General features: G+C 63.5%; 47 protein-coding genes and 4 pseudogenes (2 of these 51 only partly in view). 30 read left to right on the forward strand and 21 right to left on the reverse strand.

All coding sequences use genetic code 11. The annotated features are described in order from the left end of the window. Window positions 1–886, reverse strand: the 5' portion of a protein-coding gene (locus HMP09_RS02570) for a cellulase family glycosylhydrolase (RefSeq protein ID WP_176499053.1). 266 nt of this gene lie to the left of the window's left edge; 886 of the gene's 1,152 nt are visible here — the first part of the coding sequence; its start codon is at window positions 884–886; the stop codon falls past the left edge of the window. A gap of 16 nt (window positions 887–902) precedes the next feature. Then, window positions 903–2,042: an aldose epimerase family protein gene (locus tag HMP09_RS02575; RefSeq protein ID WP_232090577.1), complete on the reverse strand. Its 1,140-nt coding sequence runs from the start codon at window positions 2,040–2,042 to the stop codon at window positions 903–905. A gap of 233 nt (window positions 2,043–2,275) precedes the next feature. Here HMP09_RS02575 and HMP09_RS02580 point away from each other — a divergent pair, with 233 nt between their 5' ends. Genes HMP09_RS02580 through HMP09_RS18650 form a run of 4 tightly spaced genes read left to right on the forward strand, consistent with a single transcriptional unit; the run spans window position 2,276 to window position 7,146 of the window. Further along, window positions 2,276–5,050 carry a TonB-dependent receptor gene (locus tag HMP09_RS02580; RefSeq protein ID WP_176499054.1) on the forward strand — a complete coding sequence of 925 codons (2,775 nt, stop codon included), beginning with the start codon at window positions 2,276–2,278 and terminating at the stop codon, window positions 5,048–5,050. Window positions 5,051–5,078: 28 nt separating this feature from the next. After that, window positions 5,079–6,227 carry a galactonate dehydratase gene (gene dgoD, locus HMP09_RS02585; protein ID WP_176499055.1) on the forward strand — a complete coding sequence of 383 codons (1,149 nt, stop codon included), beginning with the start codon at window positions 5,079–5,081 and terminating at the stop codon, window positions 6,225–6,227. After that, complete coding sequence (locus tag HMP09_RS18645; protein ID WP_443026434.1) at window positions 6,224–6,751, forward strand: Gfo/Idh/MocA family protein; 528 nt, start codon at window positions 6,224–6,226, stop codon at window positions 6,749–6,751. Before dgoD ends, HMP09_RS18645 begins: the two co-directional genes overlap by 4 nt. Before the next feature lie 41 nt (window positions 6,752–6,792). Then, entirely contained in the window at window positions 6,793–7,146 is a 354-nt protein-coding gene (locus tag HMP09_RS18650) for a hypothetical protein (RefSeq protein ID WP_443026435.1), read from the forward strand. Window positions 7,147–7,186: 40 nt separating this feature from the next. Here the strand turns inward: HMP09_RS18650 and HMP09_RS02595 are convergent, their stop codons facing one another. Further along, window positions 7,187–8,788 carry a sodium/sugar symporter gene (locus HMP09_RS02595; protein ID WP_176499056.1) on the reverse strand — a complete coding sequence of 534 codons (1,602 nt, stop codon included), beginning with the start codon at window positions 8,786–8,788 and terminating at the stop codon, window positions 7,187–7,189. A 189-nt stretch (window positions 8,789–8,977) separates the two neighbouring features. Between HMP09_RS02595 and HMP09_RS02600 the strand changes: the two genes are divergently transcribed. The 3 genes and pseudogenes from HMP09_RS02600 (at window position 8,978) to HMP09_RS02610 (ending at window position 10,749) form a co-directional block, all read left to right on the forward strand. Then, window positions 8,978–9,187, forward strand: a complete 210-nt coding sequence (locus HMP09_RS02600; RefSeq protein WP_232090578.1) for an SMP-30/gluconolactonase/LRE family protein — start codon at window positions 8,978–8,980, stop codon at window positions 9,185–9,187. A gap of 119 nt (window positions 9,188–9,306) precedes the next feature. Beyond that, window positions 9,307–9,944 (forward strand): annotated as a pseudogene (locus tag HMP09_RS02605) (2-dehydro-3-deoxy-6-phosphogalactonate aldolase). A 46-nt stretch (window positions 9,945–9,990) separates the two neighbouring features. Further along, window positions 9,991–10,749 (forward strand): FadR/GntR family transcriptional regulator, encoded by a 759-nt coding sequence (locus HMP09_RS02610; RefSeq protein WP_176499058.1) that lies wholly within the window; start codon window positions 9,991–9,993, stop codon window positions 10,747–10,749. 506 nt (window positions 10,750–11,255) lie between these two features. On the opposite strand, the gene HMP09_RS02615 is transcribed toward HMP09_RS02610, so the two are convergent. After that, a complete protein-coding gene (locus HMP09_RS02615; protein ID WP_176499059.1) occupies window positions 11,256–11,990 on the reverse strand; it encodes an SDR family oxidoreductase in 735 nt (244 codons plus the stop codon). Between HMP09_RS02615 and HMP09_RS02620 the strand changes: the two genes are divergently transcribed. Next, window positions 11,962–12,990 carry an AraC family transcriptional regulator gene (locus HMP09_RS02620; RefSeq protein WP_232090833.1) on the forward strand — a complete coding sequence of 343 codons (1,029 nt, stop codon included), beginning with the start codon at window positions 11,962–11,964 and terminating at the stop codon, window positions 12,988–12,990. The genes HMP09_RS02615 and HMP09_RS02620 overlap by 29 nt on opposite strands. A gap of 174 nt (window positions 12,991–13,164) precedes the next feature. Here the strand turns inward: HMP09_RS02620 and HMP09_RS02625 are convergent, their stop codons facing one another. Beyond that, the gene (locus HMP09_RS02625) at window positions 13,165–13,650 is read right to left on the reverse strand and encodes an MAPEG family protein (protein ID WP_232090580.1); all 486 of its coding nucleotides are present in this window, start codon (window positions 13,648–13,650) and stop codon (window positions 13,165–13,167) included. A gap of 318 nt (window positions 13,651–13,968) precedes the next feature. Between HMP09_RS02625 and HMP09_RS02630 the strand changes: the two genes are divergently transcribed. Together HMP09_RS02630 and HMP09_RS02635 are read left to right on the forward strand one after the other, a co-directional pair. Then, the gene (locus HMP09_RS02630; RefSeq protein WP_176499061.1) at window positions 13,969–14,115 is read left to right on the forward strand and encodes a hypothetical protein; all 147 of its coding nucleotides are present in this window, start codon (window positions 13,969–13,971) and stop codon (window positions 14,113–14,115) included. Beyond that, complete coding sequence (locus tag HMP09_RS02635) at window positions 14,112–14,582, forward strand: hypothetical protein (protein ID WP_176499062.1); 471 nt, start codon at window positions 14,112–14,114, stop codon at window positions 14,580–14,582. The genes HMP09_RS02630 and HMP09_RS02635 overlap by 4 nt, the downstream gene beginning before the upstream one ends. Before the next feature lie 181 nt (window positions 14,583–14,763). Here the strand turns inward: HMP09_RS02635 and HMP09_RS02640 are convergent, their stop codons facing one another. Then, the gene (locus HMP09_RS02640; protein WP_176499063.1) at window positions 14,764–15,363 is read right to left on the reverse strand and encodes a DNA-3-methyladenine glycosylase I; all 600 of its coding nucleotides are present in this window, start codon (window positions 15,361–15,363) and stop codon (window positions 14,764–14,766) included. 421 nt (window positions 15,364–15,784) lie between these two features. Then, complete coding sequence (locus HMP09_RS02645) at window positions 15,785–16,519, reverse strand: SDR family oxidoreductase (RefSeq protein ID WP_176499064.1); 735 nt, start codon at window positions 16,517–16,519, stop codon at window positions 15,785–15,787. 114 nt (window positions 16,520–16,633) lie between these two features. On the opposite strand from HMP09_RS02645, the gene HMP09_RS02650 reads away from it, so the two are divergent. After that, a complete protein-coding gene (locus tag HMP09_RS02650; RefSeq protein WP_232090582.1) occupies window positions 16,634–17,509 on the forward strand; it encodes a LysR family transcriptional regulator in 876 nt (291 codons plus the stop codon). Window positions 17,510–17,810: 301 nt separating this feature from the next. Here the strand turns inward: HMP09_RS02650 and HMP09_RS02655 are convergent, their stop codons facing one another. Both HMP09_RS02655 and HMP09_RS02660 read right to left on the reverse strand, forming a co-directional pair. Next, a complete protein-coding gene (locus tag HMP09_RS02655) occupies window positions 17,811–18,962 on the reverse strand; it encodes an epoxide hydrolase family protein (protein WP_176499066.1) in 1,152 nt (383 codons plus the stop codon). Between the two features lie 22 nt (window positions 18,963–18,984). Then, on the reverse strand, window positions 18,985–19,917 hold the full coding sequence (locus tag HMP09_RS02660; protein WP_176499067.1) for an NmrA family NAD(P)-binding protein: 933 nt from the start codon (window positions 19,915–19,917) through the stop codon (window positions 18,985–18,987). A 76-nt stretch (window positions 19,918–19,993) separates the two neighbouring features. On the opposite strand from HMP09_RS02660, the gene HMP09_RS02665 reads away from it, so the two are divergent. The 3 genes from HMP09_RS02665 (at window position 19,994) to HMP09_RS02675 (ending at window position 22,714) form a co-directional block, all read left to right on the forward strand. Continuing rightward, window positions 19,994–20,668 carry a TetR/AcrR family transcriptional regulator gene (locus HMP09_RS02665; RefSeq protein WP_176499068.1) on the forward strand — a complete coding sequence of 225 codons (675 nt, stop codon included), beginning with the start codon at window positions 19,994–19,996 and terminating at the stop codon, window positions 20,666–20,668. A gap of 428 nt (window positions 20,669–21,096) precedes the next feature. Continuing rightward, the gene (locus HMP09_RS02670) at window positions 21,097–21,522 is read left to right on the forward strand and encodes a hypothetical protein (protein WP_176499069.1); all 426 of its coding nucleotides are present in this window, start codon (window positions 21,097–21,099) and stop codon (window positions 21,520–21,522) included. Between the two features lie 205 nt (window positions 21,523–21,727). After that, a complete protein-coding gene (locus HMP09_RS02675) occupies window positions 21,728–22,714 on the forward strand; it encodes an amidohydrolase family protein (protein ID WP_176499070.1) in 987 nt (328 codons plus the stop codon). 360 nt (window positions 22,715–23,074) lie between these two features. Here HMP09_RS02675 and HMP09_RS02680 read toward each other — a convergent pair whose 3' ends face one another. Further along, complete coding sequence (locus HMP09_RS02680) at window positions 23,075–23,341, reverse strand: hypothetical protein (protein WP_176499071.1); 267 nt, start codon at window positions 23,339–23,341, stop codon at window positions 23,075–23,077. Between the two features lie 456 nt (window positions 23,342–23,797). Between HMP09_RS02680 and HMP09_RS02685 the strand changes: the two genes are divergently transcribed. From HMP09_RS02685 to HMP09_RS02700, 4 genes and pseudogenes are all read left to right on the forward strand, one after another. Continuing rightward, window positions 23,798–26,173 carry a TonB-dependent receptor gene (locus tag HMP09_RS02685; protein WP_176499072.1) on the forward strand — a complete coding sequence of 792 codons (2,376 nt, stop codon included), beginning with the start codon at window positions 23,798–23,800 and terminating at the stop codon, window positions 26,171–26,173. 11 nt (window positions 26,174–26,184) lie between these two features. Beyond that, window positions 26,185–27,291, forward strand: a complete 1,107-nt coding sequence (locus HMP09_RS02690) for an esterase-like activity of phytase family protein (protein WP_232090584.1) — start codon at window positions 26,185–26,187, stop codon at window positions 27,289–27,291. A 69-nt stretch (window positions 27,292–27,360) separates the two neighbouring features. Next, window positions 27,361–28,362, forward strand: a complete 1,002-nt coding sequence (locus HMP09_RS02695) for a LacI family DNA-binding transcriptional regulator (protein WP_176499074.1) — start codon at window positions 27,361–27,363, stop codon at window positions 28,360–28,362. Window positions 28,363–28,564: 202 nt separating this feature from the next. Then, window positions 28,565–28,642: pseudogene (locus tag HMP09_RS02700) on the forward strand. An 82-nt stretch (window positions 28,643–28,724) separates the two neighbouring features. On the opposite strand, the gene HMP09_RS02705 reads toward HMP09_RS02700, so the two are convergent. Then, complete coding sequence (locus HMP09_RS02705; RefSeq protein ID WP_176499075.1) at window positions 28,725–29,042, reverse strand: hypothetical protein; 318 nt, start codon at window positions 29,040–29,042, stop codon at window positions 28,725–28,727. 371 nt (window positions 29,043–29,413) lie between these two features. Here HMP09_RS02705 and HMP09_RS02710 point away from each other — a divergent pair, with 371 nt between their 5' ends. Next, window positions 29,414–29,905: a hypothetical protein gene (locus tag HMP09_RS02710; protein ID WP_176499076.1), complete on the forward strand. Its 492-nt coding sequence runs from the start codon at window positions 29,414–29,416 to the stop codon at window positions 29,903–29,905. A gap of 26 nt (window positions 29,906–29,931) precedes the next feature. Here HMP09_RS02710 and HMP09_RS02715 read toward each other — a convergent pair whose 3' ends face one another. Together HMP09_RS02715 and HMP09_RS02720 are read right to left on the reverse strand one after the other, a co-directional pair. Further along, the gene (locus tag HMP09_RS02715; protein WP_176499077.1) at window positions 29,932–30,849 is read right to left on the reverse strand and encodes a lysozyme inhibitor LprI family protein; all 918 of its coding nucleotides are present in this window, start codon (window positions 30,847–30,849) and stop codon (window positions 29,932–29,934) included. 81 nt (window positions 30,850–30,930) lie between these two features. Continuing rightward, window positions 30,931–31,980 (reverse strand): hypothetical protein, encoded by a 1,050-nt coding sequence (locus HMP09_RS02720; RefSeq protein ID WP_176499078.1) that lies wholly within the window; start codon window positions 31,978–31,980, stop codon window positions 30,931–30,933. Window positions 31,981–32,274: 294 nt separating this feature from the next. On the opposite strand from HMP09_RS02720, the gene HMP09_RS02725 reads away from it, so the two are divergent. From HMP09_RS02725 to istB (HMP09_RS02750), 6 genes are all read left to right on the forward strand, one after another. Then, complete coding sequence (locus tag HMP09_RS02725; protein WP_176499079.1) at window positions 32,275–32,718, forward strand: hypothetical protein; 444 nt, start codon at window positions 32,275–32,277, stop codon at window positions 32,716–32,718. Window positions 32,719–32,827: 109 nt separating this feature from the next. Continuing rightward, window positions 32,828–34,216 carry a lysozyme inhibitor LprI family protein gene (locus HMP09_RS02730; RefSeq protein WP_176499080.1) on the forward strand — a complete coding sequence of 463 codons (1,389 nt, stop codon included), beginning with the start codon at window positions 32,828–32,830 and terminating at the stop codon, window positions 34,214–34,216. Window positions 34,217–34,289: 73 nt separating this feature from the next. After that, window positions 34,290–34,727, forward strand: coding sequence for a hypothetical protein (locus HMP09_RS02735; protein ID WP_176499081.1), 438 nt, complete (start codon window positions 34,290–34,292; stop codon window positions 34,725–34,727). 116 nt (window positions 34,728–34,843) lie between these two features. Next, the gene (locus HMP09_RS02740) at window positions 34,844–35,518 is read left to right on the forward strand and encodes a hypothetical protein (RefSeq protein ID WP_232090586.1); all 675 of its coding nucleotides are present in this window, start codon (window positions 34,844–34,846) and stop codon (window positions 35,516–35,518) included. 523 nt (window positions 35,519–36,041) lie between these two features. Next, window positions 36,042–37,568 carry an IS21 family transposase gene (istA, locus tag HMP09_RS02745; RefSeq protein ID WP_176495470.1) on the forward strand — a complete coding sequence of 509 codons (1,527 nt, stop codon included), beginning with the start codon at window positions 36,042–36,044 and terminating at the stop codon, window positions 37,566–37,568. 13 nt (window positions 37,569–37,581) lie between these two features. After that, window positions 37,582–38,322, forward strand: a complete 741-nt coding sequence (gene istB, locus HMP09_RS02750) for an IS21-like element helper ATPase IstB (RefSeq protein WP_176495471.1) — start codon at window positions 37,582–37,584, stop codon at window positions 38,320–38,322. 403 nt (window positions 38,323–38,725) lie between these two features. Here istB (HMP09_RS02750) and HMP09_RS02755 read toward each other — a convergent pair whose 3' ends face one another. Then, window positions 38,726–39,826: a DUF4272 domain-containing protein gene (locus HMP09_RS02755; RefSeq protein ID WP_176499083.1), complete on the reverse strand. Its 1,101-nt coding sequence runs from the start codon at window positions 39,824–39,826 to the stop codon at window positions 38,726–38,728. Between the two features lie 313 nt (window positions 39,827–40,139). Here HMP09_RS02755 and HMP09_RS02760 point away from each other — a divergent pair, with 313 nt between their 5' ends. Beyond that, window positions 40,140–41,318 (forward strand): M48 family metalloprotease, encoded by a 1,179-nt coding sequence (locus HMP09_RS02760; protein WP_176499084.1) that lies wholly within the window; start codon window positions 40,140–40,142, stop codon window positions 41,316–41,318. Continuing rightward, a complete protein-coding gene (locus HMP09_RS02765; RefSeq protein WP_176499085.1) occupies window positions 41,315–46,780 on the forward strand; it encodes an AAA domain-containing protein in 5,466 nt (1,821 codons plus the stop codon). The genes HMP09_RS02760 and HMP09_RS02765 overlap by 4 nt, the downstream gene beginning before the upstream one ends. A 273-nt stretch (window positions 46,781–47,053) precedes the next feature. Here the strand turns inward: HMP09_RS02765 and mgrA are convergent, their stop codons facing one another. Further along, window positions 47,054–48,130 carry an L-glyceraldehyde 3-phosphate reductase gene (gene mgrA / locus HMP09_RS02770; protein WP_176499086.1) on the reverse strand — a complete coding sequence of 359 codons (1,077 nt, stop codon included), beginning with the start codon at window positions 48,128–48,130 and terminating at the stop codon, window positions 47,054–47,056. Between the two features lie 121 nt (window positions 48,131–48,251). Then, entirely contained in the window at window positions 48,252–49,007 is a 756-nt protein-coding gene (locus tag HMP09_RS02775; protein ID WP_232090588.1) for an N-acyl homoserine lactonase family protein, read from the reverse strand. 224 nt (window positions 49,008–49,231) lie between these two features. Between HMP09_RS02775 and HMP09_RS02780 the strand changes: the two genes are divergently transcribed. Next, complete coding sequence (locus HMP09_RS02780) at window positions 49,232–49,450, forward strand: hypothetical protein (RefSeq protein ID WP_176499088.1); 219 nt, start codon at window positions 49,232–49,234, stop codon at window positions 49,448–49,450. A 65-nt stretch (window positions 49,451–49,515) separates the two neighbouring features. Here the strand turns inward: HMP09_RS02780 and istB (HMP09_RS02785) are convergent, their stop codons facing one another. Beyond that, complete coding sequence (istB, locus tag HMP09_RS02785; protein ID WP_176499042.1) at window positions 49,516–50,295, reverse strand: IS21-like element helper ATPase IstB; 780 nt, start codon at window positions 50,293–50,295, stop codon at window positions 49,516–49,518. Then, window positions 50,285–51,807, reverse strand: a pseudogene (gene istA, locus HMP09_RS02790) (IS21 family transposase). The gene istB (HMP09_RS02785) and the pseudogene istA (HMP09_RS02790) overlap by 11 nt, the downstream one beginning before the upstream one ends. A gap of 141 nt (window positions 51,808–51,948) precedes the next feature. Between istA (HMP09_RS02790) and HMP09_RS02795 the strand changes: the two are divergent. Continuing rightward, a protein-coding gene (locus HMP09_RS02795) for an IS3 family transposase (protein WP_176499007.1) occupies window positions 51,949–53,099 on the forward strand; the annotation gives its coding sequence in 2 pieces (ribosomal slippage) (window positions 51,949–52,213 and window positions 52,213–53,099; 1,152 coding nt in all). Window positions 53,100–53,142: 43 nt separating this feature from the next. Here HMP09_RS02795 and HMP09_RS02800 read toward each other — a convergent pair. From HMP09_RS02800 to HMP09_RS02810, 3 genes and pseudogenes are all read right to left on the reverse strand, one after another. Beyond that, window positions 53,143–54,798: a TonB-dependent receptor plug domain-containing protein gene (locus HMP09_RS02800; RefSeq protein WP_176499089.1), complete on the reverse strand. Its 1,656-nt coding sequence runs from the start codon at window positions 54,796–54,798 to the stop codon at window positions 53,143–53,145. 254 nt (window positions 54,799–55,052) lie between these two features. After that, a pseudogene (locus HMP09_RS02805) lies at window positions 55,053–55,832 on the reverse strand (IS5 family transposase). A 60-nt stretch (window positions 55,833–55,892) separates the two neighbouring features. Then, window positions 55,893–56,996, reverse strand: coding sequence for an aldo/keto reductase (locus tag HMP09_RS02810; RefSeq protein ID WP_176499090.1), 1,104 nt, complete (start codon window positions 56,994–56,996; stop codon window positions 55,893–55,895). 98 nt (window positions 56,997–57,094) lie between these two features. On the opposite strand from HMP09_RS02810, the gene HMP09_RS02815 reads away from it, so the two are divergent. Then, on the forward strand, window positions 57,095–57,671 hold the 5' portion of the coding sequence (locus HMP09_RS02815; RefSeq protein WP_176499091.1) for a LysR family transcriptional regulator. Its footprint extends 311 nt past the window's final position; only the first 577 of its 888 coding nucleotides appear in the window; its start codon is at window positions 57,095–57,097; its stop codon lies off the right edge, out of view.

Genomic DNA, 57,671 nt, shown 5'->3' on the forward strand with positions numbered 1-57,671 from the left:
CACGCGCCATATATTCGGTGCAGATGACTGGGCGGCCATAGCTGAGCATCTGATGTGCTCGCTTCGCGAACGTCTCGGGCCAGCTATAGTCGTGGAACGTCATCACGTCAGATCGGGTGACCTGGATACGTTCTACAGGATCAAGTGTCGAGGATTGATCCCAATGATCGCCGATCCATACGCCGCTCGTCAGGGGCTGGGTAGGATCCCGACCTTGCGCCCAGGTGAAGACCTGGTCGAGCAGCCCGGCAACGAGTTTCTTCTTGTTTGGCGTCTCGGCATAGTTACCGCCGCCACCGTTGTTGGGTTCGTTCCAGACGTCCCAGGCGAGAATGCGATCGTCCTTGGCAAAGCTGCCGACGATGTCCTTCACATACCCTTCGAGCTTGCCGTACTGAGTTTTGTCAGCAAGTCGCGCGGCGCCGGGGCCCTGTACCCAGCCCGAATTATGCACGCCCGGGATAGGTGGGTGCTGCGGCCCGAGCTTCGGGTTCGGATCCCAGCAACTGTCGAACAGGACGAACACGGGTTTGATGTGATGCTTGGCGGCGATCGCCAGGAAGGTGTCGATGCGCTGCTTGAAACCAGCCGCGTCCTGTTCCCACAGCATGTCGTGCAAAAACACGCGCATCGTGGTCATGTGCAACCGTTCGGCCCAGCCCAGTTCCTTGTCGATCGTGACAGGATCGAACGTCGCAGCCTGCCACATCTCGAGCTGGTTGACTGCGGTCGCAGGCGCGTAATTGGAACCGATTGCCCAGGGCTGCTTCGTCGACCAGCGAGCGGCTTCGGTCTTCGTCCACTGCTCGCGTGCTTCAGCAGGAAGGGCGGTCGCGATGAAGGTCGCGAAGCTCGCGGCGGCAAGTGCGACGGTACGGCGGATCATGCTGTTTCCTGTCATCTTAGCGTACCTTCCCAGTGGTCAGTCGATAGGTCATGACGTTGCGATAGGTCAGTCCGGGGTCAAGCCGGGCGGAGCCGAAGGAGGGATGGTTGGGGGTGTCGGGGTAGATCTGGGGTTCCATCACGAACGCGTCGCCCTCGCGGTAGATCTTGTTTGTCTTGCCGGCGCTCGTTCCATCCAGAAAATTGCCGGAATAGAATTGCAGCCCGGGCTGGTTGGACCAAAGTTCGAAGCCGCGGCCCGAGGCCGGATCTTGCGCTCGTGCCATCAGATGCAGGTTTGACGTCACGCTGCGGCCGATCGCCCAGTTGTGGTCATAGCCGCGCGCGAAAACGATCTGCTGGTCGCCGGCGTCACGGACGCGCTCGCCGATCGCGCGAGGTGTGCGAAAGTCGAAAACGGTGCCCGCGACTGGCGTCAATGCGCCGGTCGGGATCGCACCGGCATCGGTCGGAACATAGTGTTCGGCGGGAATTGTCACCATCGTTCCCATTGCCCCGTTCACGGCACCCTCGCCTGACAGGTTCCAATAGGCATGGTTGGTGATGTTAACGATCGTGGGCTTATCGGTGGTCGCGCGGTACTCGATCGTCAGTTCGTCGCGCTCGTTGAGCGAGTAGGTCGCATCGACCGTCAGCGTGCCGGGATAGCCCATCTCGCCGTCACGGCTGACGTGGCGGAGACGGACCGATGCGGTAGGACCGTCTTTGGTGCCCGTAACCTGCCACAGCACCTTGTCGAACCCGACATTGCCGCCGTGCAGCGCGTTGACCCCGTCGTTGACCGGCGTCTGATAACTCTTGCCGTCGAGCGTAAATTTGCCTCGGGCCAGACGGTTCGCATAGCGGCCGACCGTGCCACCGAAATACTGCGGCTTCGACAGGTATTTGTCGATGGTGGGGTAGCCGAGCGCAATATCGGCGGGCTTGCCGTTCCTGTCGGGTAGCATCAGCGCCTGGAGCGCAGCGCCGTAGGCAATGACGGTCGCCGACACACCATGCTCGTTAGTAAGTGTGACCGCGGGTACCGCCCGCCCGTCAGGCAAGGTGCCGAACACCGCCTGTTTCGCCTCCGTGGCGTGCGCGAGGGTCGGTACAATCAGGCTTGCAGTACCCAGCATCAGGGCCAGCGTCTTCATCGTCCTCTCCCGCCTGTGACGCCGTTCGCGCCTTAGATCTCACTTGATACCAAAGCGTATGAGGAAAATAAAGGTTATTTATCATACCACGGCAATCACAGTCCCAAGATGAGCGGCGCTATTGTGATATATAAGATAAATGTCTTGTATCGTGGTCGGCGCTGGGCGTAAGCTGCCACGCAACGCGAGCTTCGAGTCAGGGGCCGCAATCACTGTATGAGGGGAGGCCGTCCATGCGACGCAAGCTGATCATTCTCGGAACGTCGTCGATCCTGGCGCTCGTCGCTGCACCCGGGCATGCCCAAACGGCCCCGCCGCAGGACGCGCAGAATAACATTGCAGGGTCCACGCCTGCCGCCTCGCAGGACGCTGCGACCACCGACGTCCAGTCGAACCAGGCGGCGCCAGACGCTGCAGCCGATGGCGAAATCGTCGTGACCGGACTGCGCCAGAGTCTTCAGTCGGCGCAGGCGATCAAGCGCAATTCGGACCAGCAGATCGATTCGATCGTCGCGTCGGACATCGGCAAGCTGCCCGACGTCGCGCTGTCCGACGTCGCTGCGCGCATTCCCGGCGTGCAGGTCGATCGCAGCGGCGGTGAGGCGTCCCGCGTGTTGATCCGCGGCCTGCCTGATTTTGCGACGACTTATAACGGGCGCGAAATTTTCACGGCCGAGTCGCGCGCCGTTGCGCTACAGGATTTCCCGGCGGGCGCGATCGCCGCGATCGAAGTGTTCAAGACGACGACCGCCGACCTGGTCGAGGGCGGTCTGGCCGGCGAAGTGAACGTGCGCAGCCGCAAGCCGTTCGATTTCGATGGGCTGGAAATCGCAGGATCCTTCTGGGGGCAGTATGAAAAGCGGTCGAAGGATTTTAATCCCAACGGCAACCTGCTCGTGTCTGATCGCTGGGACACCGGTATTGGCGAGTTCGGCGCGCTGCTGAACTTCAGCTACACCAGCCTCAATTATCTCGATTCAACGCTGTCGAACACGGACTTTATCGCCAATCCGACGATCCAGCCATCGAACACCGTCGCGCGTTTCCCCGACATCCAGCGCATTACCTTTGGTGCAGGCAAGCGATCACGGCCGTCGCTCAACGGCGCGCTCCAGTGGCGCCCGCAGCCGGGCCTCGAATTCTATGCCGAGGCACTCTGGCAAGGGTTCCGCAACAAGGTCTCCGATCGCGAGACCAGCGTGCCGCTGTACGGAGCATCGGCGTACAACAACGTCGTCTATGGCGAGAACTCGAACCTAGTCAGCAGCCTGACGGCGGTGAACCCGAACCGGCCCGAGGGCTTCCAGGGCGCTACCTATGGCAAGACCGATACGTATCAATATGCGATCGGCGGCAAGTATGATTCCGGCGGTTTCCATCTGTCGACCGATGTGGCCCGAACCGCGAGCACGTTCACGAACTCGGTCTATTCGTTCGACACCGCGTATGCCGCGCCGACTACGGTCACAGCGGACACTGGGCTGACCAGCGGCAGGCCAGGCTTCACGCTCGCTGGCGTTGATCCGCTCGCTGCGTCCAACTACATCTTTCGCGGCTTTTACGACCGTCAGCAAATCGCGCGTGGGCGCGATTGGCAGGGCCGAGTGGACGCGTCGTACGATACCGGCAATGCCTTCCTGACCAAGATCGAGGCGGGCTTTCGCTATGTCGACCGCAACGCGCATTACGAGGATGGCGACCGCTATGCCTATGTCGAGGGACAGCGGCTGCCGCTGAGTGCGGTTCCGGTCGAATACGGCATCGGGCCAAGTGGTTTTCCCGACGATGCAGGCAACGGTATCGGCCGATATTACTCGCCGACCTATGGCGGCATCCGCGACAATATCGAAAAGCTGCGGGCCTTTGTCGGCTTCCCAAGCGGCGTGCCGCCGATCAATCCGGCGGCGACGTACACGTCGAACGAGCGGTCCTATGCCGGCTATGGCCAGGTCAAATACGCGTTCGGGACGGGAATCCGCGTCGATGGTTCGATCGGCGTGCGTGTCGTCGGCACCACGCTTGGCCTTGTTGCGACTTCGGTCAGCGGGGCCACGACGACGCCGATCGACACGACAACCAAATATACCGACTGGCTGCCGAACGCGAGCGCGCGGATCCGCTTCACCGATCAGCTCCAGCTGCGTCTGTCGGCGACCAAGACGCGCTCGCGTCCGGGCTTCGGGCAGTACAATCCGGCGGTGAATTCGGGGTCGGTCCCGGGATGCGAATTCGATCCGGTTACAAACGTGCTGCTGCCGGCCAGTCAGAACCCGATTGCCTCAAGCTGTGTCCGCAACGGCAGCACTGGCAACGCTAATCTGACGCCGCTCAAGTCTAAGAACTATGACGCCAGCCTGGAATATTATTTCTCGAAGACGGGCACGGTGGCGCTCGCCGGGTTCCGGCGCGACCTGAACGGGTTTATCTCCAACTACCAGGTCGCTGGCCTCGACGAGAATGGCTACACACTGAATGTCTCGCAGCCGTTCAACAGCGGCAAGGGCCGCGTTCAGGGTGTCGAGGCGGTGTTCACGACCTTCCTCGATTTCGATGGCCTGCCCGATTGGGCGCGCGCATTCGGGATCGATACCAACATCACGTACCTCGATGCGAAGACCGGCGTGCCGACCAGTCTGGGCGGAACCATCGCGCAGACCGAGATCCTGGGCGTATCCAAATGGACCTACAACATCGCGGGGATATTCGAAAAGGCGGGCTTCTCGACCCGGCTGTCGTGGAACCACCGCAGCAGCTATCTCGGCACGCTACAATTCCGCGACGCCAACGCATATAGTGAGACGGTACGGGGCATCGGCCGCCTTGACCTCTCCGCGAGCTACGACGTGATCAAGAACTTAACGCTGACGGCCGACTGGACGAACATCCTGGCCAAGCCGTTCCGCTCCGATCTGACTTACGCCTATGGCGACGGAACCAGCGCGACCCTGCCGCGCATCATCAGATACGAAGAATCGGTCTGGTCGGCTGGCCTCCGCTTCCGCTTCTGACCTTTTCCTACGGATGAGTGCTCCGCCTATGATCAAGATCGCGCAGATCGAGACCTTTATCCTGCCACCCCGTTGGTTGTTCGTCCGCGTCGAGACCGACGACGGTGCGGTAGGTTGGGGTGAAGCAAGCTTGGAAGGGCATGCCGAGGCGGTCGAAGGGGCGTTCGCGTCGCTCCGCGACCGCTTCATCGGGCATGACCCCGCGCGGATCGAGGATATCTGGCAGGTCGCCTATCGGCTTGGTTTTTACCGTGGGGGCCCGGTGCTGATGTCCGCATTGTCTGGTCTCGACCAGGCGCTGTGGGATTTGAAGGGGCGGCTACTTGGCGTGCCCGTGTGGCAGCTGCTCGGCGGCAATGTACGCGACCGCGTCCCAGTCTATGCTTGGATTGGAGGCGACCGGCCGGACGAGGTTGCCGAGGCTGCAGCCGAACGGCTGAAGCAGGGCTTCAAGGCGGTCAAGATGAACGCCACCGCCGATCTCGGCTGGCTCGACAGCCCCAAGGCTTTAGATGAGACGGTCGAGCGTGTTGCGGCGGTGCAGGCACAGGGGCTCGACGTGGGCCTCGACTTCCACGGCCGCGTCCACCGGCCGATGGCGAAGCAGCTCGCCGCCGCAGTGACGCCGCTTCGCCCGCTGTTCATCGAGGAGCCCTTGCTGTCGGAACATCTCGAAGGAATCGTCGATTTCGCGCAGCACACCAGCGTCCCGATCGCGCTCGGCGAGCGGCTCTACAGTCGCTGGGATTTCAAGCGCGTGTTCGAGGCGAATTGCGTCGACATCATCCAGCCCGACCTGAGCCACGCCGGCGGCATCTCTGAATGCCGCCGGATCGCGGCGATGGCAGAGGCGTACGACGTCGCGGTCGCGCCGCATTGCCCGCTTGGTCCGCTCGCGCTTGCGGCCTGCATGCAGATCGCCGCGGCGACGCCCAATTTCGTGATCCAGGAGATGTCGCTCGGCATCCACTACAATGTCGGCGGGCACGATCTGCTGAGCTACATGACCGATCCGTCGGTATTCGATGTGGTGGACGGGATGGTCGATGTCCTGAGTGGCCCTGGCCTTGGCGTCACGATCGACGAAGCGAAGGTGCGCGACGCCGCGAGCCGCCCGATCGTGGGCTGGCGCAACCCGGCGTGGCGTGGGCCCGACGGCGCAGTCCGCGAGTGGTGATCCGGAACGTCGCGATCATCGGCGCGGGCAAGATCGCCCGTGACCAGCACGTCCCCGCTCTCCGCGCCAGCGAGGCCTTCTCGCTGGTCGCTACGGTCGATACCGGGGGGGGGATCGACGGTGTGCCAAACCATCGCGATCTTGCCGCATTGCTGGCAAGCGGCATTCGCGTCGATGCCGTCGCGATCTGTACACCGCCGCAGGTCCGCGGCGCGATCGCGCGGCAGGCCATTGCGGCGGGGCTTCACGTCCTACTGGAGAAGCCTCCTGCTGTGACGTTGACCGAATTGACCGTGCTGACCGATCTGGCACGCGGCGCTGGCGTGACGCTGTTCGCGGCCTGGCATTCGCGTTTCGCGCCGATGGTCGAGGGGGCACGCGACTGGCTCCACGGAAAGACCGTCACAGGCGGGCAGGTGACATGGCGTGAAAGCGTTCGGCGCTGGGATCCGGGGCATTCCTGGCTGTGGGCGCCTGGTGGTCTCGGCGTGTTCGATCCGGGGATAACGCGCTCTCGATCCTGACCGCGATCTGGCCCTCGCCGCTGAGCGTTGCGAGCGCGCGGTTGAAGGTTCCTGAAAACGCGCACACGCCGATCGCCGCACGGCTGACGCTTGCCAGCGGCGGCGCAACCATCTCGGTCGACTTCGACTTCCGCGAAGAGGGTGAACAGATCTGGACGATCGCCGTGGAAACCGCGGGCGGTCTTAGCCTGCGGCTGTCGAACGGCGCCGCCGCGTTGTCGATCGATGGCGGCCCTGCGTGTTGGACATCGGCGAAGGACTATCCCGCACTTTACGCGCACTTCGCCAAGTCCATAACCGCCGGGGCGATCGATGCCGATCCGGCGCCGCTTTGCCTCGTCGCCGACGCGCTGCTGGTGACGCATACCGAACGCGTCGAGGCGTTCGTCGAATAAGACTCACTCGCTTGCGCGACCGAGCGGGTCTGGCGTCACCTCACCACCAGGTCGCGTAGAGCGCGATAAGGATCAATACGACCGCGCCAGCGCCCATGTTGAAGCTTGCCTGCGTGGTGTAATCGACGTCGGCGGTGGTGATCGTGTCGGCACCGCGCCGTTGTGGGACGAGCAGCGATACTATGACCGCGAGAACAAGCGCGGCAAGGAAGACGGCGCCCATCCGGTCCATGAACGGCAGCGTACCCCAGACTTCCTTCAATACCCATGACAGCACGACGGACGACACCGCTGCGGTGATCGCGCCAGCTTCGTTGGCGCGTTTCCAAAACAGGCCAAGCAGGAAGATGACGGTAATGCCGGGCGTGAAAAAGCCGGTGAATTCCTGAATGAACTGGAACGCCTGTTCGGACGCCCCGACCAACGGACGCGCGGTCGACACCGCAATGACGATCGCGACGACGGCAGCGATCCGCCCGGCCTTTACCAGATGACGTTCGTTCGCATCATGTGCGCCCGTGCCGTGCTCGGCGTCGGTACGTACACCGCGATATTTGGCATAGATGTCGAGCGTGAAGATGGTCGCGATCGAATTGATTTTGGAGGCGGTCGACGCGATGATCGCGGCGATCAACGCGGCGAAAACAAGACCCAAAAGTCCGGTCGGCAGCAGGGCCATCATGGTCGGATAGGCCTCGTCGGGCTTGGCCAGGTTGGGCGCGAGCAACAATGCGGCGATCCCCGGCAGCACGATTATCAACGGCATCAGCAGCTTCAGGAACGCAGCGAAGATGATCCCCTTCTGCGCCTCGCCAAGGCTCTTGGCGGCGAGGGCGCGTTGGATGATGTATTGGTTGAAGCCCCAATAACTCAGATTCGCGATCCACATGCCGCCGATCAGCACCGACAGCCCGGGCAGGTCGGCGTAGTGCGGATTGCCCTTCTTCAGGATCATGTGGAAATGGTCGGGGATGCTGGTCGTGAGCTTGCTCCAGCCGGCCAGGACGCCTGCGCCTTCACCGAGCTTGCCGAGCGTCAGCCAGGCGATGATCAAGCCGCCGAGCACCAATAGCGTCACCTGGACGATGTCGGTCAGCGCCACCGCCTTCAGTCCACCGCGGATCTGGTAGAGAAGCGCGAACGCACCGAGGCCGACGAGCGCAATGTTCTGGTCGACGCCCGCCACCTTCGTCACGGCGATCGAGCCTAGCCAGATGATCGAGGTAAGGTTCACGAACACGTAGAGCGCGAGCCAGAACACCGCCATCAGCGTGCGAATACGGGTGCCGTAGCGCCGTTCCAGGAACTGCGGCATCGTGTAGATCTCGTTGCGCAGGAAGATCGGGAGGAAGAATTTCCCGACGATCAACAGCGTCAGCGCCGCCATCCACTCGTACGACGCGATTGCGAGGCCGATCGCATAGCCCGACCCCGACATGCCGACGATCTGTTCGGCGGAAATGTTAGCCGCGATCAGCGACGCGCCGATCGCCCACCAGGGCAGATCCTTCGATGCGAGAAAATAGTCGGTGGTGTTCTTGGGACCGGCGCCCTTCTTGTCGCGGCTCACCCATTGCGCGAGGCCGAAGATGAAGATCGCGTAGACGACGATCACGGCAATATCGATGGGGTTTAACGGCAACGGACAGGCTCCTCTTGGCGCCCCACCGTTCGGATGCCGCCGAACGATCGGAAGCTCGCGAATTCGTGTAAGCAGCGCACGGTATTAATGATCAGGCGATTGCCTCTTCATTACTGCAAATTATATGATTATTGAGACGTGTCGAGCCGGAAAGCGCGCATGAGCGGGAGTGGTGTTCTGGAAAGTCGTTTGATCTGGTCGTTGGAGGCCATGCGGGGCGAGGGGCCGGTGTGGGGCGACGGAGATGCAGCATTGTGGTTCGTCGATATCAAGCGGGGACGGTTGCATCGCTACGATCCCGCGACCGACGTGCGGCGCTCGATCGACATCGGCGGGCAGGCGAGCTTCATCGCCGCGACCGATGCGGGCGCGCTGCTGATTGGCAGCGGATCGCGCTGATCGGCGATACGGCGCTCACCGAACGGTACGTCCTGGCGCTGGCCGGTATCGATCTGCGCCCCGAAACTCATGACGGCGAGGCGTGCGAGCTCGCCGGGCCTCGCACTATTGGAGATTTCATGACCATCGACGACCTGCTCGCATCCGGTACGCCGCCGATCGTCGCCATCCTGCGCGGTATCACGCCCAAGGAGGTGCTGGCGGTCGGCCAGGCGCTGGTCGATAGTGGCATTCGCTTGATCGAAGTGCCGTTCAACTCGCCGGATCCGGTGACCAGCATCACGATGCTGCAGACCGCATTCGGCGACTTGGCCGCGATCGGTGGCGGCACTGTCCTGGATATCGCCGCGGTCGAGGCGTTGGCCGCGACCGGCAGCACCATCATGGTCACGCCGAACACCGACCCGAAGGTCATTGCGCGAGGCGTCGAACTGGGACTCGAGCCGATGCCCGGGTTCGTGACCCCGAGCGAGGCGTTCCAAGCAATTGCCGCGGGCGCCCGACGGATCAAGCTGTTCCCCGCGGTGGCGCTCGGCCCGAATTATCTGAAGGTGGTGCGTGACGTACTGCCGCGCGACGTACGAGTCTGGGGGGGGGGGGCGGCACGGGGGCGGACAATTTCGCGGAATGGCTGGCGGCGGGGGCCGAAGGGATCGGCGTCGGCGGCGCGCTCTATAAGCCCGGCGATGCGGCAGCCCTGGTTGCCGAGCGCGCTCGCGCTCTGGTCGCGGCGTGGCAGTCGGCTCGCCCCGCTTAACGAAACGTGGCCTTGTCGTCGGGGCGAAATTGAGCGAGCAAACGATATGAACGATACCGAGCCAAGCCAAGTCCGCACATCGCTGGGCCGCAATCTGACCCATGGCATGCTCGACGCACTTGGCCGCGCGATCGTCACCGGCCATTATGATGGCCGGCGGTTTCCGACGGAGGCGGATCTCACCACGCAGCACGGCGTCAGTCGTTCCGTAACCCGGGAGGCGGTGAAGATGCTGACCGCCAAGGGGCTGTTGTCGGCAAGGCCGCGGCAGGGAACGATCGTCCAGCCGACATCTGCATGGAATCTGTTCGACACCGACGTGCTGCGCTGGCTGCTCGAGCGCAAGTTCACGCTGCCGCTGCTGCGCAGCTTCAACGAACTCCGCTTGGCGATCGAGCCGATGGCGGCGCAACTTGCCGCCGCGCACGCCACGCCGGCCGGCAAGGCGACGATTGCGGCGGGCTACGCACGGATGGAAGAAGCCGAGCGCGGCGACGAGGATGCGCTGGAGGCGGATATCGCGTTCCACGTCGCAATTCTGCGTGCGGGCGACAACATGTTCTTTGCCCAGTTCGAGGAACTCGTCTCGACTGCGCTGCGTACCTCGATCCGCTTCACCAACCGCTTCAAGGGACGCAGCGCGAGCCTGCCAGCGCACAAGGCGGTCCTGGAAGCGATCGAAGCCGGCGACGAGCATCTGGCGGGCGCCGCAGTGCGACAGATCATCGAGGACGTCATGGTCCTGATACGACAGGCCGAAAGTGCAGGAGCGGCAGCCGACCGGGCCAACGCCCTTGATATCTAATCGGGCAAACGCGCCGTTGGCCGGGGGCGACAGACCGGCGCCAATATCCCGCGATGGCGGGTGGTGGTCACCGCCATCAATCGCCCCGCCGACCCTTCGACCTATCGGGTACACCTTCCATCAACTTGGCAACTTGTACCTTTACGGCCGACGTTGCCCGCGAGTCGGCGACCTGCTTCGCCAAAGCTGCCACCCGTGAGTCGGATTGCGCCACCAGCGTCGGTAACTGCTACGGGTGATAATCGATCAGGCTAGGAGAGCGAGACCAGCCAGGAAAGCAATCGACGGGTTCTCGAAACCTCTCCATTCCTAAGAAATCAGCCGACTGGGTTTGAGATCCGCCTCCCGACCCGCCTTTGCCATCGACATGAACGAATGGCGGAAACCGGGGAGCCGGAAAGCACTCCGGAACGCCCACTTGTGGGTCCTTGCTACTGCACCTCCGCTATGGATTGCCGCCCAGACCGTAAGCTTCAAGCGACCGAGCGCATCCCAACAGCGGCCGTTCACCCTTGGGCGGTTGGGCGGATAACGATGCTACCGACTTCAACTTCGGGTGGCTGATCGATCGCGTAGAGGATCCCGCGCGCGATTGCATCGGACGGGATGGCGATCACGCCAAGTTGTCCCTCGATCATTGCTTTTGTCGGCTGGTCGGTGATGCTGTCGCCGAAGTTTGTGGCGATCATCCCCGGAGACACTTCGGTCACGCGCAGGTGCGGTCCCGCCTCCTGTCGCAATATTTCCGTCACCGTGCGAACGGCATTCTTGGTGGCGGCATAGACTCCCATCGTCGGCAGCATCTTGATGCCGGCGGTCGAAATGACGTTGATTACATGCCCACTCGCCTGGCGTGCAAACACGGGAAGGGCAGCAGCTATGCCGTAGAGCGTGCCACGCAGGTTTACGTCAATCATGGCGTCCCAGCCTTCGACGTCGAGCGCGTCTAACCGGGAAATCGGACCAATTCCGGCGCAATTGATGATAACATCGAGCCGGCCGGCTCGTTCCAACGCCAACGCTACGAGCGCTTCAAGATCGTCCCGCCGGCGTACGTCGGTCGCCTTTGCCACGGCTTTTCCGCCCATGGCGGTGATCTCTGCTACGACCGCCGCGAGAGCATCGTCACGGCGCGCGCCTAGCACCACGAAGGCGCCGTGTTCGGCCAGCAGTTTTGCCGTCGCCCGGCCTATTCCGCTGCTCGCGCCCGTGATGGCGACAACCTTACCTTCAATACCCATCTTCAATCTCCTCGTCATCGAGATGGGCAGCACGCTGGAGATGCACTATGGCGCATCGTCTATGGATCTCTCGCGATCGTCCAAAAGCTCTATCGATCCATTGTCCGACGTGCTGAACGTTCTTGGGGCGCGGGTGGCGCGGCGAACCAGGCTGGAGGCATCAGGAGGGTGGGCCTTCGCATTTCCGGCCGTCGACCGCCTTAAGTTCGTTGCCCTGCTGCGCGGCAGCCAGTGGATGCTGCTTCCGGGATGCGTGCCGCAGGTGATGAATGAGGGAGATGTGTGCCTGCTCGGGCGTACCGCTTATGCCGTAGCGAGCCACCCCGCCGAGCCACCGATGGATGGTCAGGCGCTCTACGCGGAATGCGACGTGGCACGTGTTGGGGGTGACGATACGATCGGGATTGGAGGGAGCGTTACGTTCGGCGCCGGAAGCGCCGACTTCCTTCTCGACATGCTCCCGGCATTCATGATCGTTCCTCGATCCTCGCCGTCAGCCGATGCGGTGGCGACGATCCTCACCCTGATGAGCCGGGAAATCGATCGGGACAGGATAGGCAGCGAGATCGTGAGCGCCCGGCTTGCCGACGTGCTGCTGGTGGAAGCTATCCGTGCATATGCATGCCGCGTCGATGTACCTCATATTGGATGGCTTGGCGCGCTTTCGGACGTTCGTCTTGGCCGGGCGCTTCGCGCGATCCACGATGAAGTCGCGAAACCCTGGACAGTGTCGGGGCTTGCCGGTGTCGCTGGTATGTCACGTGCCGCGTTTTCAGCCGAGTTCACCCGCCTCGTAGGGCAGCCGCCGCTCACTTATGTCCGCACATGGCGTCTCACATTGGCCCGCGCGGCGCTGACGCGCGGTGATGCAACCGTCGCCAGCATAGCAAACAAGATCGGCTACACCTCGCAGAGCGCGTTCGGGCACGCGTTCCGGCGGGCCTTCGGTTATCCTCCGAAAGCAAACTCTCGGCCGGAAGAAAAACGGCTATCTAGCTGAAGAAAGCAAGAGCGTGGCATGCCGATGCCCACCAGTCATCGATCATCAGCGGCCGGCTTGGCTGGTCCGAGACTCATACGTCTCGATGAACAAATGTCCGAAACTGGGAAGTCGAAGGCGGCCGGCGAATGGCCGGGATCGGGTCTCGCTGCCGATGCAGCCCCGTTTAGCTAGTTAGAGCGAAAATCGTGCTGCGGCGACTACCGCAATGACCAGTCCGGCGACACTCGGATAAAAGGTCAACGCAAATCCGAATGCCCGGGACCGTGCGCCGTTCGCGTAGCCGATCCAGAACAGGAAACGCCCCATCACGAAAAGGGTCGCAAGCGCAATGATCAGTTGCGCCGACGAGGCAACCAGCATTGCGAGCGCGACATGGATCGGAATCGCCAACGCTGCCTGCTCCAAGGTATTTTGCAACACTGCGTTGGCGCGGCTTACATCCGCAATGCCGTTGGTAGAGCCACTACCGGCGATATCGTTAGCTGAAAAGAAACGTAGTCGCGCGACGTTTCCGATCGTTGCCGCAAGGCAGCAGAGAACCAACAGGTCTGCCTTTGCGGCGACGATCAGGCGATCCGGCAGCGGGCGAGAAGCCGGCCCGCTCAAGTACAGGCACGCTGCCGTCACCAGGATCGTGACACAAAGCGCCGCCAGCATTCTGCTTGCAACGTCACGTTGCTCCCGGTGGAAATTGTCAGAGGCAGTCACAGCCCCTTTCTACACCAGACGGGACTGGCTTCACCATATGAACCAGCGTTTGGTATTGGCGAGACGATCAGGTGCCCTGAACGTCTGGAACTGGGTCTTTGCTGCCATCAAACTGCGCGGCAGTAAGCGGCACCAAATGGTGGCATGACTGGTATCGCGCCGTCAGCAACCGTTGAGAGTGATGGCCGCCGTCGTGTCCACCGCGCGGCATCGCGCTGACCAATCTGTTTAGCGTACAACGTGCTCAGTTCCGACGAGGAGAGGACGATGCGTAACCTATGGGCGATAGCGGCGACCGCCAAGCTGACGGGGCTCGACCACAAATACCAGTATTTGATCGACAAGGCCTATAAATACGACCCGGCCTCCAGCACGATGGTGAAGGTCGGCAAGACGGCGGCGGGCGGCAAGTGATCGAACCGGCCGGGTCGACGATCGATCGTCTTGTTCCGGAGTTGCGGTCCGGCGGGTTCATGCGCGTGAAATCGTCGAACTATCACGAGGAATTCAAGCGAGGTGATGTGACGGTCGCCTATTCCTGCGGACGATACGGCGAAGAGCTGATGTGCTTTGTCACCGACGCCTGTCAGTTCCGGTTTCAGATGAGCTCATACGTGGCGATCGTCGATCCGCCCGCTGCAGCACAATCCCGAGCCAACGGACGTGAGAACGATGTCGATCAGCTGGACTTCGACCATACCAATTATGCCGCGATCTCAAATCGTTATTATCTGACGATGCAGGCGCTGCTTTCTAGTTTCCTGAAAAACTGGCCCAGCGGAAAAAGCATTCTCGACGGTGAGGCGAAAGAGCGGATGAAGCAACGCGACCGGGATGTACTCGGGTCCTTCGGCCTGTCTAGAGAACAAACCTACCTCTAGCCGCGGGGCTCACCCGGCTGTCAGCGCTGTTATGCAGCAATGGACGGGAAGCACCGAGCCGTCGATAAAACAAGGCTCCAGGCTAGCATCGTCGCGACGATCGTCCAGACAGGATAGCGAACAGCCGTGGTCGGTGCGCACCCTGCATGAGGGTGGTCGTTCGACCCCGGCGGTGTCGCACTCATGGTTCGGCTCGACGGAAACAGCATGTCTCGTGGTCGTTCACAAGACCGCAAGCCTGCATCCAGGCGTAGACGATGACTGGGCCGACGAACTTGAATCCGCGCTGCTTGAGCGCCGCGGATAGGGCTTCGGATGCAGGCGAGCGGGTTAGCGCCTTGGCACCGTCGCCGATCACTGGCGTACCATCAACGAAACTCCAGACAAAGCTGCCGAAATCCTCGCCGGCGTCACCCATCGCGAGATAGGCGCGGGCATTGCCGATCGTCGCCGCGATCTTGGCGCGTGAGCGGACGATACCGGCGTTGCCGAGCATCGTCGCCATGTCCGGCTCGCCGAACCGAGCGACGATGTCCGGATCGAACCCAGCGAAGGCGGCCCGGAATGCGTCGCGTTTGCGAAGGATCGTGATCCAGGCGAGCCCGGCCTGAAACCCGTCGAGCATCAGCTTTTCCCAAAGCGCGCGCGGATCGCGTTCGGGCACGCCCCATTCGGCGTCGTGATACGCCGCAAGCAACGGATCACCCTGCGCCCATCGGCAGCGAGATAGGTCGGCGCGAGTTATGGCGGGGGCTGCCCGGTCTTTGCTGTCGATCTGCATGCTGGCCTGGACGATGCTCGCTCTGGGCTGGCGTGTCGATGCCGTTCGCCATCACCGACGCCGAGCAGGTCTTGTTAAAATTCCGCCGTTCGGCGCCGATTCCGTCGAGGCGGACTGATTGCTATCCTCACCTTCAAAGCGGTCCGGGATTATCAAGACGACTTGCGGTCAGGTGGCTGGCGAGGCGTAGGATCGCAGTTCATCGAGGATCGAATGCCGCGAAGGGCGCCAACCAAGCTCACGTTCGCCCGCATAACCCAGGGCCAACTTGCCCATGTTGCCGGCTTGGGGATCGGCTAACAGGAACAACGCGAAAGGAACCCGTACCAGGCTCGGCTTGGAGGCCGTGTCCCCTCAAAACGAGCGCCCGCTGTCGGCCACGAAACAAGCGCCCGTAGCTGCGGACGTGCCTGAAACCTGGTCAGACGAAACCGCCATTGGCGCGGATCGTCTGACCATTGACCCAGCCACCATCAGGGCTAGCTAGAAACGCCACGACCGATGCGATGTCGTTGGGCTGGCCAAGCCGCTTCAGCGGGTTGGCGTCGATCATCGATTGCACCAAGGCTTCCGACTTGCCGTTCATAAACAATGCCGTTGCCGTCGGCCCAGGCGCAACCGCGTTCACGGTAATGCCACGCGTGCCAAGTTCCTTGGCGAGGATACTGGTCATTGCCTCGACCGCAGCCTTTGTCGCGGTGTAGACGCCGTACCGGGGGAGAAGCGCGCCGACGACGCTGGTCGAGAAACTGATGATGCGACCTCCATCATGCAATCGACGTGCGCCTTCTCGCATCCCGCGAAAGACGCCAGCGATGTTGACGGCAAGCTGATGATCGAAATCGGCGTCGCTGACATCGGCAATCGGCGCGAAGATGGCAACACCCGCATTGTTGACCAGGATATCGAGGCCGCCGAACGTCCGTTCCGCAGCGTCGAACAGCGATGGTATGCCGTCCAGCGTGCTGACATCGGCCTGCACCGCGATCGCTTCGCCGCCGGATGCGGTGATTTCGGCCACAACGTCTTCTGCATCCTCGCGACCGGTCGCGTAGTTTACGATCACGGCCATACCGTCCGCGGCAAGGCGCTTGGCGATGGCCGCGCCGATGCCCTTCGATCCTCCGGTAACCAATGCGATTTTACGTTCCGTCATGATCCGTCTCCTTCTGAGACTGTATGTAGGCTGTCGTGCGGGCGGGATAATCGGTCAGGTCTTGCCAAGTGTGTTCGGATATGGCGAACAATGCGCATGGATCGCTTGGAAGCTATGCGGCTGCTCGTACGTGTCGTCGAACGTCGTAGTTTTACGGCGGCAGCAACCGATCTTGATATGTCGCGCTCGACGGCGACCGAGGGCATCAAGCAACTGGAGGCCCAGTTGGGCGTGCGCCTGCTGGAGCGAACGACACGGATCGTGACCCCCACGCTTGATGGCGACGCCTATTATCGTCGCTGCATCGCGATCCTGGCCGATATCGAAGAGGCGGAGGGCGCGTTTCAGGACGCCGAGCCGCGTGGGCTGCTTCGGATCGACGTTCATGCGATGATCGCGCGGCGCTTTCTGATCCCGCACATTCCCGCGTTCCTCGACCGTTACCCGCGGATCGATCTTCATATCGGCGAAGGGGATCGCCTCGTCGATCTCGTGCGCGAAGGCGTGGATTGCGTCATCCGTGCAGGCGAGCCAACCGAAAGTGGCTTGATCATGCGGCGTGTTGGCACGCTGAACGAGATGACGTGCGCGAGTCCGGCGTATCTTGCGCGCCACGGCGTGCCGGCGACGCCCGCCGATCTCCAAGGTCACCGAATGATCGGCTATCTGTCATCGCGAACCGGCGAGATCATCCCGATGGAATTTACGGTCGAGGGCCGGCTCGACTACGTCACCTTGCCCAGCCGCGTGACGGTCAGCGGTGCTGATGCGATGGGGGAGCTTGCCCGGCTTGGCATGGGGCTCATCCAAGCTCCGCGGTATCGCTTCGTCGACGATTTTGCCGCTGGCACGTTGACCGAGGTGCTGGCCGACTATCCACCTTCGCCGACGCCGCTCGTGGCGCTCTATCCGCAGAACCGACAGCTCTCACCGCGTGTCCGGGTTTTTCTTGACTGGGCCGTAGGCGTTTTCGCATCGGCCGATCTTTAAGAATAGGTGCCACCACAGTTCGGCGCGGTATCCGATGTCGCGATTGATCGGCGCCAACTAACGCGAATGGGCAGCGAGATGTTGGAAGCAGGATGCGACCCCTGTCAAAGTCCAAATGTGAACGAGCGTCCGAAGTTGGGAGGCAAAAAAGGGCGCCTGAGTGGCTGAATGTGGGTCGTCGCGGTCGCGCACGGGCAGACGGCTTCCAACCCAGTCCAGGCCTTACACCGATAATTACCCGACGGCATGCCCTGTTGCGTTCGCTGATATGCTGCCACAACCAGCCTCGCATAATCGGGTGCTATGTGGCCCGGAACGTCGCGCGGACATGCTCCACGAACGTTTCGGCATTCTCCATTGCCGCGAAATGCCCTCCGTTCGCGGCCTCTCCAAAATAGCGCAGATCGGCAAAGCGCGCCTCCGCCCAACGGCGGGACAGGCGGACCTGCTCGCCGGGGAACATGCTGACACCGGCCGGCAACTGCACGGGCGCGCTCGGCATCCCTTTCGCCATCTCCTGCGCGGCCTCCCAGTAGAAGCGTGCCGAGCAGGGCCCGGCGTTCGGCAGCCAGTACAGCATGATGTCGTCGATCAGATGGTCGAGCGGAATGACGCGTTCGGGTTGCCCGCTGCTGTCCGACACATCCTGGAACAGTGCATAGATCCAGCCTGCCAGTCCGACAGGCGAGTCCGCGATCGCGAAGGCAAGCGACTGTGGCCGTGTGCACTGCAGCTTCATATACCCCGAATACTCGCGGTCGTAGCGCGCGGCATCGTCCAGCATCTGCTGCTCGGCCGGCGTCGCATTCTCCCGTTCCTCGGGTGTCGGCTGGACCATCACCATGTTGAGGTGGATACCGGCGAGGCCCGGCACGCGCATATGCGCAAGCGCCGTGGTGACCGCGGCACCCCGGTCTCCGCCTTGCGCCATCCAGCGATCGCCATAGCCGAGCCGCTGCATCAGCTCGCCCCGTGCTGCGGCGGTGCGGCCGACACCCCAACCCACCTCGGTCGGCTTGTCGGAGAAGCCGAAGCCGGGCAGCGCGGGGATGACGAGGTGGAAGGCGTCCGATGCGTCGCCGCCATGCGCGCGCGGATCGCTGAGCGGGCCGATCACGTCGCGGAACTCGAGCACCGATCCCGGCCAGCCGTGCGTAAGGAGCAGCGGTGTCGCGTCCGGTTCGGGCGAGCGGACATGCAGGAAGTGGATGCCGAGCCCGTCGATCACCGTGCGGCTGCTGCCCCAGCCGTTGAGCAGCGCTTCCGTCGCACGCCAGTCATAACCGTCCTGCCACCGCTGCGCGAGCGCGCGGATGCGGTCCGATTGCGGGCCCTGCGACCCGTCCTGCACCGTGCCGACATCGGGCCAGCGGGTGCGGGCGAGACGATCGGCCAGATCGTCGAGGTCGGCCTGAGGGATGTGGATCGGGAACGGCTGGATGGCGTCGCTCATGATAAGACTCCGGACGGTGCGATCAGAGTGTCGGGGCGAGGACGGCTTCGGCGCGCGTCCAGTCGGTCTTGCCGTAACGATCGTTGTCGAGGGGCGAGAGCTTGCCGCGTCCGCTCGACATGTCGCGAACATATTGCATGCCCTGCCAGGCCGGGAATGGCGCATCGGTGGCTGGCGACAGCGCGCGCGCGACGCGGATCAGCGTCGAGAGACGCCCGAGCCCACCCGTACGGAACGGCTTCCAGCGGCGACCATCGAGCCGCGTCATCAGCGTCGCCAGGTCGCGCGGAGACACGACGTCGCCGGCGATCCGCAGGAAGCGGGGCGCATCCGTATCGAGCGCCGCGTCGGCGGCATAGTCCGCGACATCGTCCTTCGTCGTGAAGTCCAGCGGCTGGTCGGCGTCTCCCCAGTAGAGGATACGGCGGAAGCGCGGCAGCACGATCGGCGCTTCGCCGGTCAACAGGTCCGCGAAGGCGCCGTTGAGGATCGAGGTCGCGCGGATCGGCGCTGCATCGACATGCGCCATGAAGCGGCGCCGAAGGTCCATGTTGCGATTATCGCCGGGGCGGGTCGTAGTGAAATCGAGCGAGAAGTCGGACGGGATGAAGCGGGGTACGCCCGCTGCGACCGCCGCATCGAGGAGCCGGATCTGGAGATCGAGAATGACCGGTTCCAGCCCGTTCAGGGCCGAGACGACGCACTCTACACCACCAAGCGAAGCTGCAAGCGCAGCGTAGTCGGAGAAATCGACCGGTACCGGCGTGCCGCCACGCGCGCGCACGGCATCCTGCGCCGCGGCCGGCGTGCCGCTGCGGACCAGCGCACGCACCGTCACGCCACGCCGGACCAGCGCCGACAGCACGCGTCCACCAAGATCGCCCGTGGCACCCGCCAGCGCGATCGTCCGCTGCGTGCCGCCGTCCACAGCGCTACGTCGTGTCGTTGCAGCCATCACCAACCTCCGTCTTATAAACTGAACTACACCGTTCAGTTCTATTTGACGGGCCAATGCCCTATATGGTTGCGTGATGCAAATGCGTACCGACACGAAGTCTGATCCAGCAAAGCGGCGACGCGGTGGTCGACCATCCGCCGACCAGGCCGGCGATGTCGATCGCCGCATCCTCGACGCCGCCACGGACCTGTTCTTGCGGCTGGGATTCGACGCGACGAGCTGCGATCAGGTCGTGGTGCTTGCGGGGGCGGGGAAGGCGAGCCTCTACGCCCGCTATGCCAACAAGGAGGAGCTCTTCGCGGCCGTGGTGCGGCGGATGGTGGATCACACGCTGATGCCGTCAGGCGTGGTGCCGTGGCATCTGTCCGTCCAGGATCGGCTGCGCGCGGTGGGCCATAGCCTGCTTGAGCATGCGTTGACGCCAGAGGCGGTCGCCCTGATGCGTGTCGTCGTCACCACCGCGCACCGGATGCCCGATCTTGCCCGGTTGGTGGACCGGATCGGCCGCGATGGCGGCATCGCCTGCGTCGCTCAGGCGATCGCAGGGGCAGACGCTGCACCGGACCGGATCCAGCGAGCATCGGACATTGCGGGTCGGTTCATCGACATGGTGTTCGTCCCCCACCAGATGCGCGCACTGATCGGTGACGATCGCGAGCAGCTGGATGCCGCATCATCACGGCGCATTAACGATGCCATCGATCTGCTCACCCGGGCGGGCTGGTTACACATAACCGAGGCGTCATAGGCTGTCTCGATCCACCGTTTCGATCTAACATTCTTTTCGGAAAGCCGATCTCAGCCTGGCGCGCGCCCGGCACCACACCCTTGCTGAGATGAACGAATGACTCAAGTTGCAAAGTCGGCCTCAGGGCGTGAATGGCGTCTGGTGGGTCATCGAGGTTTGACGAGCTTCGTGTCGAGCGAAGCCTCGTCGATCGGAGGATCCGTGAGCCTAGACGCACAGATGGCCAAGGATGGAATATTTAAACCCGTTTGCTTGCCTCGGCAGCTTCCCCGGCAGAGCGGGTGCCATAAAGCGGTTAGCATTCGGGATTGGTGCCACGTTCGCACTGGCGACCTGAAGGCGCAGGAAAAGTCGATTCACTTATTAAAGTTGGGGGCGGCATTGATCCGCCTGCAGTAAGTGATTTTCGAGAAGAAGGATTAAGGCCTATGCAGTACATCCTTAGCAACATTTTCCCGATTGGGGCGGCAACGATTGCCGGACTGATCATCCTGTTCCTCCGGTTCCGGTATCGGTTCAAAGGCGCAACGATCGCAGCTGCAACGCTGGCGCTATTCTGGTTAGCGGCGATCCTGGCGGGCGCGCTTATCCTGGCCCCGGTAGACGCGGGGCCTTGGACAGTTGCCTTAGGGAGCGCGTTCATTATTTGGATCGGCTTCGTGCTGCCTGCTCTTTCGATTGCGCTTAATCTACGCGGCCATCCCTGGTCGATCAGCCTGGCCGACGCGACTTGGTGGCTGGCGGTCATGCTTACACAGGCGGTAGTGCTGCACAGCATTGGCCTGACAAAGCCCATGTCCGTGGGGAGTGCCGTAAGCTCAGACGCCACGCCTCGGGCTAAACCGGCGGTTTGACACATGAACAAGCGTCCGTTTCCGGGGAGCAGCCAGAGCATCACGAATGACCGAGTTTGGGTCACTCCGGCCCGCGGCAGTGAGAGGCGCGAAGGAGGCTGGTCGCGTTTAAGGTCGCGCTCCGAAAGTGGTACGACCGAAACGCGAGTGGACCTAACTCGCGTCATGCCAGTTCCCGTCTCGTCACCGTCCGGAGAGCAAATCCATGCGCCTGATCGCAATCGAAGAACACATCCTCCCGCAGGAGGTGCGCGACGCATGGAGCGCCGCGCCGCTGCCGCATGATCCGGTGTCGGCCTTTGCGGATGGCGGCGACAGCGGAGCCCGCCTTGCCGATCTCGGCAAGGGCCGCCTCGCGCTGATGGACGATCAAGGCGTCGATGTGCAGGTACTGTCACTCACTACGCCCGGGCTCCATAATCTGGCTCCCGGGGTCGCGGTCGAATTGGCGTACCGGGTGAACGACCGGATCGCCGAGACCTGCGCCCGCCATCCTGATCGCTTCCAGGGGTTCGCGGCGCTGCCGACGCCCGATCCTGAGGCCGCGCCGCGCGAACTCGAGCGCGCTGTCCGTGACCTTGGCTTGAAGGGCGCGTTGCTGTGTGGTCGGACGCGCGACCGGCACCTCGATCATTCCTCCTTTCGCCCGATGCTAGCTAAAGCGGCTGAACTGCGCGTGCCGCTCTTCATCCATCCGCAGACACCGCTGCCCGCGGTGCGCGAGGCCAATTATTCTGGAATCAACGAGCGCGCCGACCTCGCGCTGGCCGCCTTCGGCCTTGGTTGGCATTATGAGGCGGGCCTGCAATGGGTGCGCATGGCCGCCGCTGGCGTGTTCGACGAACTGCCCGATCTGCAGATCATCCTCGGCCATTGGGGGGAGGTGGTGCTGTTCTATCTCGAGCGGATCTCGACCGTCTTCGAGCGCGCGCTCGACCTGCGGCGTCCGCTCGCGGACTATGCACGCGGCAATCTGTATGTGACCGGCAGCGGCATGTGGAGCGAGACCTATCTGCAGCGCTGCCTCGAGATCGTCGGGCCCGAGCGGCTGCTGTTCTCGACTGACTTCCCCTATCAATACCGGGAAGGCGGGGCACCGCGCCGTTTTCTTGAGGGCTGCACGCTCGACGATGCCGCCCGTGAAGGGTTTGCGCATCGCAATTGGGACCGCCTGACTGGCGGCGGCGCTTAGCGTCCCGTTGTCGAAACGTTTTTGGGAAGAGAATGGCGGAAGGACAGAGCTCTATGACATCTACACAGCCCTGCTGCCTACATGAACGGATGACCGAAGTTGGGAAGCTGAAAACTGGCCGCGAATATCCGACTCTCGGTCCTTGCTGTCGAGCAGCTTATAGCCTCACCCTCGTGGCCTCCGACGTCCTCGGGGCGGTTTGGCGTACAAGTCCTCTCGCGAAATGCCCGACGGGGGAGCTCAATCCGATTGGCAAAGACAGCAGTTGGACAAGAACGACCGTGGCCACACCCCACCAGTATGCGAAATGGACCCGACGCAACGCGACACGATCAAACACGATCCCCTCGACAACGTACACTACCATAGTTCCGAGTACAGCGACCGGGGCAGCGTCTCGCATAGGTAACATGTCCAGCAAGCGACCAATACAATCACCGTTCCGCTTAACATCAGTAGCTGATGCCATGCCAGTTCTTTTCGCCGGCGAATAGCGGCATAGGTGAGCCCGCCGAACCCGAGCATGGCCAGGGTATTGATCGTCAGGAGGAAGCCCGGCGGAAACGATGCCGGCGCGCTGCCGCGGGCGATCGAGACCATTGTTCCTGCAATGCCGAGCGGAACCATAAGGACGGCTATCACGGCACCGAGTCATCCCCGCCGGCGATGCAGATTGATGTTCCAACCCTCGACCACGAGCCAGGTCTGAACGAGAAATAGTACCATCCACGACGAAAAGATCACCGCGTGCAAATGCACCGGCCACGGGAAGTCTGTGAACCAAGCATGGTGGACCAGCACGTCGATCCAAGGCCAGTCATCGCGGTGAGAAACACTACAAATGCCATATAGGCAAAAAAGCGTCGCTCACGCGCTAGCGGGGTCATTCGTAGTGACGCGGTCGTCATTCGTGCCCCCTTCCGCAGTGTAACTCATCGGACGATAGTGTGTCCCATATCGCGCACGGACAGAGGGGGCGCCTCGCGACCTGTCTCAATCGCCTACACAAGTGAAACGTTTCACTAAACGGTCACACGGCCGTGCCAAGGGCGTCCTCACCAAATTCCTGGGGGGACCATCCACATGTCACGACTGTTTTTCAAATGCCGATCGCCGCGCCGGTTCCTGCTGGGCACCGCGCTGATCGCCCTGATCACCAGCGAGGCGCAGGCGCAGGACGGCGCTCCGCCGCCCGCGAACACCGAAGGCGATGACATCGTCGTGACCGCCACGCGCGTCGGCGCGGGTGAGAGCCGCGCGGTGCTGGTGCTCGGTCGCGACGACATTAACAGGCGGCCGTTCGGCGCCGACATCACCCAGAGCCTCAACCGAATCCCGGGCGTGCAGGCGACAACCGGCGACGCGCGTGGCGGCAGCTTCTCGTTCGAATCCGCGATGCGCGGGCTCAACAAGGAACAGGTCGGCTTCACGCTCGACGGCATCCCCACCGGTGACGCGCGCTTCAACGGCGGTTCGCCGCCACAGCGCTTCATCGAATCGAGCAACATCAGCCGCATCACCGTGTCGCAGAGCGCGGGCGACCTCGGTGCTCCGTCGCGCTTCGCGCTCGGCGGGTTTGTCGATTTCGTCACCGACGATCCCTCGCTCCAGCCCGCGGCCGCGTTCGAGGCAGGATATGGCTCCTACGACTTCTGGCGCACGTATTTCCGCATCGACACCGGCGAGATTGCGCCCGGCCTGTCCGCCTATGCAAGCTATTCGACGCAGGCGAACGATGTCTGGACGGGGCCCGACAACCGCCATTCGAAGCGCGACCACGCCGAGTTCAAGGCCGTGCAGACCTTCGATGGTGGCTCCTTCATCAAGGCGCGCGTCAGCTGGAACGACCAGCAGGACAATGACTTCAACATAGTCTCGCTCGCCGAATTCCGCGCCGATCCGCGATCGGACCGCGCCACCGACAAGTTGACCGGTATTCCGGCGGTCGACGTCGACTATGGCGGTGCGCTCGGCGGTACCCGGCAGGACCTGCTCGCCAACGCCAATATCGGGTTGCAGCTCGCGCCGAAGACGTTGCTGACGATCAACCCCTATTACCAGACGCTGCGCGGTGAATCCTTCCGCTATCAGGATCGCGCGCGCTCGCTCACCGGCGGCGATCCGTACGCTGTGCTCCGCTACACGGCGACCGGCGGCGCGGTTCGCCCGACGCTGACGACGCTGCGCAACAGTGCCGTCGTTGGCGGGCCCGCCGACATGCGGGTCACTCCGCGTGATCGCGACCGCTACGGCGCGACCGGCGAACTCAAGCTCGACGACATGCTCGCCGGACACCGCATCCGCATCGGCGGCTGGTGGGAAGGCGGCAGCTCCAGCGAGGAACGGCGCTTCTATCGCCTGATCGATCCGACCGCGGGCATCACCTATGATCGCAGCAAGCTCGCTTATGTCGAATATCGCCGCTCGACCGACATCGAGACGACGATGCTCTACGCGCAGGACGCGATCACGCTGCTGCCGGGGCTGCTGCGCGTCGACCTCGGCGCCAACTGGCTCAACGTGAGATACAAGGCGCGCTCGCCGCTCGAATATAATGCGCAGCTGAACTTCTCGCAGCATTCGGCTATCAACCCGAAGCTCGGCTTCACGCTGACCCCGGCGCACGGCATCGAGCTGTTCGGCGGTTATGCGAAGAATTTCGCGGGCATCCCGGAGGACGCGTTCCTCGGCTCGACTGCGGTGATCAATCCCGGTTTGCTCGATCCGATCCAGTCGGAGAATATCGATCTCGGCCTGCGCTACACCACCGGGCGTCTGGCCTTCTCGCTGCAGGGCTATTCGATCGACCTAAAGAACAATATCGGCATCGTCCCCAACGATCCGAGCGTCACCGAGCCCGACGAAATCCTCCGCGGCAACGTCGCCACTCGCGCCGCCAATATCGCCGGGCAGCGCACGCGCGGGATCGAGGCGACCGCGCTAGGCGATCTTGGGGTGATCGATTTCTACGCAAGCTATTCGTATCAGGATGCCCGGCATGACTCGCTGCCGGTCGGTTCCCCGGCGCGCGCCGCGCTTGACGCGGTCGGCGTGATCGCCGGCGCCCGGGTCCGCAACATCCCGAAGCACAGTGGCTATGCCGAGATCGGCGTGAAGCCGATCGAGGGCGCGCGGATCCTGGCGAACGTCCGCTATGTCGGTAGCCGCGTCGGCGGCCATCTGATCGCCGCGACCACATTCCGGGAAGTCGGTATCGAGACGATCCCGGGCTATGCCGTGGCCGGCGCGGCAGCGAGCTATACGGTGCTTGATGCGGGGCCGTTCCGCGGCCTGACGCTGCAGTTCAACGTCGATAACCTGTTCGACAAGGCGTATATAGGCTCCGTGTCCAGTTCGACCGCGACCCAGCCCGAATTCAGCCTGCCGGCGGTGACGCTGGACCGCTATTTCCTGGGGTCGCCGCGGACCTATACGCTGTCGATGCGCGTGAAGCTGTGATGGCCGGCCGGATGCGGGGTGTCGTAGCGGCGATGCTGGCGCTGCTCTCGGCCGACGCCGGGGTGGGGCAGGGCACCGCGCATCCGGCGGCGACCCTGGTCGACAAGGTCGTACTCGTACCGGACCGCTTCGACCCGGCGTTCGGCGGTATCTCGGGGATCGCCTATGATCGGCGGCACCGGACCTGGCTGCTGCTCAGCGACGATCGTTCGGATCACGCGCCTGCGCGTTTTTATACGGCAAAGATCGATCGCAGCGCGCGAGGCCGCTGGCGCGTCTCGCAGGGCTGGCGTGCCGTACTGCGGGACGGGCAGGGGAATGCGTTTCCGGTCGCGGGACAGCACCGCGAGGCGGTCGACCCCGAAGCGATCCGCGTCGCTCCCGATGGCAGCGTGCTGTGGACGACCGAAGGCGACGCCAAGGACGGCTATGGCCCTGCGGTGCGCCGCATGGACCGGCGCGGCCGCACGATCGCCACCGAGGCGTTGCCGGCGAACCTGCGGTTCGATCCGTCGGGCAAGCACGGCACGCGCGACAATCTGACGCTCGAAGGCCTCGACGTCACACCCGACGGCGCGACGTGGCTCGCGATGGAGGGGCCGCTGATCGAGGACGGCCTGCCTGCCGGCGACGATCGCCCGGCACTGGTCCGATTCACCCGGCGCGGCGATGGCGGCGCGCTGCAGTTCGTCTACCCCCTCGACGCGGTCCCGGCGTCGGTGCGCGGCAAACGGGCGGACAATGGCGTGTCGGAGATTCTGGCCGTCGATGATACCCGGATGCTGGTGATCGAGCGATCCGGCGTGCGCGTTGCGGAGGGACAATACCACTTCCACTGTCGCCTCTATCTCGCCGACTTCGCCCACGCCTCGGACGTCTCGGCGGTCGCAAGCTTGAAGGGCGCCGACATCCTGCCAGCGACCAAAAATCTGCTGTTCGACTTTGACAATCTACCCGCGAACCCTGGGAATCTCGAGGGCATGGCGTGGTGGCCGTCGACACGCGGCCGGCGGGACCGGATCGTCCTCGTCAACGACAATAATTTCGTCGCTGGCGAGCCGACCCGGCTGCTCCTCCTCTCCCTGGCCCCCGACGCGCTGCGCCCGCTCGCCCGCTGAGGGCACCGGTTGCCGGTCGGGCGCCGCGATCCCATGCCCGACGTCACACCACCGAGTTTCACGCACTTCATGCCCGACGCTTCCCCCACCCGGCGCCCGACGCTCAAGGATCTCGCGCGAGAGGCCGGGGTGTCGTTGGCAAGCGCCTCCTACGCCGTGAACGGCAATGGCTCGGTCGGCGAACAGACCCGCGCGCACATCCTCGCGGTCGCACAGCGCATCGGCTACCGCCAGAACATCGTCGCGCGCGCGATGAAGACCGGCCGATCGGGCACGCTTGCGCTTGTCCTGCCCGATCTCACCAACCCGTTCTTCCCCGCGCTGGCACAGGCGGTATTCCGGGCAGCGCGCAGCCGCGGCCACGCGATGTTCCTGATCGACACCGAGGGGAACGAGGCGCTGGAGGCCGCGGCGCTCGCAAAAGTCACGGACCTCGGCGTCGATGGCGTCGTCTGGTTCCCGATCCGCGACAAGGACACGTCGCAAGGTGTGCTCTCCCGCACGCCCGTGGTCGTGCTCGATCGCACGATTCCCGGCTATGCGACCGTCGGGATCGATTATGTCGGCGCCGGCCGGATCGCCGCGCGGCACCTGCTGGATGCGGGGCATCGTCGTATCGGGATCATTTCCGGGCCGACCGATATCGCTAGCATGCGCGACCGCTGCGACGGCGCAGAGGTACTAATTCGTGCGGAGGGTGAACTCGCTTTCCGGGTTAGCAACGCCTTTTCGGTGGATATCGAACCACAGGCGCAAGTCGCTCTTCTCCGCAGCGGCGCGACGGCTGTCTTCGCCGCTGCCGACGTGATCGCGATCGGCGCGCTCCGCCATGTCCAGTCGAACGGCCTTCACGTACCCCACGATCTGTCCATCTTGGGTTTCGACGACATTCCGCTGGCCGAGCAATGCCTGCCCGCGCTGACCACGATCGAGCTGCCGGCGGAGGAGATGGCCGAACGGGCGCTGGAGCTTCTGGAACACCAGATAGTCGCCGCGCCACCCCTTTCGTCCGCTATCGTCCTGCTCGGCACGCGGATCGTGGGCCGCTCATCCGTATGGCCTCGAGGTTGAGCGCACGTGGCAGTTGGCGGAGACGCTTGCCATTCTGTTCAGTCCATTCGCGCTGCAATCAGAACGTCAACGACTGACTATGGGTCTTGCCTGCCCCGCGATGCTGGGCAGTTCCGCCCAAACATTGCCATTCCACCAGCGAGCTCCGCCACCCGAAACCGGACATTGCGTAATGACGGGATTTGCCCGAACATTGTGCGTGCCAGCGTGACGGAATTGGTAGACGTATCGCTACAGCGATCCCGGCGACGGGTGCGGGTTCGATCCCCTGCCGTTGGAAACTTCGCTCAGTTCCGGTCAGTTCGGCTGCTTGCTTGTCCCGATACGTCGCATGAGCATGCAGATTTAGGCGTCGCCGATCATTAGTAGTAGAACTTAGTTTTTGCTTTGCCGCCCGCGTCTAGCGAAAGCGTAAAAGAAGTCCATTCCCCTCCCGTATGACATTTCATCAACCCCCGAAGCTTCGTGCAAAGCTCGGCATTGTCGGTCGCATATCCAGCCGCAGTATCTGGATATTTCTGCGTCCCATGTTGTATGACTGAAAGCGAGCTGCTGACGGTGCTGTAACGTTCTACATATTCGTATTCACACGTGATAGATTCGTAAGGACCCTCGACCTGATCAAGCATCAGCTGAGCCAGTTCCGTCATTATCTCGGCCTGCTTCTCTATTGGGTTCATCTCCAAGCTCCGCTTTTGCATCATCCGCTACCAAACCGCGTGAACCTTGGTATCCTAGCGATGCAAACCTAACGCATCCCGACCGAATAAGGGGGGGGTTTTCGACGATCCCGAGCCGAAAGCCGCCAGTCCGGTTTCCTCCCAACCACGACGTCCATGACGGCAGATCGGATGCCAAAAGGGGTCACCGCGGAGATGAATGAGCGTCTGAAGTTGGGAGGCGGGGGAGGGGGCGCGAATGGCCGACTATGGGTCGTCTGGACGCCACTTGCCTGTGTAACTGCGGCAGCACGGCTGGTTTGGCGGGGCCTCCGTATCGACGGAGCGAATGGCTGGCGTGATCAGCGAATCTATCGCATTGCTCGGTTGATATGACAGGTTACTCCACATCGGGCATCGCGCCATTGCTCGCGTTGGCGACAGCGGCGCTGGCTGCGCCGCCCGCGGTCCATACGCCCGCTCTCGGAAGCCCGGAACGCACCGCGATCGTCAAGACACTCCACGCGGGCGACGATAGCGCGCAATCGCGTTTCACCTTCCGCGCGTTTCGCGTCCTTTCGGCGGGCCCGGGTGCGATTGCCTATGTTCGCGGCGCAGGGCCGGTCGGCACCTTCCAGGCCATCCTGAAGCGCGACGGCCAGGCTGGGTGGCGCAAGATCTGGGGCGAGGGCGATGGCGGCAGCAGCAGTTGCGAAGTCGGCGCGCGGCATTATGCCTGGGCCTTGCAACTTGTGCGTACCTACACGGCCAACCCCGATACGATCTTTCCGGGCATTGTCGCGCGGACCGGGGACTTGCGACGCATGGCGAAAGCGGAGCCCGACGCGCAATGCGTCGGTGATTTGAACGGCGGCCCCAGCTGATTGCGGGCCAATGGCCCCACTTGGCATTATTGATCGGACGCCGCGCTCGATGCCGCTTCCACCACCGCCGATGCCTGTTCCGCCATCTGACTGCAGAGCGTGCGTTCCGACGACTTCTGTGCGCGGGCATTGTCGGCCAGTGACATGGTCTGTCCTTCGCGAACCTCTTCGGGGCGGGCGGGGTTGCTCGAGTCCATCACGCCGATGACCTGCGGCCCGACGATCTCACCGCGTCGACCGACGGCTTGCTGGGCAAGCGCCGCCGGGGTGACGGTCATGCCCGCGACCGTCGCGACAACCGACTTGCGGGTATTGGCGACATCGACGGCAGTGGCGAACCCCTTGCCCATGCAATATTCCATCAGGCCAAGGTGATTGTAGACCGAGCCGAACGCGGTCTGCAGCTGTCGGTCGGTCGGCAGCTCCTGCGCCTGCGAAGGGCCAAGCGCCAACACGCCGGCGACAATGGCGGCCGTCATGCGCCCGGCGAGCGCGGTACGAAATCCCTGCATTGAAATCTCATATGCCGGTGAGAGAACGCTCTCGATGTCAGGCCGCGGCAGTAGCGGCGGCGTGCTGTCCATGTAGGTCAACCAGTGCAGCCAGATGGTGTATGTCCGCATGCGCGTCAGCCGGATCTGGCACTTCAGTGCCATGCTCCCTCGAATGCTGCCGCCGATCCAGTTTTCATAGACCGCGCCGCATTCGGATGTTCGATAGGCCACCCATGACCGCTCGGCTTGGACAAGCGTCTGTTCCGATTTGATTTCGCGCTCTTCTCGAAGGCGCTTTATCGCGGCTCTATAATACCGGTTCAGCTCGGCATCGGCCTCGCCAAAACGATCTGCGAGGCAAGCGTCGGTATCTTGCGTCGACGATCCAGGGCATTGGCTAGCATCGGGCACGGCAACGGCTAACGCCAAAGCAAGGATCGCTAACATCATAGGCCTCCAGTCTCGAACATCTGAGCGCCGATCCGCTGCCCGAAGGGGTCGGGCTTTGCAACGCGCATCCGTAGGAGACGGCTAGGGTCGAGTAGCGCGCGGGAGATGCAGCGACGACCACGGGATGACCGCCCAATCCGGCGCGTCGCACGGGCGCTGCGCTCTGGGGAAATAGGCGCCTAGCCAAAGGCCCTTTTCGGAAAGCGCCCATGCCGGAAAATCCCAGACTTCGGGATCGGAATAATCACATGCGTCGTCATCTCCTTTGCTCGGCGGCTCCATCTCTTCGGGATGAAAGCGCTTCAGCAACGCGACAACGCCCGGCGCGAAGCGGTTGCTGCGATATTTGTACCACGCGTCGCTATCTTCGGCCGGAACCGATTCCGATCCGAAGGAGAGCACCGCGTCCAGTATGAATTCCCCGCCGGTAGCCATGTCATAGCTATGGCCCTCGGTGCCGAAGTCCGGGTGTGCGGTACCCGCGCAGCTCCAGCTACTCGTCCAGAGATAACTCATATGGTTCACCCCGAGCCAGGGCTTGTCCGCCTCCGCAACATCGGTGCCGGGCTGTCCGTCCGATCCGGTGCACGCGAACCAGGCGGAGACGTTCTGCCATTGATTGCGGGCAAGCGCGTGGTTGACCGCGACCACGGCAGCCGTGGAATAGCCGCCTTCGATCCGGAACAAGCGGATGCCGGAAAGCGCTTCCCGATACCACCGGATCGTCTTGCCGTTGATCGTCTCGGCCTGCTGCGGTGTGAGGTGAAGACCAGCAAGACGCCAACGCTCATAAACGCTGAGTTTGGGCGGCAGGTCGGCCGGAAGCCCGGCCGGACCGGCGGCTGGATGCAGGCTTACGGCCAGGCGTCTGGCGTTGGCAGTGGTCAGGGTGCCGACGAGGTTCGGTCCAGTTCGCTTCAGGAGCAGGTGATCGCCGGTCGTGCGCGACTCCAGAGTCAGCGTTGTTCCCGTAGCCGTGCCGGAGAGATCGATGTCGAGCCGCGACGTCTGGTAGAAATAGTGCCCATCGACCTCGCCCTGGTCCTCCGTCATCGCCACGACGATGCGCGCGGTACCGGCCACGCCTTCGAAAACCGTCTCCGGCGCAGCCGAAGCGCTTGCTGGCAGCATCAGAGCGCAGAACGCAGCGGCTAGAGCAGGAAGTCGATGCATGGGAAGACCGAACCGTGGGATGGGCGTGGAGCCCGCGTTAAGGCATCTCCACGCCGACGGCGACCGCAAATCGCCGTGACGAGGAGGCGGCAATCAGGGCCGGTCCGCGCCGACTAATGGTCTGTTCGCCGGCAAGCGGCATCGTATTCAGTGGCGTTTTGGTGTGACTGCAGCCACAGGGCTCACCGACTGCACCTGATGCGCGAAAACGCTCCGGTCATACGCGCTCGGCGTAGCAGGGAAGAAAGCACGATGCCGTTGTTCCGCGTTGTGATGTTCACCGCCGTCGTTGCCGCAGCTGCGTGGACACCCGTGTCCATTCACGCCGAACCCCGTGCTGAACCGCGCGCGTTCCTTCTCCCGCTGAGTGATCAGGACGAACGGTCTACGCAGGAAACCGGATGCACATCGACGTTCACCGTCGGCAGGCACGACTATCTGCAACTGGTCGGCACCGAACTTCTCCTCCGTGATCGACACGGGCTGCATTCCTGCCGCTTTTCGACGGTCGCCACCGAGGATCTGGAGACTGGGCGGAACAACGTCTCGTGTGCAGGCTATCGACTGCGCATCCGATCGTCCGGCAAGGCCACCTCGAACCTCGCATCGGACAGCAGCAGCAGACGCGCCGCCCTGACAATCGATCGGGGCGGCGTTGCAACGAGCATGCGCGGTATCTGGGGCGTGGCATGCTGAACACGACCGACCGATCCTGCGTCCTAAAACCGTCGACGCTGATTCTAGCTGAAACGGATACGCTCTTGTCACACACTATTGCGAGACGTGCTCGATAATCAGGATAGCGTTGTTCTTGTTGCTTTGCGCGAGCGCGCTCTGGTCGATGCCGGCGAAGGCCAGCAGCGATATCGGCTGCAACGCCAGCCGGAAGCTCAGCTTCGCGGTCTACAGCGGGTGTGACGACACCGCGATGATCGGCCCCCGCAACGACAGCTGGACCAGTCTGATCCTGCTGATGGCGGATCTGCCCGGCACAGCGCGCGCCCGGGGGCGTTGCTGGCATTGCCGGATTCGCAACGCGGCATCGACGCCGTCTCGCTGGCGCAGGAGATCGACGCCAAGCTCCTTGAATGCGCATCCGGAACGGGTCGCGGCGGAGGCGGCGCAGGTTTCCGGCAGCGGCCCGAGCTTCTCCTGCTCGTCCGCGACGACTGCGATTGAGAAGACCATCTGTGCTGATCCGAAGCTCAGCGCCCTGGATCGTCAGATGGCGCAGTTGTTCGCGCTGGCGAAGCAGGGCGCGTTCAGTACCGGTACGTCCAACCAGTTGGCGGCGCAGCGAACGGCGCTGCAGGAGATGCGTGCCTGCGCAGCGGCGCGGACATCGCAACCGATCGCTGTTTGCCTGAAGGAGCACTACGTCGTTCGTAACCAGGAGCTGGCGATCGCTGCGCTCATCAAGGCGCCGACCACCGTGCTTCCTGCGCTACGAGCCGGGGATCCCGCTTTCGCGCCAATTCTCGAGGCCGTCCAGTTGTGGTCGCAAGCACCGATGGATGCGAACTGGTCCGCGCCGGAACGCGCACAGGGCCGGCACCGGATCGCTGCGCTGCTGCAGCCTTATCTCACCTCGTTGCAGACTAACGCCGATCAGTCGTTCGGCAGTTCCATCCTGAGCGATCCGGGTGCCCACGGGGTCGCCGTGCGGAAGATCGATGATCTATTCCGTTCCGAACGACATTTCGCGGCTTTCCTCAACGTGCTCGGCCCCTATCTGGAGGAACCCAAACTTTCCGGCATGCCACGCGACCTGCCCTGCGCCGCGATCGTCCGCCACCCTAAGCTGCTCGACGCGACAGGCCCCGTATTCGGATCGACGATGGATAATTTCGTCCTTGGCAACGATTGCAGCGCAAGCCTGCCGCCACTTCCCTCGCTAAATGCGATCGTAACAAAGCTGAATGCTCGTTGGCCGGAATGCCAGGGGACGATCCGCTATGCCGCCTATGGCACGTTCAACCGTGCCGTTGACCAAGCGCGCCTGGGCTTCGCGCTGGCGGCGAAGACTGGATCGCTGCCGGCTCGCAAGGGCGTCACCAACGCAGATACGGCGACCGTCCAAGCGGATCTCACCGCGTATTATGTCGCCAATCTCCACCAAACCCCGTTAGCGGCAGCCAAGATGGCGCGGGATGCGCTGCTGGGAATTCTGCAGAACGCACATGCCTGTGACTGAGTGCGCACGTGCAGGTGGTGACGCCGGGAAGGAGGCGCCCGACGCGTGCCTTCGAGAGCACGACGGTGGCTTCATGACATTCGTGTTCAGTGGTGGCCGACGTTATGTCCACAAGAACGCCGACGCAGGCGATCCGATGACATCGTTCCTGTACATGTCGTCGCATGACATGCGCGAGCTGCGGTGCAACGCCCGCTACGCCCAGGACGCATCAGCGGTTGAATCCGGCACTAGCCGTGAGCTCACCGGTCATTACTACCTGACATGCGTGATGGAGACGGGATCGGAGCTGGTGCTACGTCCCGATGGAAGCTTCGCCTGGTTCATGAGCTATGGCGCCGCGGATCAGGCGGCGGAGGGCAAGTGGCGGATCGATGGCGAAGCGGTCGTGCTGGAGGCCGGGCCGAGCGCTGGCGCAGAACCGGCCTTCCGGCAATTGCGGCTGCGAATCGACCATGGTGCGCTGCTCCTGAACGGCGCGGGTAAGGGCCGGTACGAGCGGCATCCGTAAACGCTTGAGTTGATCCTGCGTACTGGCGGGGTAATACCCCGAGCATGGATTATCGCCACCACCGTACGACCACGTTGCCAACGGGCTCTGCTCTTAGGCGTATTCCAGTGCGAGCGATGATCGTCGCCGTGGTCGCCAGCGCGTTGGCGGCATCGCCCTCCGTGGCCCAAGCCGAGGATGAGGCGGTGCCGACGCCGGCATCGCTGACGCAGGTGCTGTCCTGCCAGTCGCGCGACGCGCTCGGAACCTTTGCCGAGCGGCTTTTCCTGCAGAATCGCCCGCCGGCGTGGATGCGTCCGAGTAAGCTGCCCAAGGCGCTCGACGGTATGATCGGGTTGTATGGCTTCGCGGTGAAGGGAAATGTCTCGGTGTTCGGGGAGCCGGTCGACCACGTCTATTTTATGAGCGACTGGGTCGTCGCGCTGCTGCCCCGCGCAAGCGCCGAGCGGGTTATTGCTGCCCAGAAGATGACGCGCGCGCCGATCGCGATGACGGAACAATATTACCGCTTCGTCGATCCCGAGACCGGGCCGATGATCGGCGGGTTCGCGCCGACCGGTGATGCGATGGCGAAAGTGTTTGTCGATGCCTTCGGCGGCGATCCGGGGGCGAAGACCGCGAAGGAGCCGCCGTCGCCGGATACGAAGATGCTGCTGGTCGGGTGCAACTACGCCGTGGCGTCTCAGGAGGATTTCCTGGCTGCGGCACGTGGCGCCGAGGATACGATGCGCAAGGCGGGCGCGGATATTCGACGGATGGTCGAAGATGGTGAGGCTCGCCGGCCACGGTGATTACTTTGCGGAAGGCGTTCGGCCGGGAGTAGCGTGACTGCGGGGCGACCTGGCAGGATGCCTTTAGATCACGCAGATCATCACGATCGCCAAACACCCGCATATCCGGAACGCCGCGGGCATAGCCGATAGATGCGTGCTACCAAGCATTAGCAACTGGTTGCGTGTTCCGGAATGCGGCCTTTTCAGCCGGCTCGTGTCAAACGGACGATAGGCTTGAGCCGTTGCAATAGACGCGCCTGCGACCGAGGCGATCATTGCCGCCAACCTCCATAAACGTGCCATATAACGTCCCTAAGACTACGGCCGTGCTAGTGATATAATACAGCATGCTGATTCCGAGGCAAGCCGCCCCCTCATTCCGAAATAATGCCGCCCCCTGATTCCGAGAAATAGTCGCCCCCGGATTCCGAGATGATGTCGCCCCCTTGCGGGGTGGGTCGGACCGGGATCGCCGGCAGGGTTATCGTCGCTCCTTTGGGTCTGTCCGAAGGAGTGAATGATGCCGGCGGGAAGGGTGAGTATGCGACGTGTCCGCGAGATGATGAGATACCGGTTCGAACAGGAGCTGGGATACAAGGCGATATCGCTGCGCGTGGGTGCGGTGCCCTCGACGGTGCGGGCGACCTTGAAGCGTGTCGCGGATGCGGGACTGAGATGGCCGCTGGACGAGACGCTCGGCGATGCTGCGCTGGAGGCATCACTTTACCGCGATGCGGGCAAGAAGACCGGCCACCGCCGCTGTCCCGAACCCGACTGGGCGCAAGTTCATCGCGAGCTGAAGCGCAAACATGTCACGCTGCAGGTGTTGTGGGACGAGTATATCGCCGAGCATCCGACCGGCTATCGCTACAGCCGATTCTGCGACCTGTATCGCGGCTGGGCGATGAAGCTGCCGGTTACGATGCGGCAGAACCATGCGCCGGGTGACAAGCTGTTCGTCGATTATGCGGGCGACAAGATCGCGGTGGTGATCGACCGACTGACGGGCGAAGTGCGTGACGCGCATATCTTCGTGGCGGTGCTGGGGGCGTCCAGCCTGACCTATGCCGAGGGAAGCTGGACCGAGACGCTGCCCGACTGGCTGGCGGCGCACACGCGCGCGCTCGCAATGTTCGGCGGTGCGCCGGCGCTGTTCGTGCCCGACAATGCGAAGGTCGCGGTGATCAAGGCTTGTCTTTACGATCCGCAGGTCAACCGCAGCTATGCCGAGATGGCGGCGCATTACGACAGCACGGTGCTGCCGACGCGGCCGCGCCGCCCGCGCGATAAGGCAAAGGTAGAAGCTGCCGTGCTGATCGTCGAGCGCTGGCTGTTCGGACGCCTTCGGCGTCGGATCTTCTACAGCCTGGCCGAACTGAACGCCGCGATCGCCGGGTTGCTTGCCGAGCTGAACGATCGGCGCGTGCTGCGCCGGGTTGGGCAGACGCGTCGTCAGTTGTTCGAAGAGATCGACCGGCCCGCGCTGAAGCCGCTGCCAGCCGAGCCCTATGTCTACGCCGAATGGCGGCGCAGGCGCGCGGGACTCGATTATCACGTCGAGATCGAGCGGCATTATTACTCCGTCCCATACCGCTTCGCACGCGAGCCGATCGAAGCGCGGATCACCGCGGCGACCATCGAGCTGTTCCACAAGGGCGAGCGGATCGCCGCGCACATGCGCGGCTCGGGCAATGGCCGCCATACCACGATCCCGGAGCATATGCCCTCGTCGCACCGGCGCTTTGCCGACTGGACCGTGGAGCGGATCGCGCGCGATGCGACCGCGATCGGGCCATGTACGGCATTGCTGTGCGAGAAGATCCTCGTCGAACGGCGCCATCCCGAGCAGGGCTTCCGGGCCTGTATGGGCATCATGCGCATGACGCGCAGCTTCGGTGCCAAGCGGATCGAAGCGGCTTGTTCGCGCGCGCTCGATATCGGTGCGCTCACCTACGGCTCGGTCAGATCGATCCTCGACAAGAACCTCGACCAGATCCCGTCATCGCCTCCGGTTGAGAGCCCGCCGGTCGATCATCCCAACATCCGGGGCTCACGCTATTATCACTGAAAGGAACACGACGATGCTCGCACATCCGACCCTTGATCGGCTGAACGAAATGGGCCTGGCCGGTATGGCCAGGGCGTTTGACGAACTTGCCACCAATGCCGAAGCGGATCGGCTTACCCATCCCGAATGGCTGGCACTCCTCCTCGACCGCGAATGGGGTGTCCGCCACGATCGCAAGCTTGCCGCCAGGCTGCGGTTCGCCAAGCTGCGCCATCAGGCCTCGCCCGAGGACATCGATTATCGCAAACCCCGCGGGCTCGACCGCGCGCTGGTCGTGAAGCTCGTGGTCGGCGACTGGATCGCCGCACACGACAATCTGGTCATCACCGGACCCACCGGGGTCGGTAAGAGCTGGCTTGCCTGCGCGCTTGGTCACAAGGCCTGCCGCGACGATCGCTCGGTGCTCTATCAGCGCGTCCCCAAGCTGTTCACCAGCCTCGCGCTTGCCCGCGGGGATGGTCGTCACGAACGCTTGCTGCGAAAGCTCGGCGGCGTGCAGCTACTCATCCTCGACGACTGGGGCCTGGAGCCGCTCGACGCACTCGCGCGCCACGATCTGCTCGAGATCCTCGAAGAACGCTACGGGCGGCGCTCGACGATCGTTACCAGCCAGCTGCCCATCGCCAGTTGGCATCAGGTGATCGCGGATCCGACCTATGCCGACGCGATCCTCGATCGCCTCGTCCACAACGCCCATCGGCTCGACCTCGATGGCGATAGCATGCGGCGTGCGAAAACCAGCCAGATCGCTTGACGTAAGCACCGAACGAAACAACAACGATCATTGCCGACAAGGCCCCGCTTCCGGGGGGCGACATCATCTCGGAATCAGGGGGCGCGATCATCTCGGAAACGGGGGGCGACTTCGTCGGAATCAGCATACAGCAAGCGCGCTGATGGAAGTGGCTGACTTTTCGTACGCCGTTCCACTCGGACAAGACAGGGCAGCCGATGTCTGGCCGGACGCCCGCTGCCCGGCAGCTGCCCTGAACTGTTAAAGTCAAAATGGCTCTGACGCCGACGCTGCCAACGGTGTGCACGCCACTTGCGAGGCCGCGCCGGAGTCAGACGTGAACGAGGGGCCGGTTTCGTCGAGCCCCGAGGGCGCCGTGAACATCCACACATACGTCAAGCTGGCAGGTGAAAATGCTAGTCTGTCAGGTCGGCGTGTCCGTATAGTCCCAGGAAGTGCCGAAATCGTTCTGGAAGTTTGTGAGCCAGTTCAGCGCGACGTGGCGCTCCATCACGATGTCGCCGTTGAGGCGGTCGAGAGGCATATCTTTCTGACGGGCTTGCCGGACAATCCAGTGTTCAAGCCAGGTGCGATCCAAGGCGTCGAGGATTTCCCCTGCGGCGCGAAGCTGCACGCGGGCAGTCGCACCATCCAGCGCCAAGGCCTTGGCGGACGACCAGAGGAGGTCGACATCAATCATCCGGTTGCTGTTGCCGATGTCAGCCGCATCGATGCCGAGCGCCCATAACAACGTGTTGGCCGCCTCGTAGCGCCACGTCATTGCCGAGGCGGCGTCCTGATCGCTCCCTCTGGCTTCGAGGAAGGTCTTTTCCACTGGCGTGATTGCTGCGGCGCCGACCGGATTTTGCTTGCGCTGCCCCGCCGGGATCGCGGCCATCCCAGTTGAACGCGCCTGGGCCTGTGCAGCCACGTAGAACAAGGCGAGCGCGCGCCGAAGCACGTCCTGCGGAGAGTGCAGCACCAGTTCGGCCTCGCCGATCGCAGGGGGGATGCTGACTGGCGGTTGCGGCGCGATGCCCGCGAGCGTTTCGCGGGTGCGCTGGCGGCGTTTAACGGCATCTTCCTGGTACGGCACAGCCGCTGATGGATCGCTGTCGCCATTGGCAGACAGAATCACCGCCATGTCAGGTGCCCGCACTGACCCGTCGGGAAGGAAGAAAACCGCGTTGGCGACGCGCCCCCAGATTTCGATCCCCGCAAGGTCGTGTGTGGCGACCTCGAAGCTGAGATGGTTGTGGACGCGTTGAACGTGACGCCACAGATGGTAGCGGGCCGCAGTCATCTGCCCGTCCCCCCGACCCAGTACATAGCCGATGAAACCTTGCAGATGCTCAGCAAGCTCGGGATCGGACAGATCGCGCCGACCGACCGGCTTATGCAGAACATCCAACGGCGGCGCGACGCGCAGTGTGGAATAGGCATTGACGAGAAGCGGCTCGGCAGCATCGGGCGATTGTGTGCGGTCCGGCTCGGCCTTCCCCAAGAGACGTTTCAGCAGGCTCATCATCCCTCCACGAAATGCTATTCGGGCTGTTGGCAGATTCACACCCGGCGATCGGCACTTGCATCTGAACGAACGGCAGCTTCTGGGCAACGAGCAAGGTTGTTAAATGACCTAATTGCGGGTCCACCGATCGACGGGCTATGGTGCATATCGGAGAACCGCTTGACCGAACGTCGGAACCGTAAGATCGCGCCGGCCCTTGAAAATTGGTCGCCTGCGAAACCAGAATCTTTCCAATCACCCCGCCCGACGAAAGACGTGACTGGACGATCGTTGTCGAAAATCTAGTATGTCGGCAGGCCGGGGATAGAATTTGACCATTGCACCACCACCACTCCAACCGCTCGCCTATCATCGCGCGGTCGTCGGATACCTGACCATTTCGGAGCCAGAAATCTGGCAATGGGCGATGGCGCACGAGGCGCGGGGGGATCAGGTTGAAGAGGTCCGGTCGACGTTGCTGTGTCAGAATTACCGGCTCGACGTCGCGGCGCATCCCGAAATCTACGAGGATTGCAGGGCTGTACTGACGGCGCTGGCGGTCGAGGCGCCGGTGACGATCTATCAGGCGCCTGACACCACGATGAACGCCGCGCTCTGGTATGTGCCCGGGGAAATCCACCTCGTGTTGTACGGCCCGGTGCTCGAAAAACTGTCGCGCGAAGAGCGTGTCGCGTTGTTCGGTCACGAACTGGCGCACTACAAATTATGGTCGATCGACGATGGTATCTATCACGTCGCCACCACCGTGCTCGATCATGTGCTGGCCTATCCGAACGCTGCCGCCAGCCATGCCGAGACCGCGCGGATCTACCGGCTCACCACCGAACTCTATGCCGATCGCGGCGGTGCGGTCGCCGCCAACGCGACCGCGCCTGCGATCGCGACGCTGGTCAAGACGATGACCGGTTTGCTGAGCGTCGATGCCGAGGCCTATCTGCGGCAGGCGGCCGAACTCGAGGCGAGCAAGCCGGTGGCGGAAGGCGTCACGCATCCCGAGATATTCCTGCGCGCGCAGGCGCTCGACAAATGGTGGCGGGCGGACGTCGACCTGGAGGACTGGCTCGCAGAACGGATCCGCGGACCGCTGTCGATAGCCTCGCTGGACCTGTTGCGACAGCAGGACATGACCGCGATGACCCGCGCCGTGCTTGCCAGACTCGCCAAGGACCCGGCGGCCGGGGGCGAGGCGGTCGCGGCGCAGCTTCGGCGCTATTTCCCCGATTGGACCCCCGACGAGACGCCGATCGAGGCCGATGCCTTGGTCCCCGCCAGGATCGATACGGCGACTCGCGAGTATCTGATCGCGCTCAGCTTCGATCTGGCGATGGCCGATCCCGACAGTCGCGATGCGATGCTGGTCGCCGGTGCCCGGCTTGCCAAGGAGTATGACGGGCTCACCGCATTTCGCGATGCGCTCAAGCGCGATCTCAAAATGAACCGGCAAGCGATCACCCGTCTCCTCGCGCCGCTCGACAAGGTTTCCGCATGACCCAGCCCGTCTCGACCCAGCCCGTCGTTTCGCTGCGCCAGCGTCTGGCTGTCATCGGTGGCAGCGTGCCGTCGGAGGATCTGTTGCGCGCGGTGCTGCCGTTGATGCGGGAGGTCGGCGCCCTGCACGCGCGCGGTCTGGTCGCGGAGCTTGGCGACGACGCGGTGCTCGACCGCGATGGCGAACTGGCGCTGGCCCGTCCCGAAGGTCGTCCGCCACAGCTGAACGAAGCGGGTATCCGTGCCGCCCAGCCGCGCGTCTCTTCGGCGTTGCGGGTGGTCGGTGAATACCGCGTGACCACCGACATCGGGACGGGATCGCAGGTCGACGATCTGCGCGCCGGCACCCCGGACGCGGAAACGTCGGAGGCGGATGTATCGGACGCGGTGAAGCCCGCCTACCGGGTCGGCTATCGCAGTTGGGAAGAGCAGATCGGCCATCACGACGAGCAGACCGACATCTTCTCGATCGGCCTGATCCTCGCCAGCCTGGCGTGCGGGCTCGACTTCAACGACGAGACCGACGTCAAGCGCTTCTCCGCCGACCAGGGCAATCTGTTCAGGCTCAACGGCGGGTTGCATCCGGTGATCGCCTCGCTGATCGGCGAGATGACCGCGCTCAACCGGCATGAGCGCGCCAGCGACCTGATGGCGGCGGCGAGCCGGCTCGAAGACTATCGCGATCAGCCGGTCGGGCTGGATGTCGATCGCGTGCTGGCGGGGGCGACCGGCGTGCCGAGCCGCCGCGCCGCGGTCCTGGCACATCTGCGCGATCGGCTGTTCGACCTGTCGCGTCGCAATCGCCTGATCCACTTCCGCCCGACCCAGGCGACGGTGAACTTGACCGTGGCCAGCGTCCCGATGGTGATGCGCCTCGAATCGATCCGCGCCGAGCAGCTTTGCACGTGGGATGGCAAATTCGCCGCCGAGGTGCTGGGGGGCGGCAAGGTCTCGCTGGCGAAATGGCTGCGGTTCGAGGATCAGCCTTATCTGCCGTCGGCGTTCGACCGGGTCATTCAGGAAACCCGCCGCGACCGCGCTGAATATGGCTTTAGCCATCTCCGGCTCGTGGTCGCCTATCTGCACTGGCACAATCTGAAGGAGTCGCCCGACGAACGCATCCAGTCGCCGTTGCTGTGGCTGCCGGTCGAGGTCGCCAAGCAGAAGGGCGTGCGCGATCAATATGCGTTGCAGGTCGCCGACACCGAGGCCGAGTTCAACCCGGCGCTGCGCCATTATCTGCGGCAACTCTACGACATCCAACTGCCCGAGCGGGTCGACTTGGCGCAGACCTCGATCGCGGCGATCCAGGCCGATCTGCTCGCACAGATCCAGCGCACCGAACCCGGGGTGACGCTTGCGCTCAAGACCAAGCCCGAAATCGAGCTGATCCACCAAAAGGCGGTGCAGCGATTGCGCGTGTTCCAGCGCCGCCGCGGCGCGACGTCCGGCCGCCAGAGTATCACGCGACCCGAGTTCAGTTACGATCGCGACGATTACCGGCCGCTCGGGCTCGCCTTGTTTGAGAAATACGTGAAGCCGAGCCCGCTGCCGCAGCGGATCGCGGTGGGTGCGGCGATGCCGCCACGGCCCGATCGGATGGCGGCGGAGGCCGAGGCAATGTCTTTCGCGCTTGCGGGTGGCGAGGGCCACCGGTTTTCGTGGGAAATCAACCTGACGCAGGTCACGTTGGCGAATTTCAATTACAAGAAGATGTCGCTGGTGCGCGACTATACCCAGCTGATCGACGATCGGGTCACGCCGCCATCGTTCGACACGGTCTTCTCGATCGAGCCGCGCCCGATCGAGGCCTCGCCGCCGCCGCCGCTCGCACCGTCCGACCACTGGAGCGTGGTGCCCGCCGACGCGACGCAGGAGGCCGCCGTCTCGATGGCGCGGACCGGGCGCAGCTTCATCATCCAGGGGCCGCCCGGCACCGGCAAGTCGCAGACCATCACCAACCTGATCGCCGATTATGCCGCGCGGGGCAAACGCGTGCTGTTCGTGTGCGAGAAACGCGCTGCGCTGGACGTCGTGTTCAACCGGCTGAAACAGGCCGGGCTCGATCGGTTGGCATGCCTGATCCACGATTCGCAGGAGGACAAGAAGAGCTTCGTCCTCGACCTGAAGGATTGCTACGAGCGCTGGAACAAGGCGGACGATGCGATCGATCATCATCGCGCCACCCGCGACCGAACGGTCGCCGCGCTGTCGCAGCATCTCGGCCGGATCGCGGCGTTCGATCGGGCAATGGCGCATCTGCCGACCGACTCGACCGTCACCCTGCGCGCGATGATCCGGCGTATCGTCGCTCTGCCCGAGCCGGTCGAGGCGGATCCTGCGACCCGCGAGCGGCTGCCGACACCCACGGAATGGGACGAGCATCGCGGATTGGCGGACCGTATCCACCGGACGATCGGCGACGCGTTCGGTCTCGACAGTCTCGCCGCGCACCCCTTCGCCAGACTGTCGCAGACGACCGTCGCGGACGAGCGATGCTATGCGCAGGTGTCGGCGATGGTCGCCGAGGGCGAGGAGCTGTTCGACCGGATCGATCCGATGCTGGAGGACGACGACACCCTGGTCTCGGGAGATACCAATCTGGCGGACGCGCTCGTGATGGTGCAGTCGGCATCGGCGGCGGTGCGGACGAACCTGGCGGGCCATCTCGATCTGCTCGACCCGACATCGGACGCGTCGCGTGATTTTCGCGATGCGAGCGCCCGGTGCGCCGCAGCCGCGGCCCATCACGCAGCAGCGACCGAAGCGGCGGGCCATTGGACCGATCCGCTCTCTCCCGCCGATGCCGACGCTGCGCTCGACCAGGCGCGTCGGCAGGAGCCGGGCCTCTTCAAGTTCCTGAGCGGCAGCTGGCGTCGGCTGAAGCAGACGATCCACGAACGCTACGACTTCTCGGCGCATGCCGTCGAACCCAGCATCACCGTCGTGCTCGAACGACTGGTGGCACGGCATGCCGCCGCTGCCGAAGACGTCGCCATGCGCACGGCGATGAACGCGCGGTTCGGAACCGACGATGCCGCAGCGCTGGCCGCACTGCGCGACAGCTGGTCCGACGATGCCGCGTCGGTGCTCGTCCGCCGCCTGATCGCGCATTCCCAGAGTGCCGCGGATCCAGCCGCGACCCTCGTCCGCGAAGCCCGCGCGACCACCGCCATCGAGGCGCTCGCCGCGCTCTGCGAGCGCCATCTCGTCGATCCCCAGGCCATGGCCCTGAGTGCGCTGGCCGAGGCGATGCGCGACATGCGCGAAGGCCTGGACGACCTGCCCGACCTACTGCCGCTGCTGCGCGCCGCGGATCAGGCGGGGCCGCGGATCGCCTTTGCCTTGAGGACGGTGGCGCTCGATCCGGCGCGGATCGAGGCACTGGTGCTCGACGAGGCGATCACCCGCGCGTTGCGGGCCGAGCCGGCTTTGCACCGGTTCGATGCCGCGGAACTTGCGTCGAGCGCACGCCGTGCCGCGCGCGCCGGCGATATCCTCCAGGACGACAACGCCGCCTGCATCCGCGCCACCGCGCAGCGCAAGTTCCGCGATCACGTCCGCCAGTCGACGCTGTCGGTGACGCAGCTCGACGGCGCCGGGCGCGAGGCGAAGAAGATCTATTCGACCGGGCGGCGCGAACTGGAGCATGAGTTCGGCAAGACCATGCGCTATCGCTCGATCCGCGACCTGTCGGACGACGAGACCGGCGTGGTGGTCAACGACCTGAAGCCGGTATGGCTGATGAGTCCGCTTTCGGTATCGGACACGCTACCGCTCCAGGCCGACCTGTTCGACGTCGTGATCTTCGACGAAGCCAGCCAGATCCCGATCGAGGAGGCGGTGCCCGCGCTCAGCCGCGCGCCGCAGATCGTCGTCGTCGGCGACGAGATGCAGTTGCCGCCGACCAGCTTCTTCGCCGCCGCGCGCGACGAGGACGAGATGCAGGTGACTGCCGAGGAGGACGGCCAGACGATGGCGATCCTGCTCGATGCCGCCAGTCTGCTCGCCCAGGCGGCGCGAAGCCTGCCCGCGACCTTGCTCGCCTGGCATTATCGTAGTCGATCCGAGGCGCTGATCAGCTTCTCCAACGCGGCATTCTACGACGGCCGGCTCGTCACCATTCCCGACCGGACGATCGCCGAGACCGGTGCGGCGCCGACAGCGGTGCGATCGGACGACGACGGCGCTTCGGTGGAGAGCGTCGATCGACTGCTGGCGCGCGCGATCAGTTATCATCCGGTCGCCGACGGGCTGTACGACAAACGCGCGAACCTTCCCGAGGCGCGATTGATCGCGGCGATGGTCCGCGATCTGCTCGGCCGCGAAACCGGTCTGAGCATCGGCATCGTCGCTTTTTCCGAAGCGCAGCAGACCGAAATCGAAAATGCGCTCGATGCGCTCGCCGGGGAGGATCCCGCGTTCGCCGTGCTGCTGGAGGCGGAATATGTCCGCGAAGACGACGGCCAGGTGAACGGCCTGTTCGTCAAGAATCTCGAGAACGTGCAGGGCGACGAGCGCGACGTGATCCTGCTGAGCATTTGCTACGCACCCGATCGCGCCGGCCGGATGGCGATGAATTTCGGTCCGATCAACCAGCGCGGCGGCGAAAAGCGCCTCAACGTCATCTTCAGCCGCGCGCGCCATCACATGGCGATCGTGTCCACCATCCGCGCCGAGGCGATCACGAACACGCACAATGACGGCGCCCGCGCGCTGCGCACGTTCCTGTCGTTCGCCGAAGCGCAGGCACGCGGCGATGGACCGCACGGCCAAACCATCCTCGCCACGCTCAATCCCGAAGCGCAGCGCGTCTTCTCCCGAACGCCAGCGCCGGACCCGCTGCGCGACGCACTGGCCGCGGCGCTGCGCGCGCGCGGTCATGTCGTCATGGAGTATGTCGGCAGCGCCAGCTTCCGTTGCGACCTCGCGATCGTCGCTCCCGATGGCAAGAGCCACGCGCTCGCCATCCTGCTCGACGGAGACGCCGGCGACGCGATCGCCGATCGCTACGTGTTCCAGCCGACGATCCTGCGTCGCTTCGGCTGGCGGGTGATCGATATTCCCTCGCATGCCTGGTTACGCCAGCCCGCCACGGTGATCGCACAAATCGAAGCGGCGTTGCGTGGCGATGGAAACGCAATCGACGACGACCCGTTCGAGCAGGGATCGGCGTTGCCGCCGCCCGTCGCACCCGTGACGTCGCCAACACCGGATGAGTCCGCACCCGATACGTCCTCAGCGGATGCCGCTGGCTTTGCCACGTTCGAATTCACGCAAGGATCGTCCGACAAGTTCTGGAAGATCGCGGTGAACGGCGCCGACGTCACCGTCGTCTACGGCCGTCGCGGCACCAGGGGCAGTTCGGTCGTCAAGACCTACGAGACGCCCGAACGCGCGGCGCGGGGGGCGAACAAACTTACACTGGAAAAGACCCGAAAGGGGTATGTCGAGACGGCGTAATTGAGACCATAGAGTCTGGATTTTTGTGCCAGCTATCAGTCCGTCTCGAACAGCTTGATCCTGCATAAATGTCGCAGGAGCGAACGCGAAATTGCGAGACTCGCCCATTCGCTGTCTGCTTGATTTCGCGCATGTGCGCCGATCGTTGCACCTGAACGAGCGTCCGGAGTTGGGATTGGCGTTCGGACCGCTAGATGTCCGACTGTCGGTCCGCAAACCCTTCGTCTGTTGCACGGACTTCGCCCGATAGAGAGCCTGTCGGCGAACCCCATATCATGCAGGCACTCCTTGCGCTGCCGGCAGAGCGGCAATGTCAGACGATTCAGACCAGAGATTGATGCCGCCGTCGTTGGCGGCCTTGTCGATGGCAGCGAGTTCGTCGACGGAGAAATCGAGCATCTTTATCGAGTCCAGCGAGTCGTCGAGCTGTTCGACCGTGCGTGCGCCGATCAGCGCCGAGGTGACCCGCGGGTCGCGCAAGACCCACGCTAGCGCCATCTGCGCGAGCGTTTGTCCGCGCTCACCTGCGATCTCGTTCAGGGTACGAATGGCAGCGAGGTTTTGATCTGTGAGCAAGGTCTGCGACAGCGATCCGCCTCGGGTGGCTCGGGCATCCTGCGGTACGCCGTTCAGATACTTGTTCGTCAGCATGCCCTGCGCCAACGGCGAGAAGGCAATGCAGCCGACGCCCAGTTCCTCCAACGTGGCCAGTAGTTCCCGTTCGATCCACCGGTTCAGGATCGAATAGCTGGGTTGGTGGATGAACAGCGGCACCTTTTCATCAGTCAGGATCTTGGCCGCTCGGCGGGTCAGCCCAGGCTCGTAGGAGGAGATGCCCACGTAGAGTGCCTTGCCCTGTCGATGGAGCTGCACCAGCGCGCCCATCGTCTCTTCGAGCGGGGTCGCGGGATCCACCCGGTGCGAATAGAAGATGTCGACATAATCGAGTCCCATCCGTTTGAGGCTCTGGTCGCAACTCGCAATCAGGTATTTTTTGGAGGAGCCGACATCGCCGTACGGCCCGGGCCACATGTCCCACCCGGCCTTGGTCGAGATGATGAGTTCGTCGCGGTGGGCAGCGAAATCAGCTGCGAGGACGCGTCCGAAATTCTCCTCCGCCGAACCATATGGGGGGCCGTAGTTGTTGGCGAGATCGAAGTGGGTCACGCCACGATCGAACGCCCGGCGCAGGATGGCCCGTCCCGTCTCGAACACATCGTTTCCGCCGAAGTTCTGCCACAGGCCAAGGCTGATTGCCGGCAACCTCAGCCCGCTGCGGCCGGTGCGTCGATACGGCATGCCGCTTTCATACCGGAGCGGCGAGGCGACGTACGGGCGATCAAACGACATTGCTGTCTCCTTATGAACCGCTTTACCGCGCAACCCGCCAAACGTTAAGCCGCATAGAGCATTCCCCTTACCGAACTGCATCGATCGAACCGGGCAAATGCTTCCCGGTGCGGTGCAACCGCTATCGAGACGCCTCCGGGAAGGCAGCGAGCTTGTGCAGGTCGGACGGGTCGTGCTGAACGATGATTGTAGCGCCAATGTTCGACGCCAGCTTCTGCAAACGATCCATCGACGACAGGCTGTCGGCGCGCTGCGTGTTCCAGCTTGGCACGGCTGAAAGCGACCATTGCGCTTCCAGATGAACGACATCGCCGCTGAGGATGACAGGCCCGGCCTGCCGCAATCGCACGAGAAGCGCCGATGCGCCGGGCGTATGACCCGGCATGGAAAGCATGACCACCGAGCCATCGCCGAACACATCCCGATCTCCTTCGACCGGATCGACCTTGCCCTTCCCGGTCAACCATGGCGCAAGGAGGGCCGGTTCGGCACCGGCCGGCTTTCGGGTGGATCGCAATGCCGTCAAGTCCGCCGCGCCGATCAGCAACGTGGCTTTGGGAAAGGTTGCAGCCTGACCTGCATGATCGAAATGATAATGGCTCAGGCCAAGGCGTGTAATGTCGTCCGGCCGGATGCCCAACCGCGCTAGCTGAGTAGGAAGATCGATCGACAGGGTCGGACTGTTCGGCTGACCATCTATCGGCTTGCCGAGCAGCGTGGACGGCAACCCGGCGTCCCATAGCAACAATTCCGTGCCGTGACGGATGAGATAGCAGCCGTTGCTCAGGCGACGGGATTGCCCGTCGTAACCGCCGGTGTCGGACAGCGGAGCGGCATCGTTCATCTGAATCTGGCCGCAATCGAGACGCCAGATCATGACGTCCGCCTTGGGCGGAGCGGCTTGAGCCGCGGCGCTCAAGGCTAGCGACATGCTACCCGCCAAAAGGCGGGACCACAGGGAAACGTACATGGTCTTCTCCTCAGGAATGCCCCGAGAATGCCCGCTTGTAAGAAGCGTGATGCGCCGGCGACGCTCATGTTTGCGCCCGAAACGCTCACTTGCGCCTTGTATCGGTCGAATGACAGGTTGATGGCCGACCGATGTCGACCGCTACCGCCGATCAGAGATGTCTGCGCACCCAGTTATTGCGCCGCCTGGCTGGTCTGGGCGTGCCCGCCGGCACCTATGGCAGCGTACCGCATGGCGCGGATAGCGGGGTGCGTGTCTTCGGCTATTGCATCCAAGAGCGCGAACGCATCGCACGCGCCCGCATGGAGCATCCGGTGGTGGTCGTGGTGTTGATTTTCACTGAGAGTTGACCCGGAGTTTTCATCGAGAAGTGACCCGCGTCGAAGGGTTCATGTCATGCCCGCGGGGTTGCGGGTCAAGGTGAGGCTTTGTCCTTTTTCGGTTTGTCGGCCTCGGACCGGACGCGGAACCGGAAGCTGTCGTTGCCGGTCTCGACGATGTGGCAATGGTGGGTAAGGCGGTCGAGGAGCGCGGTTGTCATCTTGGCGTCGCCGAAGACGCCGGCCCATTCGCTGAAGCTGAGGTTCGTGGTGATGATGACGCTGGTCTGCTCGTAGAGTTTGCTGAGCAGGTGGAACAGCATGGCGCCGCCCGAGGAACTGAACGGCAGGTAGCCCAGCTCGTCGAGGACGACGAGATCGAGGCGAAGCAGGCGCTCGGCGAGCTGCCCGGCCTTGTTCATGGCTTTCTCCTGCTCGAGCGCGTTGACCAGGTCGACGGTGGCAAAAAACCGGACCTTCCGGCGCCGGTGCTCGATGGCCTGCACAGCGAGCGCGGTAGCGATGTGCGTCTTGCCGGTGCCGGGGCCACCAATCAGGACGACGTTATCGGCGCCGTCGATGAAATCGCCCTGATGGAGTTGGCGAACCATGGTCTCGTCGACTTCGGCGGAGGTAAAATCGAAGCCGGTCAGATCCTTGTACGCCGGCAGCTTTGCAGCCTTGATCTGGTAGGCGATGGATCTGACTTCGCGCTCCGCCATCTCGGCCTTGAGCAGCTGAGACAGGATGGGAACGGCCGCATCGAAGGCAGGCGCGCCTTGTTCGATGAGGTCGCCTACGGCCTGGGCCATGCCGTACATGCGAAGATCGCGCAGCATGACAACGACCGCGGCGCTGGCGGGATCATGACGCATGGCGCACCTCCTTCATAAGCGTGTCGTAGCGGCCGACATCGGCTTGGGGTTCACGTCGCAGGACGAGCGCCTGTGGGGCATCGATGGGCGTGACGCTGGCGGTCTTGCCATCGACCAGCCGATGCAGGATGTTGAGAATGTGGGTTTTAGTGGCGACGCCGGCCTCGAGCGCTAGTTCGACCGCGCACAGCACCGCTTGTTCGTCGTGCTGGAGCACCAGTGCCAGGATATCGACCATCTCCCGGTCGCCGCCCGCGTGCTTGAGCAATCGCTCGCGCAATTTCCGAAAGGCGTCGGGCAATTCGGTAAAGGGCGCACCATTTCGCATGGCACCCGGCTTGCGCTGAACCACCGCCAGATAATGCGCCAGTCGTAGATAGTCCGTCCTGGCGAGCTGTGCGCCCGGTCGATCACCCGGGCGTGCTCGCACACCCTGCGCCCTTCCGCGACCACGACGATGCGCTCAGGGTAGATCCGCAGGCTCACCGGCCGGTTCGCGAAGGAAGCCGGGACGCTGTAACGGTTGCGGTCGAAATGCACGAGGCAGGTCGGCGATACCCGCTTGGTATGTTCGACGAAGCCATCAAACGGGCGCCCCGGTTTCATCAGGTCCGCCACTTCTTGCGCCCATACCTCGGCAACGGTGCCGGGAAGGTTGCCGTGCGGAATCTGTGCCCACTGTGCGATACACTGCTCTTCCAGCCATGCGTTGAGCGCAGCAATGTCGGAAAGTTCGGGCAGTCGCTGCCACAGCCGGCGACGCGCATCCTGGACGTTCTTCTCAACCTGACCTTTCTCCCAGCCCGATGCCGGATTGCAGAATTCGGGTTCGAACAAATAGTGGCTCGCCATCGCCGCGAACCGCGCGTTGACCTGCCGCGCCTTGCCCGTGCCGATACGGTCGACCGCGGTCTTCATGTTGTCGTAGATCCCGCGCCGCGGCACTCCGCCCAGCACCCGAAAGGCATGCTGGTGCGCATCGAACAGCATCTCGTGGGTCTGGAGCGGATACGCTCGCACGATGAACGCCCGGCTGTGCGACAGCTTGGTGTGCGCTGCCTGCAGCTTCACCCGTTCGCCGCCCAGGATGGCCCAGTCCTCGCTCCAGTCGAATTGAAAGGCTTCGCCGGGCATGAACACCAGCGGCACGAACGTGCCCCGGCCCGTCGTCTGCTCCTGGACCTGACGGTCGGCCTTCCACGCCCGGATGAAGGCCGCTACCCGACTGTAGGACCCGTCATAGCCCAGCACGACCAGGTCGGTATGGATCTGCTTGCCCGTACGCCGTTGCTTGCGCGATTTGCCAGCTTCCGTCTTCAACCATCCCGATAGCCGGTCGGCGAACGGATCCAACTTGCTCGGCCGGTCGACCACTTCGAACTTCGGCTCCACCGCGTCCGACCGCAGGTATTTGCGGATCGTGTTACGCGACAGCCCCGTACGTCGGGTTATCTCCCTGATCGACATCCCGTCCCGGAATGCCCAGCGCCGGATCACGCTCAGTAACGCCATGTCTATCACTCCTTGATCCCCCGACAGCCTGCCGGGGTGAGGTTGAGACACGGGTCACTTCTCGGTGGAAATTTATGCCTTCTCCGGGTTGGACTTGCTTCAGAAAAGTGGAGAGTTTTCCTGAGATGAAAGGTGAACTCGATGACGAAGCAGCGACGATTTACGAAGGAATTCGAGGACGAGGCGGTCCGGCTGGTGGCGACCAGCGGGCGTACGCAGCGTGCGGTGGCGGAGGATCTGGGCGTTGGCCTGTCTACGCTGGTACGCTGGATCGGCCGTCGTCGTGATCGATTGATGGAGATGCCCGGCGAGGCGCCGCAGGCAGATATGGCTGCCGAGTTGAAGCACCTTCGGCGGGAGAACGAGATCCTCCGACAAGAGCGCGACATACTGAAGCGGGCGACCGCTTTTTTCGCCCGGGAGGGAAGTCGATGAGGTTCGCGCTCGTCGATCAGGCGAAGAAGGATTTCCCCGTACACCGCCTTTGCCAAGTGCTCGGCATCAGCCCGAGCGGCTATTTCGCGTGGAAAGATCGACCTGCCAGTCGGCGTCAACGCGACGATATGGTGATGCTGGCGCATGTCCGTTCTGCGTTCGCGCTGTCGAACGGCACCTATGGCAGCCCGCGTATGACACGCGAGTTGCAGGATGATGGCTTCGCCATCGGACGCAGGCGCACGGCGCGACTGATGCGTGAGAACGGCCTACGGGGCCGGCAGAAACGCCGGTTCAAACGAACGACCGACAGCGAGCACAGCTGGCCGATCGCACCGAATATCATCGACCAGGATTTTACTGCAACGGCACCCAACCAGAAGTGGGGCGTGGACATCTCGTATGTCTGGACGCGGGAGGGATGGCTCTATCTGGCCGTGGTCATCGACCTCTTCTCCCGACGTGTGATCGGTTGGGCCGTCGGCGACCGGCTGCACCGTGATCTGGCGCTCGCCGCGCTGCGCAAGGCCCTCGTCATGCGGCGTCCGCCTGAAGGGCTCATCCATCACTCGGACCGCGGCAGTCAATATTGTTCGGTGGATTACCAGGCCGAGCTGCGCCGCCACGGCATCCGTATCTCCATGTCGGGAAAGGGAAATTGCTACGATAATGCGATGGTCGAGACGTTCTTCAAGACGATCAAATCCGAGCTCGTCTGGCGCACCGTCTTCTATACCCGCGACGAAGCCGCACAGGCCATTGCCCGCTATATCGACGGCTTCTACAACCCCGTCCGGCGCCACTCCGCGCTCGACTACATCAGCCCCGCCCAGTTCGAACGAACTGCGTCACGCTGAGCAAATGCCTCTCCACTTTATCGGGGCAAGTCCACATCAGCTCTCAGTGGAAATCAACACGATAGTCCCCGGTGATGCTGTCATAGGTCGAGTTGGGTACGTCCTTGACGAATTTGGGCCACAACTCCTTCTTCACGCGCGCCCAGTCGACCCACGGAAACGATTGCGGCGCACCGACCGGGACATAGCCGGGATCGTACAGATAGCCGTTCATCGCCTGACCGAGCTTGTATTCGGTCATGTCGACGTTGCGCGCCAGTTCCAGGTTGCGGAACTCGATACCCGTGACGAACCCGAAGCCACGATCCTCCGGCTCGGCGTTCCAGCCATAATCAACGCGCGCAGTCGCCAGCCCTTCGTTCGCCATGCGGTAGGTCGTCTGCGCGGTGCTGAGCTTGTAGGGTGATCCGAGCACGAGGCCCGGCTTGTTGATCCCGGTGACGTAAGGCAGCCCGCCAGTGCCGTCATTGCCTGCCGCCCAGTCGAGCGAAAGCCCGGTCGGATACGCGCGAACGCCGATATAGGGTTGCGTATTGTCGTACCGGGCGCGGGTGTAACCGCCGCGAATGCGGAGCGTCGAGCGGTCGTCGTGCCATTCGACATTGCCGATCGCGCCGACCGTCGCCTTGTTCCAGGTGTCGTAGCGATAGCGTGAATAGAGGCTGTTGATGTCCGATCCGCCGCCCTCCGCGGTCAGGTCGCTGACACTGTTCTTGGTGTAGTAATCGTTCTTGTTCATCGTCGAGGATTCCCACTGACGATAATTGAACCCCAGCAGCGACGCATAAATGGCGGTCCCGAGCGGGCGCCATTCGAACTTGGCCGAACTGCCTGCGGTCTGGAGGCGGTTGGTGTAGCTGCCATAGCTATGGTTGTACGGCACCGCGATGCCGTTCCAGGCGGGATCGTCGGGACCGGCCAGCTTCTTGCCGGCGTCGTCGAAGTAATATTTGGTGTCCTGCCACCATTTGCGCGAGTTGCGGATGCGGTTCTCGTAGCGCGCAGACAGGACCACGCCGAACTGGTCGCCGGCGCCGAACTTGTCCGCGAACACCATCTTGCCACCGGCGCCGAAATGCGGCGTGCTGCCGTTGCCGGCGTTGCTGCCGCCATCGCCCTTGAACGACGAATAGATGCCATAGCCGTCGACCATGAAATAGCGGCGCTTGAGGGCAAACGCGCTGCGCGTGACGATGTCGACGATCCCCCCGATCGCCGCACCGTCCTGTTCGGCGGTAAACGTCTTGTAGACATCGTTATGGAACGCAAGCTCCGACGGAATCTGCTGCAAATTGACCTTGCGCGAGCCTTCGCCGTCGTTGCCGATCGTCGCGAGGGTGATCCCGTCGATCGTGGTCTGGTTGAGATCGGGCGAGATGCCCCGGATGCTGACGAACCGCGGCGCATCGCCATCCTCGATCGCGCTGATACCGGGCAGCAGGATCAACTGGCCTGCAACGCTGCCGTCGGCGGACAGCGTCTCGAGGTCGTCGAACACGATCGAGTCACGTACCGACGTCGATTGCTCCTTGTCCGAGCGGATCGCGCGATCGCCCATGACGATGATGTCGGACTTTGTCTGATCGGGATCAGCGGTCGGGTCTTCGGCGTTAGCGGCACTAGCTAAGAACAACAGCGGCAGTGCACAGGCCGCGGACGCGACCAACCGGACGCGTCTGGCGGGCGAAAGGAACAACATTGGGCCAGCATCTCCGAAAGGGGCGGGCAGAGAGGCTTGCCGAGAACGGAAAGGCTGGCCCTACCCATTGTGAGACCAATCTGCGGTCTGGAGCGCCTCGCCTATGATAGCGACGCTACAAAACCGCGTCAGTTATACTGACCTTTTAAGACAGTCGGCACTATTCAGGCGCACTGTTCGGCCGCGTATCAAAGCTGTTTGGTACTGAGTTAGGTCCGTATTCAGCAGCGCGCCCTAGGGTCAGGACTCATTGATCATAGCCAAAAGATGACGGTGGCAGCGAGGGCGACGGCGGAGAAGAAGACGGTAGGGCAACGGTCGTAGCGGCTGGCAACGCGGCACCAGTCCTTCAGGCGCCCGAACATGATCTCCCCGAACATGATATCAATGCGGCCGCGCTGCCTTTAGCGACGCTTGTCGTATCTGACGGGTGCGAGCCGCGATGTCAGACCTGCGATGCATGGTTCTATGCCCTTGGCTTGCAGAGCGTCCCTAAACCAATCGGTGTCATAGGCACGATCGCCGAGCAGCCGTTGTGCCTTTGGCAGATCGTTCAGCAGCGCGGCTGCACCGGTATAGTCGCTGACCTGCCCGGCAGTCATGAAGAAGCTGAGCGGTCGCTGGTTCGCGCCGCCGACCGCGTGCAGCTTGATATTCATGCCGCCTTTTGTGCGGCCAATCAGGCGCCAGAGGTCCTCTTCTTTTCCCGCAGGCTGAACGCCGTTTGGTGCGCCTGCAGGTAGGTCGCATCGATCATGATGGTCTTGGACTGGGCGTCCGCAGCCGCCAGGCCCTGCGTCATGCGTCATGCGCACGAACACGCCCCTCTCGCCCCACCGCTTCCAACGGACGTAGAGCGTTTTGTGCGGTCCATGAGCGCTGGGCGGGTCTCACCATCGGAGCCCATTACAATTGACGTAACCGATGCCGCTCAACACCCGCCGATCATCGACCCGAGGCTTGCCGTAGCTCTTCGGAAAGTACAGCTGCAAGCGCGCCATCCGCTTATCGGTCAGCCAATGCGGGTAGGTCATCCCAAATCTGCTTGCGGCGCCTGAATCAGAACAGGTCTCTTAGATCAATGGGTCCTGACCCTAGCTGCGAACCTCGGCCCCCCCGAATACGACCTGATTTCGTACCGTTGGCTCGAACAGGCCGTAAAGGAACGGCTGGTTGCCGCTGCTCGCGTCGTCGAGCGCGGCGCGTTGCTCCGGCGGCAGATGCAGATCGAGCGCCGCAACGTTGTCGGTGACCTGTTCGGCCCGGCTTACGCCCATCAATGTGGATGCGACGCCAGGCCGGCCGACCACCCATGCCAGGGCAACGCGCGCGGGCGTCTCGCCGAGTTCTCCGGCGACGCGCTTGAGCACGTCGAGAATGCGCCAGTTCCGGTCGGTGAATAGCGTGTCCCCAAACGGGTTGTCGCCGTCGAGCCGCTTGTCATCCTCGGACCGCGTCGTTGCCGACGTAGCGCCGCGATTGGGAACGCCACCCTGCCGCCGCGGGGCTGCCTCGACCGTGGCGCGATCATATTTGCCGGTCAGCAGCCCATAGGCGAGGGGGCTCCACGGTACGAGGCCCAACCCAGCCGATCGCGCGAGCGGAACATGCTCGTTCTCCACGCCACGCTCGACCAACGAATAAAAATACTGGAGCCCGATCGGCCCCGGATGGCCCTGCGCCCGTGCCAGCGTCGCGAGTTCGGCGACATACCAGGCAGGCGTGTTGGATACACCCCAATAGCGGATCTTGCCCGCTGCGATCAGGGCGGTCATCGTTCGCAGCACTTCTTCGGCCGGGGTTATCCCGTCCCACACATGCAGCCAGTAAAGATCAATGAAATCCGTCCGCAGGCGGCGCAGCGAACCGTCGACTGCCGCCAGGATGTGTCGGGCGCCGTTACCCCCGGCATGGAGGCCGCGCCCGGTCGCAAAGCCGGATTTGGTCGCGATCACGGTCCGGTCGCGGAGCGCGCGTTCGGTAACGAAGGCGCCGACCATCTCCTCTGATCGTCCGCCTGCATAGACGTCGGCGGTATCGATGAAATTACCCCCGAGTTCGGTGTAGCGATCGAACACCGCACGGCTGCCGGCTTCGTCCAGCCCCCAGCGCGGCGTGCCGAAGGTCATCGTGCCGAGCGCCAGCGGGCTGACGAGGAGTCCAGAGCGGCCAAGCGGGCGGTAGGTTTCGAGGGTCATAAAGAAGCGTCCTGCACTGTGTCCTGTCCAAGATGGACGACATGTGCCCGCGGGATTAGAGGGGTTGCGGCGCATGGGTCGCTGAAGGATATTCAGCAATGGATCGCGATCTTTGGTCGGGGCTCGCGGTGTTCGCAGCGATCGTCGAGGCGGGCAGCTTCGCGCGGGCGGCAACGCGTCTCGGTCTGTCGGCATCCGCGCTGAGCCATGCGATGCGATCGCTCGAAACGAAGATCGGCGTCCGCTTACTCGACCGGACGACGCGCTCGCTGGCGCCGACCCCGGCGGGGGAAGCGCTGCTGCTCCGTCTGAAACCCGCGATCGACTCGGTGGAGGCGGCGCTGGGCGACCTGGACGGCGATCGCGGGCGGCCCGTCGGGCGCATCCGGGTCAGCGCGCATCGCCCTGCCGCGCTTTACGCGATCCTGCCGCGCCTAGCCGATTTCGCCCGCGCTTATCCTGGGGTCGCCGTCGAACTTGTCGTCGAGGACGGCCTCGTCGATATCGTCGCCGACCGGTTCGACTGCGGTGTGCAGCATGCGATGACGTTGCAGGCGGACATGATCTCGGTCCCCATCAGCGGCCCGGTTCCCCTCGTCTACGTCGCCTCGCCGATCTACCTTGCCGGTCGCCTCCCGCCCGCTGCACCGGACGATCTCGAGGCACACCGTTGCC

It is taken from the genome of Sphingomonas sp. HMP9 (assembly GCF_013374115.1).
Taxonomy (GTDB): domain Bacteria; phylum Pseudomonadota; class Alphaproteobacteria; order Sphingomonadales; family Sphingomonadaceae; genus Sphingomonas.

Coding starts and splice junctions, on each gene's coding strand:
- HMP09_RS02575 (WP_232090577.1), bottom strand. CDS start 2,042: ATGAAGACGCTGGCCCTGATGCTGGGTACTGCAAGCCTGATTGTACCG.
- HMP09_RS02580 (WP_176499054.1), top strand. CDS start 2,276: ATGCGACGCAAGCTGATCATTCTCGGAACGTCGTCGATCCTGGCGCTC.
- dgoD (WP_176499055.1), top strand. CDS start 5,079: ATGATCAAGATCGCGCAGATCGAGACCTTTATCCTGCCACCCCGTTGG.
- HMP09_RS02610 (WP_176499058.1), top strand. CDS start 9,991: ATGAACGATACCGAGCCAAGCCAAGTCCGCACATCGCTGGGCCGCAAT.
- HMP09_RS02620 (WP_232090833.1), top strand. CDS start 11,962: ATGGCGACAACCTTACCTTCAATACCCATCTTCAATCTCCTCGTCATC.
- HMP09_RS02615 (WP_176499059.1), bottom strand. CDS start 11,990: ATGGGTATTGAAGGTAAGGTTGTCGCCATCACGGGCGCGAGCAGCGGA.
- HMP09_RS02625 (WP_232090580.1), bottom strand. CDS start 13,650: ATGCTGGCGGCGCTTTGTGTCACGATCCTGGTGACGGCAGCGTGCCTG.
- HMP09_RS02630 (WP_176499061.1), top strand. CDS start 13,969: ATGCGTAACCTATGGGCGATAGCGGCGACCGCCAAGCTGACGGGGCTC.
- HMP09_RS02640 (WP_176499063.1), bottom strand. CDS start 15,363: ATGCAGATCGACAGCAAAGACCGGGCAGCCCCCGCCATAACTCGCGCC.
- HMP09_RS02645 (WP_176499064.1), bottom strand. CDS start 16,519: ATGACGGAACGTAAAATCGCATTGGTTACCGGAGGATCGAAGGGCATC.
- HMP09_RS02650 (WP_232090582.1), top strand. CDS start 16,634: ATGCGGCTGCTCGTACGTGTCGTCGAACGTCGTAGTTTTACGGCGGCA.
- HMP09_RS02655 (WP_176499066.1), bottom strand. CDS start 18,962: ATGAGCGACGCCATCCAGCCGTTCCCGATCCACATCCCTCAGGCCGAC.
- HMP09_RS02660 (WP_176499067.1), bottom strand. CDS start 19,917: ATGGCTGCAACGACACGACGTAGCGCTGTGGACGGCGGCACGCAGCGG.
- HMP09_RS02665 (WP_176499068.1), top strand. CDS start 19,994: ATGCAAATGCGTACCGACACGAAGTCTGATCCAGCAAAGCGGCGACGC.
- HMP09_RS02670 (WP_176499069.1), top strand. CDS start 21,097: ATGCAGTACATCCTTAGCAACATTTTCCCGATTGGGGCGGCAACGATT.
- HMP09_RS02675 (WP_176499070.1), top strand. CDS start 21,728: ATGCGCCTGATCGCAATCGAAGAACACATCCTCCCGCAGGAGGTGCGC.
- HMP09_RS02680 (WP_176499071.1), bottom strand. CDS start 23,341: ATGGTTCCGCTCGGCATTGCAGGAACAATGGTCTCGATCGCCCGCGGC.
- HMP09_RS02685 (WP_176499072.1), top strand. CDS start 23,798: ATGTCACGACTGTTTTTCAAATGCCGATCGCCGCGCCGGTTCCTGCTG.
- HMP09_RS02690 (WP_232090584.1), top strand. CDS start 26,185: ATGCGGGGTGTCGTAGCGGCGATGCTGGCGCTGCTCTCGGCCGACGCC.
- HMP09_RS02695 (WP_176499074.1), top strand. CDS start 27,361: ATGCCCGACGCTTCCCCCACCCGGCGCCCGACGCTCAAGGATCTCGCG.
- HMP09_RS02705 (WP_176499075.1), bottom strand. CDS start 29,042: ATGAACCCAATAGAGAAGCAGGCCGAGATAATGACGGAACTGGCTCAG.
- HMP09_RS02710 (WP_176499076.1), top strand. CDS start 29,414: ATGACAGGTTACTCCACATCGGGCATCGCGCCATTGCTCGCGTTGGCG.
- HMP09_RS02715 (WP_176499077.1), bottom strand. CDS start 30,849: ATGATGTTAGCGATCCTTGCTTTGGCGTTAGCCGTTGCCGTGCCCGAT.
- HMP09_RS02720 (WP_176499078.1), bottom strand. CDS start 31,980: ATGCTGCCAGCAAGCGCTTCGGCTGCGCCGGAGACGGTTTTCGAAGGC.
- HMP09_RS02725 (WP_176499079.1), top strand. CDS start 32,275: ATGCCGTTGTTCCGCGTTGTGATGTTCACCGCCGTCGTTGCCGCAGCT.
- HMP09_RS02735 (WP_176499081.1), top strand. CDS start 34,290: ATGACATTCGTGTTCAGTGGTGGCCGACGTTATGTCCACAAGAACGCC.
- HMP09_RS02740 (WP_232090586.1), top strand. CDS start 34,844: ATGATCGTCGCCGTGGTCGCCAGCGCGTTGGCGGCATCGCCCTCCGTG.
- istA (WP_176495470.1), top strand. CDS start 36,042: ATGCGACGTGTCCGCGAGATGATGAGATACCGGTTCGAACAGGAGCTG.
- istB (WP_176495471.1), top strand. CDS start 37,582: ATGCTCGCACATCCGACCCTTGATCGGCTGAACGAAATGGGCCTGGCC.
- HMP09_RS02755 (WP_176499083.1), bottom strand. CDS start 39,826: ATGAGCCTGCTGAAACGTCTCTTGGGGAAGGCCGAGCCGGACCGCACA.
- HMP09_RS02765 (WP_176499085.1), top strand. CDS start 41,315: ATGACCCAGCCCGTCTCGACCCAGCCCGTCGTTTCGCTGCGCCAGCGT.
- mgrA (WP_176499086.1), bottom strand. CDS start 48,130: ATGTCGTTTGATCGCCCGTACGTCGCCTCGCCGCTCCGGTATGAAAGC.
- HMP09_RS02775 (WP_232090588.1), bottom strand. CDS start 49,007: ATGATCTGGCGTCTCGATTGCGGCCAGATTCAGATGAACGATGCCGCT.
- HMP09_RS02780 (WP_176499088.1), top strand. CDS start 49,232: ATGTCGACCGCTACCGCCGATCAGAGATGTCTGCGCACCCAGTTATTG.
- istB (WP_176499042.1), bottom strand. CDS start 50,295: ATGCGTCATGATCCCGCCAGCGCCGCGGTCGTTGTCATGCTGCGCGAT.
- HMP09_RS02800 (WP_176499089.1), bottom strand. CDS start 54,798: ATGTTGTTCCTTTCGCCCGCCAGACGCGTCCGGTTGGTCGCGTCCGCG.
- HMP09_RS02810 (WP_176499090.1), bottom strand. CDS start 56,996: ATGACCCTCGAAACCTACCGCCCGCTTGGCCGCTCTGGACTCCTCGTC.